At 64.4% G+C, this 55,904-nt stretch carries 55 protein-coding genes and 1 pseudogene (1 of these 56 running past the window's edge); 37 read left to right on the top strand and 19 right to left on the bottom strand.

Annotated features, from left to right (window positions below; all coding sequences use genetic code 11):
- The 3 genes from AC0L2J_RS03090 to AC0L2J_RS03080 all read left to right on the top strand — a co-directional run.
- Nucleotides 1-433, top strand: partial view of a DUF308 domain-containing protein gene (locus AC0L2J_RS03090; RefSeq protein WP_473387108.1) — the 3' portion only. Its footprint begins 149 nt before the window's first position; 433 of the gene's 582 nt are visible here — the last part of the coding sequence; its start codon lies off the left edge, out of view; its stop codon occupies nt 431-433.
- 129 nt (nt 434-562) lie between these two features.
- The gene (locus tag AC0L2J_RS03085) at nt 563-3,886 is read left to right on the top strand and encodes a DEAD/DEAH box helicase (RefSeq protein WP_473387106.1); all 3,324 of its coding nucleotides are present in this window, start codon (nt 563-565) and stop codon (nt 3,884-3,886) included.
- 275 nt (nt 3,887-4,161) lie between these two features.
- Nucleotides 4,162-5,382, top strand: a complete 1,221-nt coding sequence (locus tag AC0L2J_RS03080) for an MFS transporter (protein ID WP_473387105.1) — start codon at nt 4,162-4,164, stop codon at nt 5,380-5,382.
- A 22-nt stretch (nt 5,383-5,404) separates the two neighbouring features.
- Here the strand turns inward: AC0L2J_RS03080 and AC0L2J_RS03075 are convergent, their stop codons facing one another.
- The 3 genes from AC0L2J_RS03075 to AC0L2J_RS03065 form a co-directional block, all read right to left on the bottom strand.
- Nucleotides 5,405-5,791, bottom strand: coding sequence for an ester cyclase (locus tag AC0L2J_RS03075; protein WP_063992744.1), 387 nt, complete (start codon nt 5,789-5,791; stop codon nt 5,405-5,407).
- A 57-nt stretch (nt 5,792-5,848) separates the two neighbouring features.
- Nucleotides 5,849-6,721, bottom strand: coding sequence for a bifunctional helix-turn-helix transcriptional regulator/GNAT family N-acetyltransferase (locus tag AC0L2J_RS03070; protein WP_035974037.1), 873 nt, complete (start codon nt 6,719-6,721; stop codon nt 5,849-5,851).
- Between the two features lie 74 nt (nt 6,722-6,795).
- Complete coding sequence (locus tag AC0L2J_RS03065) at nt 6,796-7,149, bottom strand: MmcQ/YjbR family DNA-binding protein (RefSeq protein ID WP_063992742.1); 354 nt, start codon at nt 7,147-7,149, stop codon at nt 6,796-6,798.
- A 171-nt stretch (nt 7,150-7,320) separates the two neighbouring features.
- Between AC0L2J_RS03065 and AC0L2J_RS03060 the strand changes: the two genes are divergently transcribed.
- The 10 genes from AC0L2J_RS03060 (at nt 7,321) to AC0L2J_RS03015 (ending at nt 14,447) form a co-directional block, all read left to right on the top strand.
- Nucleotides 7,321-8,985, top strand: a complete 1,665-nt coding sequence (locus AC0L2J_RS03060; protein ID WP_473387103.1) for an acetolactate synthase large subunit — start codon at nt 7,321-7,323, stop codon at nt 8,983-8,985.
- Nucleotides 8,986-9,211: 226 nt separating this feature from the next.
- The gene (locus AC0L2J_RS03055; RefSeq protein ID WP_007609201.1) at nt 9,212-9,559 is read left to right on the top strand and encodes a Lin0512 family protein; all 348 of its coding nucleotides are present in this window, start codon (nt 9,212-9,214) and stop codon (nt 9,557-9,559) included.
- Complete coding sequence (locus tag AC0L2J_RS03050; RefSeq protein ID WP_156526705.1) at nt 9,525-10,256, top strand: GNAT family N-acetyltransferase; 732 nt, start codon at nt 9,525-9,527, stop codon at nt 10,254-10,256. Before AC0L2J_RS03055 ends, AC0L2J_RS03050 begins: the two co-directional genes overlap by 35 nt.
- A 74-nt stretch (nt 10,257-10,330) precedes the next feature.
- A complete protein-coding gene (locus tag AC0L2J_RS03045) occupies nt 10,331-11,515 on the top strand; it encodes a serine hydrolase domain-containing protein (protein WP_473387101.1) in 1,185 nt (394 codons plus the stop codon).
- A gap of 98 nt (nt 11,516-11,613) precedes the next feature.
- Nucleotides 11,614-11,823: a YgaP family membrane protein gene (locus tag AC0L2J_RS03040; protein WP_473387098.1), complete on the top strand. Its 210-nt coding sequence runs from the start codon at nt 11,614-11,616 to the stop codon at nt 11,821-11,823.
- The gene (locus AC0L2J_RS03035) at nt 11,820-12,341 is read left to right on the top strand and encodes an RNA polymerase sigma factor (protein WP_473387096.1); all 522 of its coding nucleotides are present in this window, start codon (nt 11,820-11,822) and stop codon (nt 12,339-12,341) included. Before AC0L2J_RS03040 ends, AC0L2J_RS03035 begins: the two co-directional genes overlap by 4 nt.
- A 3-nt stretch (nt 12,342-12,344) precedes the next feature.
- Nucleotides 12,345-12,692 carry a carboxymuconolactone decarboxylase family protein gene (locus tag AC0L2J_RS03030; RefSeq protein ID WP_473387094.1) on the top strand — a complete coding sequence of 116 codons (348 nt, stop codon included), beginning with the start codon at nt 12,345-12,347 and terminating at the stop codon, nt 12,690-12,692.
- A 34-nt stretch (nt 12,693-12,726) separates the two neighbouring features.
- Entirely contained in the window at nt 12,727-13,392 is a 666-nt protein-coding gene (locus AC0L2J_RS03025; protein ID WP_473387093.1) for a DUF429 domain-containing protein, read from the top strand.
- A 113-nt stretch (nt 13,393-13,505) separates the two neighbouring features.
- Nucleotides 13,506-13,649 carry a hypothetical protein gene (locus tag AC0L2J_RS03020; protein ID WP_007609210.1) on the top strand — a complete coding sequence of 48 codons (144 nt, stop codon included), beginning with the start codon at nt 13,506-13,508 and terminating at the stop codon, nt 13,647-13,649.
- 93 nt (nt 13,650-13,742) lie between these two features.
- Entirely contained in the window at nt 13,743-14,447 is a 705-nt protein-coding gene (locus AC0L2J_RS03015) for a glutathione S-transferase family protein (protein ID WP_473248524.1), read from the top strand.
- A gap of 19 nt (nt 14,448-14,466) precedes the next feature.
- Here AC0L2J_RS03015 and AC0L2J_RS03010 read toward each other — a convergent pair whose 3' ends face one another.
- Complete coding sequence (locus AC0L2J_RS03010; RefSeq protein ID WP_473387091.1) at nt 14,467-14,838, bottom strand: tRNA-binding protein; 372 nt, start codon at nt 14,836-14,838, stop codon at nt 14,467-14,469.
- Between the two features lie 105 nt (nt 14,839-14,943).
- On the opposite strand from AC0L2J_RS03010, the gene AC0L2J_RS03005 reads away from it, so the two are divergent.
- Nucleotides 14,944-15,318, top strand: coding sequence for an ArsC family reductase (locus AC0L2J_RS03005; RefSeq protein ID WP_473387089.1), 375 nt, complete (start codon nt 14,944-14,946; stop codon nt 15,316-15,318).
- 3 nt (nt 15,319-15,321) lie between these two features.
- On the opposite strand, the gene AC0L2J_RS03000 is transcribed toward AC0L2J_RS03005, so the two are convergent.
- Nucleotides 15,322-16,005, bottom strand: a complete 684-nt coding sequence (locus AC0L2J_RS03000; protein ID WP_007609231.1) for a hypothetical protein — start codon at nt 16,003-16,005, stop codon at nt 15,322-15,324.
- A gap of 335 nt (nt 16,006-16,340) precedes the next feature.
- Here AC0L2J_RS03000 and AC0L2J_RS02995 point away from each other — a divergent pair, with 335 nt between their 5' ends.
- The 7 genes from AC0L2J_RS02995 (at nt 16,341) to AC0L2J_RS02965 (ending at nt 22,824) form a co-directional block, all read left to right on the top strand.
- A complete protein-coding gene (locus AC0L2J_RS02995) occupies nt 16,341-17,096 on the top strand; it encodes an ABC transporter ATP-binding protein (protein WP_018459153.1) in 756 nt (251 codons plus the stop codon).
- Nucleotides 17,089-17,835, top strand: a complete 747-nt coding sequence (locus AC0L2J_RS02990; RefSeq protein ID WP_473387087.1) for an ABC transporter ATP-binding protein — start codon at nt 17,089-17,091, stop codon at nt 17,833-17,835. The genes AC0L2J_RS02995 and AC0L2J_RS02990 overlap by 8 nt, the downstream gene beginning before the upstream one ends.
- A 33-nt stretch (nt 17,836-17,868) precedes the next feature.
- On the top strand, nt 17,869-19,092 hold the full coding sequence (locus tag AC0L2J_RS02985) for an ABC transporter substrate-binding protein (protein WP_007609234.1): 1,224 nt from the start codon (nt 17,869-17,871) through the stop codon (nt 19,090-19,092).
- 72 nt (nt 19,093-19,164) lie between these two features.
- On the top strand, nt 19,165-20,028 hold the full coding sequence (locus tag AC0L2J_RS02980) for a branched-chain amino acid ABC transporter permease (protein WP_007609236.1): 864 nt from the start codon (nt 19,165-19,167) through the stop codon (nt 20,026-20,028).
- A 1-nt stretch (nt 20,029) separates the two neighbouring features.
- Complete coding sequence (locus tag AC0L2J_RS02975; protein ID WP_007609238.1) at nt 20,030-20,998, top strand: branched-chain amino acid ABC transporter permease; 969 nt, start codon at nt 20,030-20,032, stop codon at nt 20,996-20,998.
- A 158-nt stretch (nt 20,999-21,156) separates the two neighbouring features.
- Nucleotides 21,157-21,801, top strand: a complete 645-nt coding sequence (locus AC0L2J_RS02970) for a DUF47 domain-containing protein (protein WP_007609240.1) — start codon at nt 21,157-21,159, stop codon at nt 21,799-21,801.
- 15 nt (nt 21,802-21,816) lie between these two features.
- A complete protein-coding gene (locus AC0L2J_RS02965) occupies nt 21,817-22,824 on the top strand; it encodes an inorganic phosphate transporter (RefSeq protein WP_007609242.1) in 1,008 nt (335 codons plus the stop codon).
- On the opposite strand, the gene sugE is transcribed toward AC0L2J_RS02965, so the two are convergent.
- Nucleotides 22,817-23,131, bottom strand: a complete 315-nt coding sequence (gene sugE, locus AC0L2J_RS02960) for a quaternary ammonium compound efflux SMR transporter SugE (RefSeq protein ID WP_007609247.1) — start codon at nt 23,129-23,131, stop codon at nt 22,817-22,819. The genes AC0L2J_RS02965 and sugE overlap by 8 nt on opposite strands.
- Before the next feature lie 169 nt (nt 23,132-23,300).
- Here sugE and AC0L2J_RS02955 point away from each other — a divergent pair, with 169 nt between their 5' ends.
- The 8 genes from AC0L2J_RS02955 to AC0L2J_RS02920 all read left to right on the top strand — a co-directional run bounded on the left by AC0L2J_RS02955 (nt 23,301) and on the right by AC0L2J_RS02920 (nt 32,244).
- Nucleotides 23,301-24,920: a peptide chain release factor 3 gene (locus AC0L2J_RS02955; protein WP_007609250.1), complete on the top strand. Its 1,620-nt coding sequence runs from the start codon at nt 23,301-23,303 to the stop codon at nt 24,918-24,920.
- A 192-nt stretch (nt 24,921-25,112) separates the two neighbouring features.
- Nucleotides 25,113-25,691, top strand: coding sequence for a hypothetical protein (locus tag AC0L2J_RS02950; protein WP_007609252.1), 579 nt, complete (start codon nt 25,113-25,115; stop codon nt 25,689-25,691).
- Between the two features lie 229 nt (nt 25,692-25,920).
- Entirely contained in the window at nt 25,921-26,505 is a 585-nt protein-coding gene (locus AC0L2J_RS02945; RefSeq protein ID WP_007609254.1) for an NnrU family protein, read from the top strand.
- Nucleotides 26,506-26,576: 71 nt separating this feature from the next.
- Entirely contained in the window at nt 26,577-28,160 is a 1,584-nt protein-coding gene (locus AC0L2J_RS02940) for a class I adenylate-forming enzyme family protein (protein ID WP_473387084.1), read from the top strand.
- Between the two features lie 168 nt (nt 28,161-28,328).
- Entirely contained in the window at nt 28,329-28,982 is a 654-nt protein-coding gene (locus AC0L2J_RS02935) for a tetratricopeptide repeat protein (RefSeq protein ID WP_473387082.1), read from the top strand.
- Nucleotides 28,983-29,008: 26 nt separating this feature from the next.
- Entirely contained in the window at nt 29,009-29,560 is a 552-nt protein-coding gene (locus AC0L2J_RS02930; protein ID WP_007609264.1) for a hypothetical protein, read from the top strand.
- A gap of 48 nt (nt 29,561-29,608) precedes the next feature.
- Nucleotides 29,609-30,991: a ribosome biogenesis GTPase Der gene (gene der / locus AC0L2J_RS02925; protein WP_007609265.1), complete on the top strand. Its 1,383-nt coding sequence runs from the start codon at nt 29,609-29,611 to the stop codon at nt 30,989-30,991.
- Complete coding sequence (locus AC0L2J_RS02920; RefSeq protein WP_473387080.1) at nt 30,988-32,244, top strand: TCR/Tet family MFS transporter; 1,257 nt, start codon at nt 30,988-30,990, stop codon at nt 32,242-32,244. Before der ends, AC0L2J_RS02920 begins: the two co-directional genes overlap by 4 nt.
- Before the next feature lie 112 nt (nt 32,245-32,356).
- Here AC0L2J_RS02920 and AC0L2J_RS02915 read toward each other — a convergent pair whose 3' ends face one another.
- The 6 genes from AC0L2J_RS02915 to radA all read right to left on the bottom strand — a co-directional run bounded on the left by AC0L2J_RS02915 (nt 32,357) and on the right by radA (nt 39,656).
- Nucleotides 32,357-33,583 carry an ABC transporter substrate-binding protein gene (locus AC0L2J_RS02915; RefSeq protein WP_007609280.1) on the bottom strand — a complete coding sequence of 409 codons (1,227 nt, stop codon included), beginning with the start codon at nt 33,581-33,583 and terminating at the stop codon, nt 32,357-32,359.
- 168 nt (nt 33,584-33,751) lie between these two features.
- Nucleotides 33,752-34,900, bottom strand: a complete 1,149-nt coding sequence (locus AC0L2J_RS02910) for an NHL repeat-containing protein (protein ID WP_473387079.1) — start codon at nt 34,898-34,900, stop codon at nt 33,752-33,754.
- A gap of 78 nt (nt 34,901-34,978) precedes the next feature.
- A complete protein-coding gene (locus AC0L2J_RS02905; RefSeq protein WP_473387077.1) occupies nt 34,979-35,719 on the bottom strand; it encodes an SDR family NAD(P)-dependent oxidoreductase in 741 nt (246 codons plus the stop codon).
- A 162-nt stretch (nt 35,720-35,881) separates the two neighbouring features.
- Nucleotides 35,882-37,387: an amidophosphoribosyltransferase gene (gene purF, locus AC0L2J_RS02900; RefSeq protein WP_007609288.1), complete on the bottom strand. Its 1,506-nt coding sequence runs from the start codon at nt 37,385-37,387 to the stop codon at nt 35,882-35,884.
- Between the two features lie 28 nt (nt 37,388-37,415).
- On the bottom strand, nt 37,416-38,045 hold the full coding sequence (locus AC0L2J_RS02895; protein WP_007592055.1) for a CvpA family protein: 630 nt from the start codon (nt 38,043-38,045) through the stop codon (nt 37,416-37,418).
- Between the two features lie 165 nt (nt 38,046-38,210).
- Entirely contained in the window at nt 38,211-39,656 is a 1,446-nt protein-coding gene (gene radA / locus AC0L2J_RS02890) for a DNA repair protein RadA (protein ID WP_007592053.1), read from the bottom strand.
- A 221-nt stretch (nt 39,657-39,877) separates the two neighbouring features.
- Between radA and AC0L2J_RS02885 the strand changes: the two genes are divergently transcribed.
- Nucleotides 39,878-41,032 carry an ABC transporter substrate-binding protein gene (locus AC0L2J_RS02885; RefSeq protein WP_063992721.1) on the top strand — a complete coding sequence of 385 codons (1,155 nt, stop codon included), beginning with the start codon at nt 39,878-39,880 and terminating at the stop codon, nt 41,030-41,032.
- Nucleotides 41,032-43,101, top strand: a complete 2,070-nt coding sequence (locus tag AC0L2J_RS02880) for a putative bifunctional diguanylate cyclase/phosphodiesterase (RefSeq protein WP_473387075.1) — start codon at nt 41,032-41,034, stop codon at nt 43,099-43,101. Before AC0L2J_RS02885 ends, AC0L2J_RS02880 begins: the two co-directional genes overlap by 1 nt.
- Nucleotides 43,102-43,112: 11 nt before the next feature.
- Here AC0L2J_RS02880 and AC0L2J_RS02875 read toward each other — a convergent pair whose 3' ends face one another.
- The gene (locus AC0L2J_RS02875) at nt 43,113-43,838 is read right to left on the bottom strand and encodes a sulfite exporter TauE/SafE family protein (protein WP_473387073.1); all 726 of its coding nucleotides are present in this window, start codon (nt 43,836-43,838) and stop codon (nt 43,113-43,115) included.
- A 196-nt stretch (nt 43,839-44,034) separates the two neighbouring features.
- Here AC0L2J_RS02875 and AC0L2J_RS02870 point away from each other — a divergent pair, with 196 nt between their 5' ends.
- From AC0L2J_RS02870 to AC0L2J_RS02860, 3 genes are all read left to right on the top strand, one after another.
- Nucleotides 44,035-44,907 carry a L,D-transpeptidase gene (locus AC0L2J_RS02870; RefSeq protein ID WP_473387071.1) on the top strand — a complete coding sequence of 291 codons (873 nt, stop codon included), beginning with the start codon at nt 44,035-44,037 and terminating at the stop codon, nt 44,905-44,907.
- A gap of 319 nt (nt 44,908-45,226) precedes the next feature.
- On the top strand, nt 45,227-45,595 hold the full coding sequence (locus AC0L2J_RS02865; RefSeq protein ID WP_007609295.1) for a GFA family protein: 369 nt from the start codon (nt 45,227-45,229) through the stop codon (nt 45,593-45,595).
- Between the two features lie 98 nt (nt 45,596-45,693).
- Nucleotides 45,694-46,509: a hypothetical protein gene (locus AC0L2J_RS02860; protein WP_473387069.1), complete on the top strand. Its 816-nt coding sequence runs from the start codon at nt 45,694-45,696 to the stop codon at nt 46,507-46,509.
- A 1-nt stretch (nt 46,510) separates the two neighbouring features.
- Here the strand turns inward: AC0L2J_RS02860 and AC0L2J_RS02855 are convergent, their stop codons facing one another.
- On the bottom strand, nt 46,511-47,281 hold the full coding sequence (locus AC0L2J_RS02855; protein WP_473387067.1) for an exodeoxyribonuclease III: 771 nt from the start codon (nt 47,279-47,281) through the stop codon (nt 46,511-46,513).
- 40 nt (nt 47,282-47,321) lie between these two features.
- Here AC0L2J_RS02855 and AC0L2J_RS02850 point away from each other — a divergent pair, with 40 nt between their 5' ends.
- Entirely contained in the window at nt 47,322-47,540 is a 219-nt protein-coding gene (locus AC0L2J_RS02850) for a hypothetical protein (RefSeq protein ID WP_063992716.1), read from the top strand.
- 12 nt (nt 47,541-47,552) lie between these two features.
- On the opposite strand, the gene alr is transcribed toward AC0L2J_RS02850, so the two are convergent.
- From alr to AC0L2J_RS02835, 3 genes are all read right to left on the bottom strand, one after another.
- Nucleotides 47,553-48,833: an alanine racemase gene (gene alr, locus AC0L2J_RS02845; RefSeq protein ID WP_473387232.1), complete on the bottom strand. Its 1,281-nt coding sequence runs from the start codon at nt 48,831-48,833 to the stop codon at nt 47,553-47,555.
- Nucleotides 48,834-48,884: 51 nt separating this feature from the next.
- Nucleotides 48,885-50,393: a replicative DNA helicase gene (locus tag AC0L2J_RS02840; protein WP_007592031.1), complete on the bottom strand. Its 1,509-nt coding sequence runs from the start codon at nt 50,391-50,393 to the stop codon at nt 48,885-48,887.
- Nucleotides 50,394-51,149: 756 nt separating this feature from the next.
- On the bottom strand, nt 51,150-52,400 hold the full coding sequence (locus tag AC0L2J_RS02835; RefSeq protein WP_473387066.1) for a class I SAM-dependent methyltransferase: 1,251 nt from the start codon (nt 52,398-52,400) through the stop codon (nt 51,150-51,152).
- A gap of 281 nt (nt 52,401-52,681) precedes the next feature.
- On the opposite strand from AC0L2J_RS02835, the gene AC0L2J_RS02830 reads away from it, so the two are divergent.
- Together AC0L2J_RS02830 and AC0L2J_RS02825 are read left to right on the top strand one after the other, a co-directional pair.
- Nucleotides 52,682-53,716: a hypothetical protein gene (locus AC0L2J_RS02830; protein WP_007609315.1), complete on the top strand. Its 1,035-nt coding sequence runs from the start codon at nt 52,682-52,684 to the stop codon at nt 53,714-53,716.
- Between the two features lie 55 nt (nt 53,717-53,771).
- A pseudogene (locus AC0L2J_RS02825) lies at nt 53,772-53,985 on the top strand (hotdog family protein); the annotation flags it as partial.
- A gap of 37 nt (nt 53,986-54,022) precedes the next feature.
- Here AC0L2J_RS02825 and rplI read toward each other — a convergent pair.
- Nucleotides 54,023-54,628: a 50S ribosomal protein L9 gene (gene rplI, locus AC0L2J_RS02820; RefSeq protein ID WP_007609316.1), complete on the bottom strand. Its 606-nt coding sequence runs from the start codon at nt 54,626-54,628 to the stop codon at nt 54,023-54,025.
- Nucleotides 54,629-54,691: 63 nt separating this feature from the next.
- Nucleotides 54,692-55,669: a hypothetical protein gene (locus AC0L2J_RS02815; RefSeq protein ID WP_473387062.1), complete on the bottom strand. Its 978-nt coding sequence runs from the start codon at nt 55,667-55,669 to the stop codon at nt 54,692-54,694.
- Nucleotides 55,670-55,904: the final 235 nt, after the last annotated feature.

Here is a 55,904-nt window from a genome sequence, read left to right as displayed (position 1 = left end):
CGTCCTCTATCCCGCATGGGACGCCGCAGCCAATTTCGCGGACGCGGTTCGTAGCGGCGCTCTCGCTCAAAGCCGCACGCAGGCTCTGAACGTTGTGGTCAGCCTGGCGACCACCGTTGCGGTGCTTGTGACCTTGCAGATGAGCATGAACCGGGTACTCGGAATCTTCGGGGCATGGGCGATTGTGTCCGGACTGCTGCAGTTGGGGACGGCCATTCGCCGCTGGCGGAGTTTTGGCGCGCAATGGGCCATGGTGCTCAGCGGTGGCCAGTCGGCGCTTGCAGGCGGCTTCTTCATCTTTCAGGCGACGATGCCCGAGGTTCCTTCGATCGCGAATGTCGCGGGCTATGCTGCCGTCGGTGCGCTCTACTTTCTGGTCTCGGCAATCTGGCTCACGGTCGGCGAGTGGCGGCAGCACGCCAAGCGCGTTTAGCGGCCCGCTGCCCTCCCGGTCTATGAACGATCCGGACGAAGCCGGGGCGAAGCGGATTTCGCGACTACAACTCTCCGGCCCAAATGGTTATGCTACAAGCCGGAAAGCTGGGTCGCGGAATCGCTGCAAGTGCTCTCGGACGTTCTCAAGCAAAAAGAAATCTATACTTATTTCAGCCGCTCGGCGATGGAGAAGGCACACGCCTATCAGGCGCAGGGCCGGGTCTCTGCGCTGGACGTCAGCGACGACCTGACCCACGTCGGTTCCCAGGTGCGAGGCAGCGAGTCCAGAAATTATCGCGTCGACATCGAATTAACGTTCGACCGCGGCAGGCTCGTCGGCATCGATGGCGATTGCAGTTGTCCGATGGCCCTCAACTGCAAGCATGTCGCGGCGACCCTGCTTGAAGCGCTGAGCGACACCGAGCCGTCGAAACTGGCTCCTGTGCCGACCCCGCAGGCAGCCAAGCCCGCCAACGCGCAAGCGACTTCGGCTCCGCCGGTCCTCGGCGTCGAAGTGAACAGCTGGATCGACAATGTGGGCCGGGCGGTAAGGAGCAGCGATTATGCCGCGGACGAGAGCCCGCGATTGCTGTATTGCCTGGAGGCCTCGGATGACCCGGTGCCTCTGGCCGCGGTGTCCCTGCGATCGGTCCAACTCCGCAAGGGCGGACTTTACGCCCAGAACTACAGCAGTCCCAGTCCGTACGAATTCAAGCCGGACCGGGCGCCAAAATATTTCCGTGACGTCGACATCGATATTGTGACGGAGATATCGCGCCGGTTGCGCAACTACTACACTCAGGGGCCGTATTCGGAGGAGCTGTTGCGCCGAATTGTCGCGACCGGCCGCGCGTTCTGGCTTGACCACAAGGGCGCGCCGCTGAGCTGGGGCGAAGCGCGGGAAGGCCGGATTGAATGGCAGCCAGGGCGCGGCAAGGGTGTTGCACCGACCCTCGTCGTATCTGGAGCGGTCGCGTTGAACGCCGAACCGCCGGTCTATGTCGATGAAGCCAGCGGGGTCATCGGGCCCGTCCAACTCGGCCTGCCGCCTCGGCTCGCCTGCCAGTTCCTAGCTGCGCCCTCCATTCCCCGCGCCCAACTCGAAGAAGTGTCGCGCCGTCTGAGCCAGAGGCTGCCCGAGCTTCATCACGGCCTGCTGCCGGTGCCGCCGGCCGCCGCAGTGCTCATCGACGAGGATCCGCGTCCCGTGCTGAGGCTGAAGCTGGGTCATGTCGGTGCAAGCTATTATTACTATCGCAACAAGAACGAAGCCTCAGGTCCTGCCGGCGTGGCCAGCCTGGGCTTCCGCTACGGTGGGTTCGACATCGATCCGAGCCAGCGGGCAAGCCGGCTGGAACTGTTCCAGGGCGGGCAGGTCTATGCGATCGCCCGCCGTCAGCCGAAGGAGAGGCAAGCGCGCAAGCGCCTCGCCGACGCGGGGCTCATCGAGGCAAGGTCGGTGCTTCCGATGCTCGATTACCGCCATGCCATGGACCTGACGCTGCGCGACCAGCACGGCTGGCTCGACTTTCTCGCGCTGCATGGGGAGCAATTGCGGTCCGAGGGGTTCGAGATCCTGGTCGACGACGATTTTCCGTTCCGGCTGGCGGAGTCGTCGGGCGATTTTGACGCTGAGTTCGAGTCCAGTGGCATCGACTGGTTCGAGCTGTCACTCGGCATCGAGATCGAAGGCGAGCGGCGCGATCTCGCGCCGCTGCTGGCGGCGCTGGTTTCGGCACCCGGCTTCAGCCCCGAATCGTTGACGGCACTCGCGGACAAGGGCGAGCGTTTCCTTCTGCCTCTGGCCGACGGCCGGCACGTCGCGCTGGCTGCGGATCGCTTCCTGCCGCTCGTGCTGGCGTTGCATGGCCTGCATATGAGCGGCGCTTTCGAGGACGCCTCTAGGAGGATCAGACTGTCGCGCGCGGACGTCGTTCCGCTGCTCGGCGTCGAGAACGAGCGCTTCGCCTTTCGGGGAGCCGACAATCTTCGCCACCTCGCAGGCCTGCTCCAGGCGCGAGGGTTGACCCCGCCCGAACTGCCGCCGACCTTTCGCGCCACGCTTCGGCCCTATCAGGCTCAGGGTGTGGCATGGCTCGATCTGCTCCGCGAGAGCGGGTTGGGCGGGATCCTCGCCGACGACATGGGGCTCGGCAAGACCGTCCAGATCCTGGCCTTGATCGCGCTCGAGAAAGCGCGCGGTCACCTCGCCAATCCCGTGCTGGTCGTCGCGCCGACCAGCCTGATGACGAACTGGTCCGCCGAAGCGCAGAAGTTCGCGCCGGAGCTGAAGGTTCTCGTTCTGCACGGGGCAGATCGCAAGCACAGATTTCCTGCCATCGCAGAGCACGATCTGGTCCTGACCACTTATCCGCTGATTGCGCGGGATCGCGAAATTCTGCTGGCGCGGGAGTGGCATATCGCGGTGCTGGACGAGGCGCAGACGGTCAAGAATCCGGATGCGGCGACCACGCGATTTCTGCGCGAGACGAAGGCGCAGCATCGCTTCTGTCTCACGGGCACGCCGATGGAAAATCATCTCGGCGAACTCTGGTCGATCATGAGCTTCGTCAACCCCGGCTTTCTCGGCGATAAGGCGGCCTTTTCGCGCCAGTGGCGCACGCCGATCGAAAAGCGCGCCGACAAGGTGCGGACTGCGGCGTTGGCGCAGCGGGTCAAGCCGTTTTTGCTGCGCCGTACCAAGACGGAGGTCGCTACGGACTTGCCCGCCAAGAGCGAAATCGTTGAGACCATCGCGCTGGACGGGCCGCAGCGCGATCTCTACGATTCGATACGGCTCACGATGTCGCGCAAGGTGCGCGAGGCCATCGCAAAACGCGGCCTCGCCAAGAGTCACATCGTGGTGCTCGAAGCTCTGCTTCGCATGCGGCAGGCCTGTTGCGATCCGGCCTTGCTGAAACTGAACGACGGCGTCGAACGGCCGTCGGCCAAGCTCGATCGCTTGATCGACATGGTGGGGGAGCTGCTCAGCGAGGGGCGCAAGATCATCATTTTCTCGCAATTCACGTCCATGCTCGATCTGATCCGGCAGCGCGTCGAGACGGCAGGCCTGCGCTACAGCATTCTCACCGGTCAAACCAGGGACCGAAAGACCGCGATCGAATCCTTTCAGGACGGCGCTGCCGAGATATTCCTGGTCAGCCTGAAGGCAGGCGGCGTCGGCCTCAATCTGACCGCCGCCGACACCGTCATCATTTTCGATCCATGGTGGAATCCCGCTGTCGAGGAACAGGCGATCGATCGGGCCTATCGGATCGGACAAGACAAGGCTGTCTTCGTTTACAGGCTGGTGGCCGCCGGGACGATCGAGGAAAAGATGGACGAGCTCAAAGCCAGAAAGCGCGCGCTCGCCGACGGCTTGTTCGATCGCGATGGCGGGATCGCGTCGGCCCTCACTGAGGGTGATGTGAACGCGCTGTTTGACGCGTAGCCGTGCGTAGGTGGCGGGCGCGTTCAGCGGGTTACGATCGCGTTTTCGGGATGATGACATTGTGCAGGTGTTTTGCCCGACGGGTCAAATCGCGTTCTGACATTGTCGGCCGTTGGTAAGTCCTTGAATAAGCTGCCCCCCGCTACTGTGCATGGGGTTGTTTTCGCGTTTTTTGTTTCGGGGGCGGAAAAATCTTGCGGTCTCGTCCATTGCCAATGTCGGCCGCCGGAGTTCCCATTCGTCTTCCACCCAGACAGACCTGACGGGAGACCAAAATGAACTCGTCCTCCTATCGCTGGGTGATCGTCGCCGCGGGCGGCTTGCTCGGCTGCGTCGCCATCGGCGGCATGTTTTCGCTGCCGGTGTTCCTGCAGCCGATCGCAAAGGATACCGGCTGGTCCGTGACCGGCATCTCCAGCGCGATGACGATCGGCTTTCTGGCGATGGCCTGCACCAGCATGGCCTGGGGCACGCTGACGGACCGGTTCGGGCCGCGGCTGGTGGTGCTGACGGGATCGACGGTGCTGACCGTGAGCCTGTTCGCGGCGAGCCACGCCACCTCGCTGCTGGCGTTTCAGTTCGTCTTCGGCCTTCTGGTCGGGGCGTCCTGTGCCGCGATCTTCGCGCCGATGATGGCGACCGTGACCGGCTGGTTCGACACCCATCGCAGCCTCGCGGTCTCGCTGGTGTCGGCCGGCATGGGCATGGCGCCGATGACGATGGCGCCGCTCGCGGCCTGGCTCGTCTCCGGCCATGACTGGCGCACCTCGATGCAGATCGTGGCGCTGGTGGTCGGCGCCATCATGATCCCGGTCTCATTCCTGGTGCGCCGCCCGCCGGCGCTCGCGCATGCCGTCGCCGCGCCTGCGGGCGAGGGTGCCGCGCAAGGTGAGATGTCGATGGGAGAGGCGCTGCGCTCGCCGCAATTTTTGATCCTGCTCGCGACCAATTTCTTCTGCTGCGCCACCCATTCCGGTCCGATCATTCACACCGTCTCCTATGCCGTGAGCTGCGGCATCCCGCTGGTGGCGGCGGTGACGATCTACAGCATCGAGGGTTTTGCCGGCCTCGGCGGACGCATCGCCTTCGGCCTGATGGGTGACCGCTTCGGCGCCAAGCGCGTGCTCGTCTCGGGCCTGCTATTGCAGGCGTTCGGCGCGCTCGCCTATGTCTTCGCGCACCAGCTCACGACATTCTATGCGGTCGGGGCCGTCTTCGGCTTCATCTATGCCGGCACCATGCCGCTCTACGCGGTGCTGATCCGCGAAAATTTTCCGCTCAAGATGATGGGTACGGTGATTGGCGGCACCGCCATGGCCGGCAGCCTCGGCATGGCCACGGGCCCGCTCGCCGGCGGCCTGATCTACGATGCGTTCTCGAGCTACGCCTGGCTCTATATCGCCTCCTGGGCGATGGGCCTCGGCGCCTTCCTGATGGCGATGAATTTCAAGCCGTTCCCGAAGCCGCGAGCGGAGTTGGCGCCGGCGGCGGCGTAAGCAGGTTCATCGAGGCGCAACACTAGAGCTGCGCCTCGATCGCGGGTTTATCGATGATGGACCACACGTGCCGTATTTTTCCGTCGTGAAATTGATAGAACACATTTTCGCAGAAGGACACGCGCCTGCCGTTCACATCGAGGCCCAGAAACTTTCCGGCCGGCGTGCAATCGAACTTCAGCCGGGCGGCGATGTGGGGCGGATCGCAGACCAGCAGTTCGATTTCGAAATGCAGATCCGGAATTGACCGAAAATCCTGCTCCAGCATGGCACGATAGCCGGACAGTCCGAACGGTCGCGCATTGTGCACGACGTCATCGTGGACGAACTGTCCGAGCGCGGGCCAATCCTGCCGGTTCAGGCAGGCGATGTAGTTGCGGTAGACGTCGGCGAGATCGGATCTGATCATGGCGTTGCTCCTGCGGCTCCGGCTATAACGCGGCAACAGGGCAATCGGCGCCTGCGCTCACAGACGTTTTTCGAAGAACAGGTCCGGGTAGGGATCGTCATTGAAGCGGGGGATCTCGGTCCAGCCGCTTCGTCGGTAAAGCTGGCCGGCCTCCGCCAGGGCGCTGTTGGTGTCGAGCCGCAGCAGCTTGACGCCGAGCCCGCGCGCGGCATCCTCGGTCGCGTCCATCAGGCGCCGGCCGAGCCGCAATCCGCGCGCCGCCGGTGCGACCCACAGCCGCTTGATCTCGGCATAGCCGTGATCCGTGCCCTTCAGCCCGACGCAGCCGACCGGCAGCGTGTCCGAGATCGCGACGATGAACGTGCCGCGCGGGCGGCGCATATCCTTGGCGTCGGGATCGCGCGACAGCGAGACGTCAAAGCCCTGCTTGAAGCGGCGGCCGAGCTCGCCATAATATTCGCCGAGGCAATAACGGGCCTGTTCGCTCCGCGGATCCATCTCGTCCAGTGTGACGCGTTCGCGCGTCAATGTGGAGGCAATCAAATCCATCGCCGCCAGCAGCGCCTCGCGTTGCGAGTGCTGGGCGAGGAAGCCCCCGGCCTGCGTGTTCGACAGCGCCTCGTAGGCCGCGAACTCGCGCCGGCCCGCACGCGTCAATGTCGCCACGCGGCGGCGCGCATCGTCCTCATGCGCATTGGTCTCGACCAGCCCTTCGTCCTCGAGGCTGCGGAGCAGGCGACTCATCAGGCCGGAATCGAGGCCGAGATAGTCGCGAATCTCGGCCACGTCCGAACGTCCGTGCCCGATTGCGTTGAGCACGCGCGCCGCCCCCAGCGGCCGCCCGCGTCCGAGGAATGACGTGTCGAGTGCGCCGACCGCGGACGTGACGGCACGATTGAAGCGACGGACGCGGGAAACAGGGTCGAGCATGATGTATCTGACTTTAGTCAGGCATATCATCGAAGTCAATCAGCGCAGGCTTTCGCTTCAGCAGCGGCTGCGCTTCAGTCCAGGCCCAGCGCCTTGCGGGACTTCCGCGTGAGTTTCGCCACGATCAGCGCGTGCGCCTGCGCCAGATAGCTCGTGAGCTCGGCGTCTGACAGTGCGTTGTTGCCGACGAGCTGCACCCATTTGGCGCGCGCCAGATAGGGCGCCGGCCGCGCAAGGCCGTGCTCGATCAGCATGGCGTAGGCCATGTTCGAGACCTTGAACATGTAGCCGCCGGAGCGCGCGGCAAAGCCGCCGCCGAGTGCGAACATCTTGCCGCCGACCTTGAATACGGAGGTGCCCTCCCACTGCACCACCTTGGTGACGGCGGGCAGGCGCAGGCAGCGGGTCTCGAAGGTTTTGGGAGTCATTGTCCGAGCGATAGCACAGCGTACGCGGCAAGGACACGGAGGGGACAAGCGTTGTCGCCACGGGGATGATGCGATTGCGCGCCTCTTTGTGAGTTGTGCCCGCGCCGCGGACCGTTACCATGCGCCGGCTGCCGTGGAACACGGGAGCCGACATTGTGACCGGGAGGCGACATGAGTGGGCAGGAACGCAGAGCAAAAGGATCCGACCTGTTCGTCGCGGCGCTGGAGAACGAAGGTGTCGACCGCATCTTCGGCGTGCCCGGCGAGGAGAACCTCGATCTGGTGGAATCGCTGCGCACCTCCAAAATCGAACTGATCCTGACCCGCCACGAGCAGGCCGCCGCCTTCATGGCCGCGACGCACGGGCGGCTGACCGGCAAGCCCGGAGTATGTCTTTCGACGCTCGGCCCGGGTGCGCTCAATCTGTCGACGGGCGCGGCGTATGCGCATCTTGGCGCGATGCCGATGATCTTGATCACCGGCCAGAAGCCGATCATGAGCAGCCGGCAGGCCCGTTTCCAGATCGTCGATGTGGTCGCCACCATGAAGCCGCTGACGAAACTGTCGCGGCAGATCATCAGCGCCTCCAGCATCCCGACTGTGGTCCGCGACGCGTTTCGCGTGGCGATGGAAGAGCGGCCGGGGCCGGTGCATCTCGAACTGCCCGAGGACATCGCGGGCGATGAAGTGCCTGATGTCCCGGTGATCCCGGTTCATCCGATCGAGATCCCGGTCGCTCATCGCGCCGCGCTCGACCGCGCCGCCGAGATGATCTTGGCCGCGAAGCATCCGCTGGTGATGATGGGCGCTGCGACCAGCCGGCCGCGCGCGACCCACGGCATCGCCAGCTTCGTGCGGCGGACCGGCATTCCCTTCTTCACCACGCAGATGGGGAAGGGCACGGTTCCCGGCGGCACCAATCTCTACATGGGCACCGCCGCGCTGTCCGAGCGCGACTACGTTCATGACGCGATCGACGCCGCCGACCTGATCGTTGCGATCGGTCACGACCCGATCGAGAAGCCGCCCTTCATCATGGGGCCGTCGGGCCCGAAGGTGATTCACGTCAGCTACACGCCGGCCAGCGTCGAGCTGGTCTATTTTCCCGATGCGGAAGTCGTCGGCGACGTCGGCCCCAGCCTGGAACTGCTCGCCGACCGGCTCGAAGGCAAGCTGCCGCAAGCCGCCGCGCTGCTGCCGCTGCGCGAAAAGATTCTGTCGCAGATCGCCGACCGCGCCACCGAAGCGCGCTGGCCGCCGACGCCGCAACGCATCGTGCACGATATCCGGCAGGTCATTCCTGAGAACGGCATCGTCGCGCTCGACAACGGCATGTACAAGATCTGGTTCGCGCGCAACTACCGCACCCGCGTCGCCAACACGCTGCTGCTCGACAATGCGCTGGCGACGATGGGCGCCGGGCTGCCGTCGGCGATGATGGCCGCGATGCTCTATCCGGAGCGCCGCGTGCTCGCGGTTGCCGGCGACGGCGGCTTCATGATGAACAGCCAGGAGATGGAGACCGCCGTCCGGCTCAAGCTCAATCTGGTCGTGCTGGTGCTCGAGGACAACGCCTACGGCATGATCCGCTGGAAGCAGGCCGTCGATCACTTCGCCGATTTCGGCATGACCTTTGGCAATCCCGATTTCGTCCTGTACGCGAAGGCTTATGGAGCGAGGGGACATCGGATCGAGAGCATCGACAGTTTTGCCCCGACTCTGGATGCCGCCTTCAAGGAGGGCGGGGTGCATCTGGTCGTGATCCCGATCGATTATTCGGAGAATGTGCGGGTGCTCGTGGAAGAGCTGCGGGCGCGGGAGAAAGCAAAAGCGTGAGAACTGCGATCTCGTGCCCCGGACGCAGCGCAGCGCCCCTTCGGCGGTGCGCTGCAGAGCCGGGGCCCATGCATCAGCGGACTCTGCGCCTCCTGGGTCCCGGCTCTGCGCAGCAACGCCAAAGCGTTGCAGCGCGTCCGGGACACGAGAGGAACGACTTCACTTGTCTCGTGCCGTCCGATCGCCCACACTCCCCAACCATCCAACCAATCACAGGAATAAGAACATGACTCGCGTTCGCTGTATCACCGAGATGGGCATGGGCGTCGACGTTCATGGCAGGGACGCCACCAAGGCGGCGAAGCGTGCCGTGTCGGATGCCATCAGGCATTCGAGCCTCGGCTTCTTCCGGATGATCGACAAGACCGCGAACGACATGTTCGTGGACGTCACAATTGCGGTGCCGAATCCCGAAGCCGTCGACAAGGAAGCCGTCGCGAAGGAGCTGCCTTACGGTACTGTCACCGTCAACGCGGTGAAGGGCGGGCTGGAGATCCCCTCGGCCGCGGAACAGGGCAACGACCCCATCCTCATCGCCAATGCCGCCGTCATCGTCAGCTTCGACAAGGACTAGGCCGGTGTCCAACGGTGACGCAACGCTGCTGGATCGCCCGATCTGGAGCGCGCTGACGACCAGCCACAAACATCTGGCCGAGGGTGGCCCGCGAGCGCTGCGTTATCCGGTCGACGTGACGCCCTTTGCCGACATGGTCGACATGTCCGAGACGAGCTTTGCCGCGCTCCGTGATCTCCTGTCGGGCTCGCAGGTCGCCGCGCTGTTCACTCCGGAGGCCGTCGACGTTCCCGCAGGTTTCAAGGTTGTGCTGGCCGGACCCTGCGAGCAGATGATCGGCTCTCCGGCCGACAGTCCGCTTCGCGATGCCGAGATCGTCCGGCTGGGTGCAGCCGACGTTCCCGCCATGATGGCGCTGACGGAGTTGACGAAGCCCGGTCCATTCGCGCGGCGCACGCACGAACTCGGGACGTTCCTCGGCATCCGCGCGGGCGGCGAATTGGTCGCGATGGCCGGCGAGCGCATGAAGCCGGGCAACTTCGTCGAGATGACGGCCGTCTGCGTCCACCCCGACCATCGCGGCCGGGGCTACGCGCAGGCGCTGCTCGCGGCGGTCGCGCGCCAGATCGAGGCGCGCGGCGAAATTCCGTTCCTGCACGTGTTCTCGAGCAACTCATCGGCCATCGCGCTGTACCAGCGGCAGGGGATGTGGATTCGGCGCAGCCTGCACGTCACTGCGTTCATGAAGCAGGAATGAGCCGCGCCGTCCGGTCAGGCTTCTCATCCGGCGAATTCACGCTATATCGATCCCACCATCATTGGGGGAAGCACATGGACGCCAGAACACCTGATTTTTCCGCCACGCGGACGGCAATGCAGCGTTACGTCGATCAGGAGATCATTCCGGGGGCATCCTGGGCGGTGCTGCGCGGCCGCGAGGTCGTCGATCAGCAATGCGTCGGTTTTGCCGATCGCGAGGCGAGCACCGCGCTGAGGCCCGATCACATTTTTCGCGCGTTCTCCAACACCAAGATCTTCGTCACCTGCGCGATCATGCTGCTGGTCGAGGAAGGCCGCATCGGGCTCGATGACGTCGTGGAGAAATTCCTGCCGCAACTCGGCAATCGCAAGGTTCTGAAGCCGGGCGCTTTGAGCCTTGCCGACGTCGAACCGGCGAAGAGCCCGATCACGATCCGGCAGCTTCTGACTCATACCTCCGGCCTCAGCTACGGCGTCTTTGATCCCGGTACGGTGTTGTTCAAAGCCTATAACGAGGCACGGGTTCTCAATCCGTTGACGCCGCTGACCGGCATGATCGACCAGCTCGCCGATCTGCCGCTGTCCTTTCATCCCGGCGCGTCCTGGGAATATTCGGTCGCGACCGACGTGCTCGGGCGTGTCGTGGAGGTCGTCTCCGGCAAGTCGCTCGACGCCGTCCTCAAGGCGCGCATCTTCGAGCCGCTCGGCATGACCGACACCGGCTTCCACGTGCCGGACGCGCAGCAGGGCAGGCTGGTGGCACTCTACAACGGCGCGGATGTGCTCGACCCCATGAAGCCCGGCCTCACCCGGGCCGACGACCTGCCTTATCCGCAGGCCTATCGGCGGCAGTTCCCGCGGCTGTCGGGCGGCGGTGGACTGGTCTCGAGCTTGCCCGACATGCTCGCTTTGATACGGGCGCTGCTCCCGGGCTCGGATGCTCTGCTGAAGCCGGAGACGTTGCGGCAGATGATGACGAACCAGTTGCCCGCCGGCGAGAACATCCGCTTCGCCAATCTCGGCCCGATCCCCGGCAAGGGCTTTGGCCTCGGCGGCGCCGTCACCTTCGCGCCGATGCCGTTCGATCCCCCGAATTCGACCGGCGAATTCCAGTGGGGCGGCCTTGCCGGCACCCATTGGTGGATCTGCCCGCAGGCGAATACCGCCAGTGTGCTGATGACGCAGCGCTACATGGGCTTCTGGAATCCGTTCTTCTTCGAATTCAAGCGTCTGGCCTATCAGGCTGTCGGAGGCTGATCGCGAAAAAAATTACACGTTGCCGCGAATCCTTTCCGGCTGTCGCGCCCTCTCTTGAGGGTCGAGGCATTTTGCTTCGGCTCGTCTCGGAGGATGTGATGGCATTTTACAGGAAGAACATCGGCGGCCTGCATCAGGCCGTGCGGATCGCCTTGGGCGTCGCGGTGACGGTCGCGGCGTTCGTGTATCTCACCGGCGCCGCGGCGTGGCTGGTGGCGCTCGGTGGCGCCGGTTTCGCGCTGACCGGCCTCGTCGGTTATTGTCCGATGTGCGCGATGGCCGGCATCGGAAGGGGAGGCGAGTCGTGAGCGCCGCTGTGATCTCGCCGGACCTGTTCGAGGCCGCGCGCCTCGGCGATCCCCAGGCGATCGTGTCTCTGCTCGAGACGGCGCAGCCGAACATCCGTCGCTATGCCCGCGCCACCTGTCGCAGCTCGGCGGATGCCGAGGATGCGGCGCAGGAGGCGCTGTGGATCCTGTTTCGCCATGTCGGCACGATCCGCTCGTGGCTGGCGTTTTCGGCCTGGTTGTTCAGCGTGGTCCGTCGCGAATGCCTGCGGCTCGCCCGCAAGGTAGGCCTCGCGCCGGCGATCGACGGCGGAGAGGCGGAGGCGCTGCTGCTGTCGCGTCCTGAAGCCGATTTGCGGCTCGACGTCGCGGCGGCCTTCGAGGCACTGCCGCCGCACTACCGCGATGTCGCTCTGATGCGCGACGTCAAGGAAATGACCATCGACGAAATCGCCGTCGCACTCGGTGCGACCCGGCAGACCGTAAAGGCCCGTCTGCATCGCGCCCGCGCCCTGCTGCGCGAATATCTGACGAGATGAGCCATGACCTGTTATCAAGGCCCTGACGATCTGAAATCCATCCCGGCCTTTGTGGCGCTCGCGCCGGTCGAGGCCAACGCGTTCCTTGCGTTCAACCACGCGGTCGAGCGCAAGGACGGATTGATTCCGCCAAAATATCGCGAGCTGATCTCGCTCGCGGTCGCGCTCACCACGCAATGCGCCTATTGCCTCGATGTGCACACGGCGAAGGCGGCGAAGGCCGGTGTAACGCGCGAAGAAATCGCGGAAGCCGCGCTGATTGCGGCGGCGGTTCGCGCCGGCGGCACGCTCGGCCACGCGTTGCTGGCGCAACGCCTGTTCGAGCAGCACCGGAGCGAGGAACTGGGATAGAGGAGCGGGCGGATGTCCGTCGGGGATCAGGAAATTGCCAAACTATCTCGGCCTCGATGGATTTCGCTTCGGCTGGGTCGCCGCCTGGATCGACCATCGCGGTGATCACGGCTTCGATTATTCGCCGGGTCTCGCGCGGCTGCTCGCGCTGCCGCATGCCCGGGCGATGATCGACATGCCGATCGGATTGAAATGGAGCGGATATCGCGTCTGCGATTTGCGCGCACGCGAGCTGGTCGGTCCCGCCGTGTTTCTCGGCGCGCGCCGCGGCCTCTGGAGCTTTGCCGACATGGCCGCAGCCAACCGTCACTACTGGGAGCGCGAGGGCAAGGGCAGGGGCGTGTCGGCGCAGCTCTGGAACATCAGGGACAAGATCGGGGACGTCGACGCGATCATGACGCCGACGCGGCAGGCGACCATCGGCGAAGCGCATCCGGAATTGATTTTCTGGAATCTGGCTGGGCGGGCCCGGCTTCCTAAGAAGACATCGGCGGAGGGCCGCGAGCAACGCATCGCACTCCTGCAGCAGCGCGGCTTCGTGCGCTTGCCGAAATGGCTGAATCAACGACACGGCACCGGCATCGGCCATGACGATCTCATTGACGCCTGTGCCTGCGCGGTCGCGGCACGCGACAGCACGCAGCGGTTCGGCGGGGAGGAGACCGACCCGCGGGGCTTGCGGATGGAGATCAATTATTGAGGCTGCCGGCGTGCGAGGATCGGGAAAAAGCTGCAATTTATTTGAAGCTTGCAGGAACAGACGACGGCCGGCCCGCGTTCCCCGTGCGAACCTAACACGGAGAAGCTCGTCCGATGAGGGATGCCAGTCAGTTCGCGACCGCGATGCTTGCGCTCGTCTTCACCGGAGCACTGCTCGTCACCGGCCAGCTCTTCATCGAGCAACGCGCACAGCGCGATGTGATGCACGCCACCAACCATTTGCTGCGGCCGTTGTGACCTGTACGGGAAAATGATCTGACCACTCGACCTTGCGTCGTTCGTTCGCTTGCCTAAACTAGGCGGCATCTCATGAACGAAGCCGGGGTCCTGATGTCCGATCTGTCCGCCTTTCCCGTCACCAAGCGCTGGCCGGCCAAGCACCCGGAGCTGCTCCAGCTCTATTCGCTGCCGACGCCGAACGGCGTCAAGGTCTCGATCATGCTGGAAGAGATCGGGCTTCCCTACGAAGTCCATCTCGTCGATTTCGGCAAGGACGACCAGAAGACACCGGAGTTCCTCTCGCTTAATCCGAACGGCAAGATCCCGGCGATCCTCGATCCCAACGGTCCCGGCGGCAGGCCGCTGCCGCTGTTCGAATCCGGAGCGATCCTGCAATACCTCGCGGAGAAGACCGGCAAGCTGCTGCCGCAGGATGCCGCGCGCCGTTATCAGACCATTCAGTGGCTGCATTTCCAGATGGGCGGCATCGGGCCGATGTTCGGGCAGGTCGGCTTTTTCCACAAATTCGCCGGCAAGGATTTCGAGGACAAGCGGCCGCTCGAGCGCTACGTGGGCGAGGCCAGGCGGCTGCTCGGGGTGATGGAGATGCATCTTGCCGGCCGGCAATGGTTCATGGACGACGATTACACCATCGCCGACGTCTCCATGCTCGGCTGGGTGCGCAACCTCATCGGTTTCTACGGCGCCGGCGATCTCGTCGCGTTCAGCCAGTTCAATTCCGTCGCCGCCTGGCTCGAACGCGGGCTGGCGCGTCCGGCGGTCGAGCGTGGGCTGAACATTCCGAAGCGGCCGTGAGGTTCGAAGAGGCTTGAGGCTAGAACAGCCGTCCGCCGTTCGGCACGGGCTTGCTCGGCTGCACCAGGACGACCTTGCCGTCGACATCGGGGAAACCGAGGGTCAGCACCTCCGAGACAACAGGGCCGATCTGGCGCGGCGGGAAATTCACGACCGCAGCAACCTGTCGGCCCACCAGCGTTTCAAGCGGATGATTTTCGGTGATCTGGGCCGAGCTCTTGCGCACGCCGATCGCGGGACCGAAGTCGATCCACAGCCGCCAGGCCGGCTTGCGCGCCTGCGGGAACGGCTTTGCATCGACGATGGTGCCGACGCGGATATCGACCGCGAGAAAAGTGTCGAAGTCGATGGTCGGCGACGCAGTCGCGCCTGGATCATGAGTGACGTGCATGGAGTGTCCGTTCGAAGAGATGGCGTCGTTCGCAATATTGTCGCGCGAACCGGAGTTGCGTACAACGCTTTGGGATCACGATACGACGCATGCGCGAGGAACGTTTTGCCCAACATCATCTACGGCATCAAGAACTGCGACACCATGAAGAAGGCGCGCGCCTGGCTCGACAGCCATGGCGTCGCCTACGCGTTTCACGACTACAAGACAGCGGGCGTGGAGAAGGACAAGCTCAAGCAGTGGAGCGACAAGGTCGGTTGGGAGACGCTGCTCAACCGCGCCGGGACGACTTTCAAGAAGCTGCCCGATGCCGACAAGGAAGGCCTCTCCGAGAAAAAGGTGCTGGCATTGATGCTAGCGCAACCATCGATGATCAAGCGGCCGGTGCTTGAAGTCGGCGGCAAGCTGCTGGTCGGTTTCAAGCCGGATATCTATGCCAAGGAAGTCACGACCAAAGACGCCGACGCCAAATCGCGCTGAGCGCTAGTTCAGCTCGATGATCTCGGTGGGAACACCGGAGCCCTGCTGGTCCACGAATTCGACCAGCTCGGCCGGCGCGATGCGGCCGGGGGTGCGATGGAACAGGTCGCGGTCGATCACCTTGCGCAATCTCGGGCGCGGCAGCGCGTCATTTCCGCGCATCAGATTCTTGATCTCGAAGCCGCCGTCCTCGCAGAAGGTCTTGAGCGATGCGATGATGTGACAGACCTTGCCGTCGGTCTGGAAGGGCAGCAGCAGGCGCTCATAGGCGACGACACGGCCGTAGATGTCGTCGACGTCGGCAATGCTGTAGACCGGCAGCCCGCGCGCCACGCATTCATGATAGACCGGCATCACCAGGGGCACGAGACGCGGCCCGATATAGTCGTCGAGCAGAACGCCCTTGCCGGTGTGTCCATAGGCGCGCGAGATGCGCGTACCTTCGCTCTGGATGGTCAGACGCGGTGTCGGCGTCGACATGTCCACCGTATAATAGATCAGATCGGAGAGCTCTTCCTCGAGCCGCGCAGGCTGGTACTCCCAGATCGCCGGGGCCGTCTGCTCGCGCGCATAGAGCCGCAGCCACGTGTTCAGGAGATCACGCTGCCTGATCGACTTGACCACGGAAGGAGCGGCGCTTGCAAAATCCAAGACAATATTCCCGGCGAATAGAAATTCCGGACGCATGAAACCCGCGCATGATCCTCGCCGCGGGAAAATTTTCTATGAAGGCTGGCGCATGGAACGAAAGACCGTTAACGACGGCTTGATGACCGGCGCTTTGCGAACCGGGAAGCCGGGCAGGCGCGACATCAAAACACGTCCGACTAAGGGAGCATAAGTCTCCCGGCCGGAGGCCTGACCTGCTCAGCTTTCCGCCTTGCCTAACCCCCGTCACCTCCGGCATATTCCGCGCCCGGAGGCGGCGTTCCGGATAGGCTCCAGGGAGTGGCTCCAAGGCCTCCGGAAAGCCGAAGCAACAAGGATAGCCACGCGCGTTGTGCGGGCAGGGGGAAAACTGTTTGGCCGATGAGTTCATTCTCGAAACGGAAGGCTTGACCAAGGAGTTCGCGGGCTTCTTCGCCGTCCGCGACGTTGCGCTCAAGGTTCGCCGTGGGAGCATTCACGCGTTGATCGGCCCGAACGGCGCCGGCAAGACGACGTGCTTCAATCTTTTGACCAAGTTCCTCAAACCGTCTGCCGGAAAAATCCTGTACAAGGGGCAGGACATCACCGCGATGGCGCCCGCCGACGTGGCCCGCCTGGGGCTGGTTCGCTCGTTCCAGATCTCGGCGGTATTCCCCCATCTCACAGCGCTGGAAAACGTCCGCGTCGCGCTTCAGCGCCAGCACGGCAGCTCCTTCGATTTCTGGCGCTCCAAATCCGTGCTCAACCAGTTCAACGATCGCGCGCGCGAGCTGTTGAACGATGTCGGCCTCAGCGAGTTTTCCAATACGCCTGCGGTCGAGATGCCCTACGGGCGCAAGCGCGCACTGGAGATCGCAACCACGCTCGCGCTCGACCCCGAGATGATGCTGCTGGACGAACCGATGGCCGGCATGGGCCACGAGGACATCGACAAGATCGCGGCGCTGATCAAGCGCATCTCCGCGAAATACACCATCCTGATGGTCGAGCATAATCTGAGCGTCGTGGCCAATCTCTCCGACATCATCACCGTGTTGACGCGCGGGCAGGTGCTGGCGCAAGGCCATTACAGCGAGCTCACCAAGGACGAACGCGTCAAGGAAGCCTATCTGGGAGCCGGTCATGGCTGAGACTGCAACGGCGGAAGCTCCCGCAAAGGCCGCGAGCGGCGGCAACCTCCTCCAGGTCCGCAACCTGGAAGCCTGGTACGGCGAGTCCCACATCCTGCACGGGATCAACTTCGACGTGAACGCGGGCGAGGTCGTCACCCTGCTCGGGCGCAACGGCGCCGGCAAGACCACCACGCTGAAGTCGATCATGGGCATCATCGGCAAGCGCACCGGCTCGGTGAAGTTCAACAACCAGGACATCATCCGCACGACCTCGGACAAGATCGCGCGGATGGGAATCGCGTTCTGCCCGGAAGAACGGGGAATTTTCGCCAGCCTCGATGTCCGGGAGAACCTGCTGCTGCCGCCGGTGGTGCGTCCGGGCGGATTGCCGCTCGAGCAGATCTTCGATCTGTTTCCGAACCTGAAGGAACGGCTCAACAGCCAGGGAACCAAGCTCTCCGGTGGCGAGCAGCAGATGCTCGCGATCGCGCGCATCCTGCGCACCGGCGCGAACTTCCTGATGCTGGACGAGCCGACCGAGGGTCTCGCGCCCGTCATCATCCAGCAGATCGGCCAAACCATTGCGCGGCTCAAGAAGGAGGGTTTTACGATCCTCCTGGTCGAGCAGAACTTCCGGTTCGCATCCACCGTCGCCGACCGCTATTACGTGGTCGAGCACGGCAAGATCATTGACGGATTTTCCAATGCGGAGCTTGCCGCCAATATGGACAAGCTCCACACGTATCTCGGCGTCTAGAACGGCCAATAAGAAGATTCATAAGGAAGTAGCATGATGACAAAGTCGATTGCGTCGTTTCTGCTCGGCACGGCGCTGGCCGTGACCGCCACCGGTGCAGCTTTCGCGCAGGACAAGACCGTCAAGATCGGCGCGCTGTCCGATCAGTCCGGGCTCTATGCCGACCTCGGTGGACCGGGCTCGACGCTCGCCGCGCAGATGGCCATTGAAGATTCCGGCCTGGCCGCGAAGGGCTGGAAGATCGACATCATCTCGGGTGATCACCAGAACAAGCCCGACATCGGCACCGCGATCGCGCGGCAATGGTTCGACGTCGACAAGGTTGACATCATCGTCGACGTACCGAATTCCGGCGTGGCGCTCGCGGTCAACAACGTCGTCAAGGAAAAGAACGGCGTCTATATCAACTCGGGTGCTGCGACTTCGGACCTCACCAACGCGCAGTGCTCGCCCAACACGGTGCACTGGACCTACGACACCTACATGCTGGCCCACACCACCGGCCAGGCTCTGGTGAAGGCCGGTGGCGACACCTGGTTCTTCCTGACCGCCGACTACGCCTTCGGCGCGGCGCTGGAGCGCGACACCACCGCGGTCATCACCGCCAACGGCGGCAAGGTGGTCGGCGGCGTCAAGCACCCGCTGAACACGCCGGATTTCTCGTCCTTCCTGCTGCAGGCGCAGGCTTCCAAGGCCAAGATCATCGGCCTTGCCAATGCCGGCGGCGACACCACCAACACGATTAAGCAGGCGGCCGAGTTCGGCATCGTCAAGGGCGGCCAGAAGCTCGCGGCGCTGCTGCTGTTCCTCACCGACGTCAAGGCGATCGGGCTCGAGACCGCTCAGGGCCTCAACTTCACCGAGACCTTCTACTGGGACATGAACGACCAGACCCGGGCGTTCTCGAAGCGCTTTGCCGAGAAGATGAAGAACAACGCGCCGCCCACCATGGTGCAGGCCGGCGTCTATGCGGGCGTGCGTCACTATTTCAAGGCACTGGAAGCGCTCGGCGGCAACCCGCATGACGGCGCCAAGGTCGTCGAGAAGATGAAGTCGATGCCGACGGAAGACGATCTGTTCGGCAAGGGCGAGATCCAGCCCAACGGCCGCACCATCCACAATGCCTATCTGTTCGAGGTGAAGAAGCCCTCCGAGTCCAAGGGACCGTGGGACTTCTACAAGCTGGTCGGCACGGTGCCGGGCGACCAGGCCTTCACGCCGCTGTCCGAGAGCAAGTGCGCGCTGTTGAAGAAGTAAGATAACCGCCCGCAGGCCATCAGGCTTGCGGGCGACTTTCAGGGAACGCCGAAGGGATCGGGTGCGGGATCGATGCAGGCTCTTTACGCTCAGCTACTGGTGGGACTGATCAACGGCTCGTTCTACGCGCTGCTCAGTCTCGGGCTTGCCGTGATCTTCGGCATGCTCAACATCATCAATTTCGCCCACGGTGCGCTCTACATGATGGGCGCGTTCGTCGCCTACTTCCTGCTGAACATCGGCGGCATCAACTACTGGTGGGCGTTGCTGCTTGCCCCGATCATCGTCGGCATCTTCGGCATGATCCTCGAACGGACCATGCTGCAATGGCTGACGGGGCTCGATCATCTTTACGGCCTGCTCCTGACCTTCGGCATTGCGCTGATCGTGCAGGGCGTGTTCCAGAACTATTTCGGCTCCTCTGGCATGCCTTACGCCATTCCGGACCAGCTCAAGGGCGGTATGAATCTCGGCTTCATGTTCCTGCCCATCTATCGCGGCTGGGTCGTCATCTTCTCGCTGGTAGTCTGCATCGCGACCTGGTTCCTGATCGAGAAGACGCGGCTCGGCGCCTATTTGCGTGCCGCCACTGAAAACCCGACGCTGGTGCGCGCCTTCGGCGTCAACGTGCCGCGCATGATCACGCTGACCTACGGCCTCGGTGTCGGCCTGGCCGCGCTTGCTGGCGTGCTGTCGGCGCCGATCAACCAGGTGCGGCCGCTGATGGGCGCCGACCTGATCATCGTGGTGTTCGCGGTGGTCGTGATCGGCGGCATGGGATCGATCATGGGCTCCATCATCACCGGCTTTGCGCTCGGTGTGATCGAGGGCATGACCAAATATTTCTACCCCGAGGCCTCCAACACCGTCGTGTTCGTGCTGATGGTGCTGGTCCTCTTGGTGAAGCCAACGGGATTGACGGGAAGGGCGGCCTGATATGACAGCCTTGACGGACGACACGCTGCCGGTAACCCCGCGCTCGATCCGCGATGAGATGATCGTGTTCGTGGTGATGGCGCTGCTGCTGGCTTCGGTGCCATTCACGGGAGTCTACCCGTTCTTCGTAATGCAGGCGCTGTGCTTCGCGCTGCTCGCCTGCGCCTTCAACCTGCTGATCGGCTATGGCGGTCTGCTGTCCTTCGGTCATGCGATGTTCTTAGGCACGGCCGGCTATTGCAGCGCGCATGCGCTGAAGGTCTGGGCGCTGCCGCCCGAACTCGGCATCCTCGTCGGCGTCGCCGGTGCCTTCGTGCTCTCGCTCATCACGGGCTATATCTCGATCCGCCGCCAGGGCATCTATTTCTCGATGATCACGCTGGCGCTGTCGCAGCTTTTGTACTTCATCTACCTCCAGGCGCCGTTCACCCATGGTGAAGACGGCATCCAGGGCATCCCGCAGGGACGCATGTTCGGCGTCTTCGATCTAACCAAGCCGACCGTGCTCTACTATGTGGTGCTGGTCGGCTTCCTCGCCGGCTTCCTGCTGATCTTCCGCATCATCAACTCACCGTTCGGCGAAGTCCTCAAGGCGATCCGCGAGAACGAGCCGCGCGCGATCTCGCTGGGTTACCGCACCGATCAGTACAAATTCCTGGCGTTCGTCCTGTCGGGCACGCTGGCCGGCTTTGCCGGTGCGCTGAAAGTCTTCGTGGCGCAGAATGCCTCGCTCACCGACGTGCACTGGTCGATGTCGGGCGAAGTCGTGCTGATGACGCTGGTCGGCGGACTCGGAACCGTGTTCGGTCCCGTGGTCGGCGCCTTCGTGATCATCGCCATGCAGCAATATCTGGCGGGGTTCGGCCAGTGGGTGACCGTGATCCAGGGCTCGATCTTCGTGATCTGCGTGCTCACCTTCCGCCGCGGCGTCATCGGCGAAATCGCGCATTACTTCCGGCGGTCGCTGTAAGCCGTTGATATAATGGAAGATGTGTTGACGCGCGAAAGCGGTGGATGATCCGGCTCCACGGGCGTGAGGTGGCACGCGCGTGGATCGAAAATGGTCTATGACAGTTTTATGACGGCCCGCTCGGGCCAGGCCATCATCCAACCGGTAGTCTCTCCCCCATGATGCGATTGTTTCGCGCTTTCTTGCCCAAGGAAGAACGGTTCTTCGACCTGTTCGACCGCCACGCCCAGACCGTGATCCAGGGCTCGATCGCGCTCCAGAGCATGCTCAACGGGGGCGAGGAGACGCCGGTCTATTGCCAGCGCGTCAACCAGTTCGAGAACGATGCGGACAACATCACCCGTGAGGTGCTGACCGCGGTGCGCCGCACCTTCATCACCCCGTTCGACCGCGGCGACATCAAGAACCTGATCACCTCGATGGACGACGCCATCGACCAGATGCAACAGACCGCCAAGGCCGTGATGCTGTTCGAGGTCCGCAGCTTCGAGCCGCCGATGCGGGAGATCGGCGGGCTCCTGATCGAATGCGCCAATCTGGTCGGTCGTGCGCTGCCGTTGATGCAGAAGATCGGCCAGAACGTGGCCATGCTGACCGCGATCACGGAAGAGCTGGGCAAGCTGGAAGGCCGCGTCGACGATCTCCATGATATCGGGCTGAAGGAACTGTTCCTCAAGCATCGCGACGGCAACGCGATGGATTTCATCGTCGGCGCAGAGATCTACGACCATCTCGAGAAAGTCGCCGACCGCTTCGACGACGTCGCGAACGAGATCAACAGCATCGTCATCGAGCAAGTTTAGGGCAGGGGCCACGCCGTGGATGTTGCGTTGGGTCTTCCCGTCCTGGTCGGATTGATCGCCGTCGCGCTGCTGTTCGACTTCCTGAACGGCCTGCACGACGCCGCCAATTCGATCGCGACCATCGTCTCGACCCGCGTGCTGCGGCCGCAATACGCGGTGTTCTGGGCCGCGTTCTTCAATTTTGTCGCCTTCATGGTGTTCGGGCTGCACGTCGCCCAGACCATCGGCACCGGCATCATCGATCCCGCGATCGTGGATGCCCAGGTGATCTTCGCGGCGCTCGTCGGCGCCATCGTCTGGAACCTGGTGACATGGGCGCTCGGGATCCCATCGTCCTCGTCTCACGCGTTGATCGGCGGCTTGTTTGGTGCCGGTGTGGCCAAAGCCGGCCTTTCGGCGGCGGTCTGGAGCGGATTGTCCAAGACGGTGATCGCCATCGTGCTGTCTCCGCTGGTCGGCTTCCTGCTCGCGATGGTGCTGGTTGCGATCGTCTCCTGGGCTTCGGTGCGCTCCACGCCCTTTGCCGTGGATCGCGCCTTCCGAATCCTGCAATTCGCCTCCGCCTCGCTCTATTCGCTCGGCCATGGCGGCAACGACGCCCAGAAGACCATGGGCATCATCGCCGTGCTGCTCTATTCGCAGGGCCAGCTCGGCGGCGAATTCTTCGTCCCCTTCTGGGTGGTGCTCTCGTGCCAGGCCGCGATGGCGATGGGGACCTTGATGGGCGGCTGGCGCATCGTCCGCACCATGGGCCTGCGCATCACCAAGCTGACCCCGATGCAAGGCTTTTGCGCCGAGACCGGCGGTGCCGCGACCCTGTTCATGGCGACCTTCCTCGGCGTTCCCGTCTCGACCACCCACACCATCACCGGCGCCATCGTCGGTGTCGGCGCCGCCCGGCGCCTCTCGGCGGTGCGCTGGAACGTCGCCAGCTCGATCGTCTATGCCTGGGTGATCACGATGCCGGCCTCGGCCATCGTCGCCGCGCTCTCCTGGTGGGCGGTCAAGATCTTCCTCAGGTAACCAGCTTCAGCCCGACGATCCCGGCGACGATCAGCCCGATGCTGGCGAGGCGGAACGCGGTGGCCGGCTCGCCGAACAGGATGATGCCGAGCGTCGCGGTACCGACCGCGCCGATGCCGGTCCAGACTGCATAAGCGGTTCCAATCGGCAGCGATTTGAGGGCGAGCCCGAGCAGGATGATGCTGCCGGCCATGGCGCCAAGCGTGAGGACCGACGGAACGAGCTTGCTGAACCCCTCGGTATATTTGAGGCCGATCGCCCATGAGACCTCCAGCAGACCGGCGACAAACAGGATGCTCCAGGCCATGACGACCCTCCATTCAAGGCAGGGGCGTCCCCGCGACTGGTGTGCTGATGGGAAGGGAAGGCCGTCCCTCCCAACCTGATCCCAGGCCGGATATGGGACTGGCCGGAAGGCTCCGCAATCACCAGATGAGGCTTGATCAGGCTCATTTTCCCTGCCAAACGCTGCCGCAATGTCCGACATCGCCACCACAGCCGAATCGACGGCCCGTTCCTCGCTTGCCGCTGAAGTGTCGCGGCGGCGTACCTTTGCGATCATCTCGCATCCGGACGCCGGCAAGACCACGCTGACCGAAAAGCTGCTGCTGTTCGGTGGCGCCATCAATCTGGCCGGCCAAGTCAAGGCCAAGGGCGAGCGGCGCAACACGCGTTCGGACTGGATGAAGATCGAGCGCGAGCGCGGCATCTCGGTCGTGACCTCGGTCATGACCTTCGAGTTCGAGGGGCTGGTGTTCAACCTTCTGGACACGCCGGGCCACGAAGACTTTTCGGAAGATACCTATCGCACGCTCACGGCGGTCGATTCCGCCGTCATGGTGATCGACGCTGCCAAGGGCATCGAGGCGCGCACCCGAAAGCTGTTCGAGGTGTGTCGTCTTCGCGACATCCCGATCATCACCTTCATCAACAAGATGGACCGCGAGAGCCGCGACGTCTTCGAGCTTCTGGACGAGATCGAGAAGACGCTGGCGCTCGATACCACGCCAATGACCTGGCCTGTCGGCCGCGGCCGCGAGTTCCTCGGCACCTATGACGTCGTCAATGGCGGCGTGCGCCTGCTCGAAGGCGGCGGCGCCAAGACCGGCGCGGCGCAGCAGATCGAGATCGCCGAGCTCGGCAAGCTCAACGCCAATCTCGACGTGTCGGCGGTGAAGGACGAGCTCGAGCTCGTCACCGCAGCTTCAAAACCGTTCGAACTCGAAGCGTTTCGCGAGGGCCATCTGACGCCGGTTTATTTCGGCAGCGCGTTGCGCAATTTCGGCGTCGGCGACCTGCTGCAAGGACTCGGCAAGTTCGCGCCCGAGCCGCGCGCGCAGGAGAGCGACCAGCGCAAGGTCGAAGCCACCGACCCGCGCATGAGCGCCTTCGTGTTCAAGATCCAGGCCAACATGGATCCCAACCACCGTGACCGCATCGCCTTCGCTCGCCTCTGCTCCGGCAAGCTGAGCCGCGGCATGAAGGCGAAGCTCGTGCGCACCGGCAAGAGCATGCCGCTGTCCAGCCCGCAATTCTTCTTCGCGCAGGACCGTTCGGTTGCGGACGAGGCCTACGCCGGCGACGTCGTCGGCATTCCCAACCACGGCACGCTGCGCATCGGCGATACGCTGACCGACGGTGAGGATTTCAACTTCGTTGGCGTGCCGAGCTTTGCGCCGGAAATCGTCCGCCGCGTACGTCTTACGGATGCGATGAAGGCGAAGAAGCTGAAGGAAGCGCTTCAGCAGATGTCGGAAGAGGGTGTTGTGCAGGTGTTCCGCCCGCGCGACGGCGCGCCCGCGCTGGTCGGCGTCGTCGGCGCGCTCCAGCTCGACGTGCTCAAGGCGCGGCTGGATGCGGAATATTCCCTGCCGGTCGAATTCGAGGTCAGCGAGTTCCAGCTCGCGCGCTGGGTCTCGTCGGACGACCGCAAGAAGCTCGACACCTTCATCGCGGCCAACACCTCCAGCATCGCCGACGATGTCGACGGCGATCCCGTCTATCTGGCGCGGAACGAGTTCTATCTCGGCTACACCAGGGAACGGGCCGAGGGCATCGAGTTCACCAACGTCAAGGACGTCAAGAAGAAGGGGTAGGGGCGTTCCGCCCCACCGCGGTCATGCCCGCGCAGGCGGGGCATCCAGTACGCCGCAGCCTCTCGGCTCAATCACAATCGCCTCTGGGATACTGGATCGTCCGGTCGAGCCGGACGACGACACCGCGTGTACGCGCGAGCATGTGAACGCTTGCGGGCTTGACGGCTTCTCCGGCGATGCCACGTTCTGGTCATGTGGCGCGGCATCCTTGTTTTCCTCCTGCTGGCGATCTCGACGATCGCCACGGACGCGCGGCCCCGGCAAATCAACCCCATTCCGTTTTCGCACGAGCCGTGCAGCGTCCTCGATGGAAGGCCCTGCACGCCGTCCTATTGCAGCCCGCTCGAGCCTGGTCCCTGCATTCCCGAGATCGACTATCCCTACGGCCAGAACCTCCAGCTCACGATCCAAAGCGTACCGTCAGAGGCGGATCGCGCCAAATATCAAAAGCCGGATCACGATCTCGATACGATCGGCGATCTCTTCGCCGAGCTGCGCACTTGCTGGTCGCCGCCAACGGACAATGCCCGCGCGGGCATGCAGATCGCCGTGCGCTTCAGCTTCAACAAGTCGGGCGGCCTGATCGGCCCGCCGCGCCTGACCTTTGCGACCGCGGGCGTGCCCCCCGAGACGAGAACCACCTATCTCAATGCGATCAATTCATCGTTGAACGCCTGCCTGCCGCTGAAATTCACCGGGGGTCTTGGCGGTGCCCTCGCCGGGCGGCCGATCGCGATCCGGTATGTCGACAATCGGACCTTGGGAAAATAACAGCCGGGACATCTCTATCCCCTCATCCTGAGGAGCGCGTTCTTACGCGCGTCTCGAAGGATGCAGGCCGCGCTGTTGCAGCAGCCGGGCCTGCATGGTTCTCGCGGCGATGCGAAGCATCGTCCGCTGACGGCGCTTCGCGCCTCCTCACCATGAGGGGTGAGAGTTGCGACCCGCGGCCAATCGATGATAGGCCATGGGCTGGGGCGCTGGTTGAGGAGAGAATCTCGTGGGTCTGCTGGTTATGATCCTGGGGCTTGCGCTGTTTTTTGCGGCGCATGTGTTCACGACGAAACGCGAGGCGCGCGCGCAGGCCATCGCGAGACTGGGCGAGGGGACCTACAAAATCCTCTATTCGCTTGCCTCGCTCGCGGGGCTCGCGTTGATCATCTGGGGCTTCGCGCATTATCGCGCGACGGGCTGGATCGACGTCTGGTATCCACCGAAGGCGCTGAAGCACATCACGCTCGCACTGATGCTGCCCGCGGTCATCCTGGTGGTTGCGTCCTATCTGCGCGGCCGCATCTATGCGACGCTGAAACATCCGATGCTGGCCGGCATCAAGCTGTGGGCGGCGGCGCATCTTCTGGCCAATGGCGATCTCGGCTCCATCATCCTGTTCGGCTCGTTCCTGGGCTGGGCGGTGTATGATCGCATTACGCTGAAGCGTCGGACTGATGGTGGCGGTCCGCCGATTCCGGTCGGCGGCGTCACCAACGATCTGATCGCGGTCGTGGTTGGAATCGTCGCTTATCTGGCGCTGGCGTTTGCGTTCCATCCCGTCGTCATCGGCGTTCCCGTGATGGGCGGCTAGCCGATCAGCACAAGACAAGACGGCATGCCCATGCGCGGAAGATAACGAGAGCAACAAGCCAAGGCATTCCGATGGACTGGTCGCATTCTCAGATCCCGCCCATGCGGTTCGAGGCGCGCTTCGGCGATCGGGTCGTGCCGGCATTTTGCGATCGGCCGTCGAGCCTGTGGGCGATGATTGCGGACGCCTGCGCCCGCAATCCCGACGGCGAAGCGCTGATCTCAGGCCAGGTCCGGCTCAGCTGGCGGCAGGCCGCGGAGCAGGCTGCGCGGATCGCGGCGGGATTTCGCAAGCTCGGATTGCAGCGCGGCGATCGTGTCGCGATCCTGCTCGGCAACCGGGTCGAATTCCCGCTGCTGCTGTTTGCTGCCGCGCATGAGGGGCTCGTCACGGTGCTGCTCAGCACGCGGCAGCAGAAGCCGGAAATCGCCTATGTGCTCGCCGACTGCGGCGCAAAGATATTGATTTTCGAGGCGGCGCTCGCGGAACGGCTGCCGGATGTGCCCGAACTGGTCCACCGCATCGCTGTCGACGACGATCCGGCTTTGTCGCGTTTCGCTGTGCTGGCAGACAACGCACCGGCCTCGACACCGGTCGAGACGAGCGAGGAGGACACCGCCATGATCCTCTACACCTCGGGCACGACAGGCAAGCCGAAGGGTGCGATGCTGGCCCATTGCAACATCGTCCATTCCTCGATGATCTTCGTGTCCTGCCTGCAATTGACGGCGGCCGACCGCTCGATCGCGGCGGTGCCGCTCGGCCACGTCACCGGTGTCGTCGCCAACATCACCACGATGATCTGCTGCGGTGGCGCGCTGATCATCATGCCGGAGTTCAAGGCCGGCGAATATCTCAAGCTCGCCGCGCGCGAGCGCGTCACCTACACGGTGATGGTGCCGGCGATGTACAATCTCTGCCTGCTCCAGCCGGATTTCGAGAGTTACGATCTATCGAGCTGGCGCATCGGCGGCTTTGGCGGCGCACCAATGCCGGTTGCCACCATCGAGAAGCTCAAGGCGATCATTCCCGGCCTCGAGCTGGCGAACTGCTACGGCGCGACCGAGACGACATCGCCGTCCACGATCATGCCGGGCAGCTTGACGGCAAGCCATATCGACAGCGTCGGCCTGCCGTGTCCGGGTGCGCGCATCCTGGCGATGGACGCGGACGGACGCGAGCTGCCGCCTGGGGAAATCGGGGAGCTCTGGATCCAGAGTGCCTCCGTCATCAAGGGCTATTGGAACAATCCAAAAGCCACGGCCGAAAGCTTCACCAGCGGGTTCTGGCATTCCGGCGATCTCGGCTCGGTCGACGCGGAGGGATTTGTCCGGGTGTTCGACCGGCAGAAGGACATGATCAATCGCGGTGGCCTGAAGATCTATTCGGCCGAGGTCGAATCCGTGCTGGCCGGCCACCCGGCCGTGGTCGAGAGCGCGATCGTCGCCAAGGCGTGTCCGGTGCTGGGCGAGCGCGTTCACGCCGTGGTGGTGGCGCGCGCACCGGTGGATAGCGAGTCCTTGCGGGCCTGGTGCGCGGAGCGGCTGTCCGACTACAAAGTCCCGGAGACCATGGTGATCACCGCGGAGCCCTTGCCGCGCAATGCCAATGGCAAGGTGCTGAAGCGGCAGCTGCGGGAGCTGTTGGGGACCTGACCCGAGGAGGCGGTCTCTCCGGGCTGTCCCGGGTGGTTAACGCCTTGATCGGGCTCGCTTTGCCTTGCCACCGCCATATCGTTAGGGTACCTCGCCGCCACGTGGGGACGGGATTCCTGACGCGAACGCTTTGGCGCGCGCACCCGGACGGGCATGGGATAAGCATAAGTGTCTGAATTATTTGACGAAGTCGACGAGGAAGTACGTCGCGAACAGCTCAAGAAGCTGTGGGACAAGTATTCAATTTTGTTCATCGCCCTGATGGTGCTGATCGTCGCCGCCGTGGGTGGCTGGCGCGGTTACCAATATCTGGAGGCCAAGAAGGCTGCCGAGGCCGGTGCCGCCTTCGAGAAGGCCGCCGAACTGTCCGATCAGGACAAGCATGCGGAGGCCGAAGCGGCCTTCACCGAGCTCGCTGCAAAGGCTCCATCGGGCTATCGCACTCTGGCGCGGCTGCGTGCCGCGGCCGAGGCGGCGGCCCGCGATCGCAAGGCGGGCGCCAAGCTGTATGACGACATCGCCGCCGACCGCAGCGTAGGCGGCGAGTGGCAGGATCTGGCAAAGATTCGCGCGGCCGGTCTCCTGCTCGACAGCGCCGGCTATGCCGACATGCAGCAGCGGCTGGAAGCCTCCACCGCGCCTAAATCGACCTTCCGTCATACCGCCCGCGAGATGCTGGCGCTGTCGGCCTGGCGCAACAACGATATGACTGCCGCCCGCAAATGGCTCGACGCGATTGCCGAGGATGGCGAAACGCCGCCCGGCCTGCGCTCACGCGCCGAGGCGCTACAGGCCCTGCTGCCGCCCGTAGCGAAGAGCTGAGCCGAGAGCTGAGACGAGATACCGACATGCGCCGCACGCCACGCTTGATCGCAGCCGCCGTCCTGATCGCCTTCACGGGCGTCCTGGGCGGTTGCTCCAGCTTCGATCCGAGCGACATGCTCGACTTCCTCGATACCAAGAAGAAGCTGCCGGGCGACCGCAAGCTGGTGTTCCCGGAAGGCGTGCCCGGCCTCGAGCAGGGCGTTCCGAAGGATATGTACAAGGGCGCACAGCAACAGCCCGATCCGAACGGACCCGCCGTCGCGGCTCTGCCCACCGAGCCTCCGCCCGAGCCGGCCAAGCCCGCGAAGGGTGCCAAGGCGAACAAGACCAGGCAGCCGGCCAGCGCGGCCGTCGCGCCGGCTGAGGCGCCCGCCGGGGAAGTCGATGGCGAGGCCCAACCCGAGGCCGCGCCGCCCGCGGCCACTCCGCCGCCCAGGCAGAAGATCGTGCGCAAGCGCACCACCGCGCCGCCGCCCGATCAACCCGTCCAGCAGGCGCAACCGACCCAGACCACCCAGCAGCAAACGCAGGGCGCCTTCCCGGCGCCGATGCCGAGCGGCAGCTTCTCGCGCTAATTTTTCATTTCATTGACAGGCGCGGCTCCGGCAGCGCACGAATGACCCATGTCCTTTAAGATTGCCATTATCGGCCGACCCAATGTCGGCAAGTCGACGCTGTTCAACCGCCTGGTTGGGCAGAAGCTCGCGCTTGTCGATGACCTGCCCGGGGTCACCCGTGACCGCCGCGAGGGCGAGGCCAGGCTCGGCGATCTCGACTTCACGATCATCGATACCGCCGGCCTCGATGAGGGCGCCAAGGGCTCGCTGACCGCCCGCATGCAGGAGCAGACGGAGGCCGCGATCGCACAGGCCGACGCGCTGTTCTTCGTGATCGATGCCCGCATGGGCCTCACACCCAACGATAGCGCCTTCGCCGAGTTCGCCCGCAAGGCCAACAAGCCGGTGCTGCTCGTCGCCAACAAGAGCGAAGGCAAGCATGGCGATGCCGGCGCGATGGAGGCTTTCGCGCTCGGCCTCGGCGATCCCATCCAGATCTCGGCCGAGCACGGCGAGGGCCTGGGTGAGCTCTATGACGCGCTGAGAGAGCTGATGCCGGAGCCCGTCGAGGAGGACGACGTCGAGGACGACGAGCCGCTGACGGAGGAGGAGGCGGCCACGCGTCCGATCCGGGTCGCGATCGTCGGGCGGCCGAACGCCGGCAAGTCGACGATGATCAATCATCTGCTCGGCGAGGAGCGCCTGCTGACGAGCCCGGAGGCCGGCACCACGCGCGATTCCATCGCGGTCGAGATCAACTGGAAGGGTCGCGAGTTTCGCGTGTTCGACACCGCGGGTCTGCGCCGGCGCTCGCGGATCGAGGAGAAGCTCGAGAAGCTCTCGGTCGCCGACGCACTGCGCGCGGTGCGCTTTGCCGAAGTCGTCGTGATGATGATGGATGCGCAGAACCGCTTCGAGGAGCAGGATCTTCGCATCGCCGACCTGATCGAGCGCGAGGGTCGCGCCGTCGTGCTCGCTGTCAACAAATGGGACCTGATGGAGAGCAAGGGTGGCGGTGCGATCTCGAACCTGCGCCGCGATGCCGATCATCTGCTGCCGCAGATCAAGGGCGTGCCGATCGTCGCCGTCTCCGGCTTGATGGGCGAGGGCATTGACCGATTGATGCAGGCGATCCAGGATGCCTATGCGCTTTGGAACAGGCGTGTGTCGACCGCGGCGCTGAACCGCTGGTTCGAGGAGGCGGTGCAGGCGAATCCGCCGCCGGCCGTGTCCGGACGACGGCTGAAGCTGAATTACATCACGCAGACCAAGGCCCGCCCGCCGAGCTTCGTGCTGTTCTGCTCGCGTGCGGACGCGGTGCCGCAGTCCTATCTGCGCTATCTCACCAATTCGCTGCGTGAGGCCTTCGAACTGCCCGGCACACCGGTGCGCATCACCCTGCGCGAGAAAGCCAATCCGTTCGCCCACAAGCGCAAGCGGCCGTCGTGAGCAACGACGCCGGCGAGGCGATGGCGCAGGGCGCAGCGCCAGTCCGGCGCGGTGCGGTCGCCTTCATCTTCGTCACCATCCTGCTCGACATGCTCGCGCTCGGCGTGATCATGCCGATCCTGCCAAAATTGATCGAGAGCTTCGTCGACAACGACACGGCGCACGCGGCCCGCATCTTCGGCCTGTTCGGCACCGCCTGGGCGCTGATGCAGTTCGTGTTCTCGCCGGTGCTCGGCGCGCTGTCGGATCGCTTCGGGCGGCGGCCGGTGGTGCTGCTGTCGAATTTCGGGCTTGCGGCCGATTATGTGCTGATGGCGCTGGCGCCGTCGCTGGTCTGGCTGTTTGTCGGCCGCGTCATCTCGGGCATCACCTCGGCCAGCATCTCGACCGCCTTTGCCTATATTGCCGACATCACGCCGCCGGAGCGGCGCGCAGCGGTGTTCGGCAGGATTGGCGCTGCCTTCGGCGCCGGCTTCGTGCTGGGGCCGGCGCTGGGCGGCCTGCTCGGCGATATCGATCCGCGCCTGCCGTTCTGGGCCTCGGCGGCCTTAAGCCTGGCCAATGCGCTCTACGGGCTCTTCGTCCTGCCGGAATCGCTGGCGCCGGATAAGCGCGCGCCGTTCCGCTGGAGGAGCGCCAATCCGCTCGGAGCGCTCCGCCTGCTGCGTTCCAACGCGGTCCTCGCTGCGTTGTCTGTCGTCAACTTCATCGCTCAGGTCGCGCATGTCGTGCTGCCCTCGACCTTCGTGCTCTATGCCACCTATCGCTACGGCTGGGATTCCAAAACCGTGGGACTGACGCTGGCGATGGTCGGCATCTGCGCCATGGTGGTGCAGGGGCTCGCCATCGGCCCGATCGTGCGCGTGTTCGGCGAGCGCAACGCCTTGTTGCTCGGCCTGTGCTGTGGCGCGATCGGCTTCGTGATCTTCGGCGCGGCGCCGACCGGGCCGCTGTTCTGGCTCGGCATTCCCGTGATGTCGCTGTGGGGCATTTCGGGCGCCGCCATGCAATCGCTGATGACGCGGCTGGTCGCGCCCGATCAGCAGGGCCAGTTGCAGGGCGCGACCGCGAGCGTGCAGAGCGTATCGCAGCTCGTCGGCCCGTTCCTGTTCACGCTGACGTTTTCATATTTCATCGGCGCGAGCGCGCCGTGGCAGCTACCCGGCGCGCCGTTCCTGCTCGCGGCGGTGTTGATGGCGGCGTGCGTGGCGATCGCGGTGCGGGCGCTGGGAGCGGCGAGATCAGAACCGTAGGGCGGATTAGCGAAGCGTAATCCGCCACCTTGTCCGAGGCGGGAGAAGAGGTGGGTTACGCCGTGCGGACTGCGCTTTGCGCAGCCGCAGAGCTAACCCACCCTGCGACTTCTTACTTCTTCACCAGCGGGCACTCGCTGTCCTTGAGCGGCTTGGCGGCGTCTTCCGCCGCGATCGTGGCGATCTGCTTGTAGTAGTCCCACGGTCCCTTCGATTCTTCGGGCTTCTTCACCTCGAACAGATAGGCCGGGATGAGACGACGCCCGTCCGCGCGCAGCGGACCCTTGCCGAACAGCGGATCGTCGGTCGGAAGCTCCTTCATCTTGGCGACGACCTTGGCACCGTCATGCGGGTTGCCGCCGAGCGCGTCCATCGCCTTGAGATAATGCAGCACCATCGCGTAATTGCCGGCCTGCGTCATGGAGGGCATCGCATTCTTGTTGGCCAGCGCCGAGAAGCGCTTCGACCAGGCGCGGGTCTGGTCGTTCATGTCCCAGTAGAAGGATTCCGTGAAGGTCAGCCCCTGGGCGGTCTTCAGACCCAGAGAATGCACGTCATTGATGAACAGCAGCAGCGCCGCGAGCTTCTGCCCGCCCTGTACAATGCCGAACTCGGCGGCCTGCTTGATCGCGTTGGTGGTGTCGCCGCCGGCGTTGGCGAGACCGACGATCTTCGCTTTCGACGACTGGGCCTGCAGCAGGAAGGAGGAGAAGTCGGCCGTGTTGAGCGGATGCTTGACGCCTCCGAGCACCTTGCCGCCGTTGGCGGTGACGACGGCGCTGGTATCGCGCTCCAACGCATGTCCGAATGCGTAGTCGGCGGTGAGGAAGAACCAGCTGTCGCCGCCGGCCTTGGTCAACGCCTTGCCGGTACCGTTGGCGAGCATGTAGGTGTCGTAGGTATAGGAGATCGTGTTCGGTGTGCAGGCCTTACCCGTGAGGTCCGCGGTGGCGGCGCCCGAATTGAGCAGGACCGCATTCTTCTCCTTGACCAGGTTGCTCACCGCGAGCGCCACGCCCGAGCTCGGCGTGTCCGCGATCGCATCGACCTTGTCGTTGTCGATCCACTGACGGGCAATGTTGACGCCGACGTCGGGCTTGTTCTGATGGTCGCCGCTGATGACGTCGATCTTCCAGCCCTTCTTGAGCAGGCCGGAATCCTCGACCGCCATCTTGATCGCGACCACGGAGTTCGGGCCGCCGATGTCGGCATAGAGGCTGGACATGTCGTTGAGCACGCCGATCTTGACGGTCTTGTCCTGGGCGAAGGCGGATGTGGCAAAACCGAAGGCGGCACAGGCCAGAAGGGCCGCAGAGCGGCGCGCGAACGTCGTCGTCATAAAAGGTTTCCTCCATTGTCAAACATGCGGACGGCTCTCTTGAATGGGCCTTGTTCCGGCTGATGGCTCTACCGTGTCCCACGGCCGGCGGCAATGCGCCTAAAGCCGGATGAAGCTGCGTCGTAGCGTCATCCATCGGTTAACTTTTGGGCAAAATGCGTCAAGACGCTATTTCAGCGCGTCCGACGTCAGCTTGAATTTCTGGATCCGCTTTCCGGTGTCGACCTCGGCGGTATAGACGTTACCCTTGGCGTCGATCGCCATGGCATGCACCCAATGGAATTGTCCGGCATTGCGGCCGTTGTGCCCGAAGCTGCCGACCACGCTGCCGTCCTCGCGCCTGACCACCCTGATTTCGTTGTTCTCGCCGTCGGCGCTGAGCAGCCAGGTCTGCTTCGGATCGGGCCAGATCGCGATGTCCCACACCGCGCCGTTGCCGAGCGTGTTCTTCTCGAAGAAGAACTCCTTCACGAAGGTGCCGTCCGTCTTGAACACCTGGATGCGGTTGTTGATGCGGTCGCAGACGTAGACGAGCCCGTCATTGGCGAGCTTCACGCAGTGGACCGGATTGCCGAACTGCTGGGACACCGGCGCCTTGGGATCGTACGCCGCCTGCTTGGTGTCGTCGGGCTTGTTGCCGTAGGCGCCCCAGTGCCGCTTGTAGGCGAGCGTGGTTGCGTCGAATACGATGACGCGGCGATTGCCGTAGCCGTCGGCGACGTAGATTTCGTTGGCGGCCTTGTCGATCGCGGTCTCGGCGGGCTTGCCGAGCTGCGTCGTGTCGTTGCTGCCGAGGCTCGGCGCGATCTTGCCGATCTGGGCGACGAACTTGCCGTCGAGCGTGAATTTCAGGATGGCGTTGTCATTGTCGGCATTGCCGCCGACCCAGACGAAGCCGCGCTCGTCGACCTCGATGCCGTGCTCGCGGCCGACCCATTCATAGCCTTCGCCCGCGGCGCCCCACGATCGCAGCAGATTGCCGTCGCTGTCGAATTCGAGCACCGGCGGTGCCGATACGCAGCACTTGGAACGCGGCGGGGTGAGGCTCGCACCTTTCTCGTCGTCGGTGAGGGAGCGTGGCCGATGGATCACCCAGATGTGGCCCTGCCAGTCGACGGTGATGCCGCCGACCTGGCCGAGGATCCAGTTGTTCGGCAACGGCTTTGGCCACGACGCATCGACCGCGAAGGTCGGGATATCGCCGGCGGTCGCCGCGCCCGGAAGCGCAAACGCCACGGCCGCGATCAGGACAGAGAGGACGCGAGAGACATCTGCGAGCGCACGCTTAAAGCCTGCGCGATTCCGCCATGACGCCATGGCAACCTCCCTTTATTGGCTTGCGGCTTGCTGCCGCTTGAGCGCGGGCAGTCAATCGCGGGGAGGCCGTCAAGTCAATCAGGCCGGCGAACGGAAGCTCATCAGGCTGCGGGTCTTGTAGTCGTAGAACTTGCCGGTCTCGGTCCAGTCCGGCGCGCACATCGGCACGATGAATTCGGCGACCTGCTCGGCAGTATCGAGCGTCGCCGGATCCTCGCCCGGCATCAGCGTGGCACGCATCCGGGTGCGGACGGGGCCGGGATTGAACAAATTGACGCGCAGCTTCGTATTCGCTGTCTCCTGCGCCCAGGCGCGCGCCAGCGTTTCCAGCGCCGCCTTGGAGGCGGCGTAGGGACTGACATAGGCGGTGGCCTTGTTGGCAGCGCCGGAAGTGACGAACACCGCGCGGCCGGCGTCGGACTGCTTCAGCAACGGCTCCATGCAGCGGATCAGCTGGAAGTTTGCGGACACGTTGACCGCCATCACGTCGGTGAAGGCCTTCAGCTCGATATGGCCGATCGGCGAAGAGGGGCCGAGCACGCCGGCATTGCCGACGAGGATGTCGAGCTTGCCGTAACGCTCATGCAGGCCGGCACCCAGCCGCGCGATGCCGTCGGAATCGGTGAGGTTGAGCGGCACCAGCGTGGCGCTGCCGCCGTCCTTGCGGATCTCGTCGTCGAGCTCTTCCAGCCCGCCCTGCGTACGCGCCACGGCGACGATATGAGCGCCGGCCTTGGCCAGCACCTTGGCTGTGGCAAAACCGATGCCGCGCGAGGCGCCGGTGACGAGAGCGATGCGGTTGGCGAGGGGATTTGTCATTGAAAGGTTCTATCCAGCGTCGTCCTGGCGAAAGCCAGGACCCACACGCCGTGACGTTTATGGCTAGGGAAGATGATTGTCACACCTTCTTCGAACCAGAGAGGCTTGTGGTAATGGGTCCTGGCTCCCGTGCGCAATTGCGCACTAGGCCAGGACGACAGCCTAGCTCGCCTCCGCCAGCAACGACAATTGCCGCGGCTGCTGCTCGGTCTGGGTCTGGTCGGTGAGATGGGTCGGATAGGCCCCGGTGAAGCAATGATCCGAGAATTTCGGATTGGCGGGGTCGCGGCCGGGCTCGCCCATGGCACGGTACATGCCGTCGATCGACAGGAACGCGAGTGAGTCGGCGCCGATGATCTCGCGCATCTCTTCCAGCGAATGCGTCGCCGCAAGAAGACCGCCGCGGTCCGGCAGGTCGATGCCGTAATAGTCGGGATAGAGGATCGGCGGCGAGGCGAGGCGGAAATGCACTTCCTTGGCGCCTGCATCGCGCATCATGCGCACGATCTTCTTCGAGGTGGTGCCGCGCACCAGCGAATCGTCGATCAGGATGATGCGCTTGCCTTCGATCGCGGCGCGGTTGGCCGAATGCTTCATGCGCACGCCGGATTCGCGGATCGCCTGCGTCGGCTGGATGAAGGTGCGGCCGACATAGTGGTTGCGGATGATGCCGAGCTCGAACGGGATGCCGGAATGCTGGCTGTAGCCGACTGCGGCGGGCACGCCGGAATCCGGCACCGGCACCACGACGTCGACCGGCACGTGGCTCTCGCGCGCAAGCTGCGCACCGAAGGCCTTGCGCACCTCGTAGACCGAGCGGCCGTGAACGATGGAATCCGGACGGGAGAAGTAGATGTACTCGAAGATGCAGGGGCGCGGTGCGATCGGCGGGAACGGCTTGTGAATGTCCTGGCCGTTCTCGTCGAACACGATGACCTCGCCGGGCTCGATGTCGCGGACGAAGCGCGCGCCGATGATGTCGAGGGCGCAGGTCTCGGAGGTCAGGATCGGGCAACCATCGAGCTCGCCGAGCACCAGCGGACGGATGCCGCGCGGATCGCGCGCGCCGACCAGCTTCTTGTTGGTCAGCGACACCAGCGCATAGGCGCCCTCGATCTCGCGTAGCGCGTCGATATAGCGTTCGATGAAGCGGCTGCGCCTGGAGCGCGCGACCAAATGCAGGATCACTTCGGTGTCGGTGGTCGACTGCATCATCGCGCCGTTCTTCACGAGCTCGCGGCGCAGCGTCAGGCCGTTGGTGAGGTTGCCGTTGTGGGCGACCGCAAGGCCGCCGGCATTCAGTTCGGCGAACAGCGGCTGCACGTTGCGCAGGATGGTCGCGCCGGTGGTGGAATAGCGGACATGGCCGACTGCCATTGTGCCGGGCAGGCGGTCGATCACCTCGCGGCGGGAGAAGGTGTCGCCGACGAGGCCGAGGCGGCGTTCGGAATGAAAGCGGCCGCCGTCATAGGAGACGATGCCGGCGGCTTCCTGGCCACGGTGCTGAAGGGCGTGGAGGCCGAGCGCCGTGATGGCGGCGGCATCGGGATGGCCGTAGATGCCGAAGACGCCGCATTCCTCGCGCAGCGTATCCCCCTCCAGATCGTCTTGAAGTTCCAGCGCGGCCGGGCCGAGATCAAGTAGGGCGTCCTGGTCAGGATTTCGCATCTCGTCCGAGCCTCTCGTTAAGGGCTTATCAACGCGCCGCGGGTTTCTCGATCAGCTTTTTAAGGCTGTCACGAGCCGGTTTGCTGTATCCGTCGCCACTGCCCGAAGGCTGCTGCTCGGAATCAGTTTGCTCTTCATCTGGTTTGTTTTTCTTGAATCTCTTCAAGATGGTGTTCTCGGGGTCATCAGGCAAGAGGGCCATCAGCCAATCCCCGGTTCCCTGCAGCACCACGCGGGATTTGGCCCCTGTGACCCAGTCCGGGCGCTGCTTGTCCGGCACCAGCCAGGTGAAGAACAGGAAGGCGACCACGACGATCAAAAGCCCGCGCGCCAGCCCGAACAGAAAGCCGAGGGTGCGGTCCAGCGCGCCAATGCGCGAATCCAGGATCATGTCGGAGATCCGCACCGTGATCACGGAGACCACGACCAGGGTGCCCACGAACACGCCCGCGACCACGACCACGCTCGCGACGGTATCGTTGTTGAAATAGGTCTTTGCGGTCGGCAGCAGCTTCGAGAATGAATAAAGGGTGACGATCGCCGCCGTGCCCCAGGCCGCGATCGACAGGATTTCGCGCATGAAGCCGCGAACCATGGCGAGCAGGCCCGAAATCAGCATCACACCGAGCAGGATCAGGTCGAGGATGGTTACTGGCATCGGCTGGTCTGGTCCGCTCGTACTTCAAGGTGCTCAGCGAATCGGTGCTTGGCCGCCGCCCTAAGTGAGGGCCAGACGACGTTCCCGGCAAGGCCGCAACCACGCAATCCCATGCTGCTTTTGTGACGGCTGTATAGCGGCGGGGGCGGGGGACGTCACCACCGGCTAACCCTCTCCACGGCGGAATCTTGCCGGTGTGGCATTTTTCTCTGCCGGCGCGCTCGAGTCGCCCCGCCGGGAGCCGCGCGCGGCGATCTCGGCGACCAGTGTCGTCAGGCTGTTGATCGCGTTCAGCGACAGGCCGGCATCGCCGGCGGCTTCGCCCCGGGCCGATTCGGGCAGCACGGCACGCTGAAAGCCGAGTTTTGCCGCTTCTTTCAGCCGGGCCGGGGTCTGCGCCACCGGGCGCACCACGCCGGACAGCGAGATCTCGCCGAAATAGACCGCATCGGTGGGTAACTGCGCATTAACCAGGGAAGACACCAGCGCCGCCGCGGCGGCCAGATCAGCCGCGGGCTCGTGGATGCGCAGGCCGCCGGCGACGTTCAGATAGACGTCGTGGCCGGACAGCTTGACGCCGCAATGGGCCTCCAGCACCGCCAGCACCATCGAAAGCCGGCTCGGATCCCAACCGACCACGGCCCGTCGCGGGGTGCCGAGCGAGGTCGGCGCCACCAGCGCCTGCAATTCGACCAGAACGGGCCTTGTGCCTTCGATGCCCGCGAAGACTGCGGTGCCGGGCGTGCCGAGATCGCGCTCCGACAAAAACAGCTCGGAGGGATTGGTGACTTCGCGCAGGCCAAGCCCGGTCATCTCGAACACGCCGATCTCGTCGGTCGGCCCGAAACGATTCTTCACGGCACGCAGGATGCGGAATTGCTGCGAGCCTTCGCCCTCGAACGACAGCACCGCATCGACCATGTGCTCGACCACGCGAGGGCCTGCGATCTGGCCGTCCTTGGTGACATGGCCGACCAGGATGATGGCCGCGCCGGTCCTTTTGGCAAAACGGATCAGGGCCTGCGCCGAGGCGCGCACCTGCGTCACCGTGCCGGGCGCCGATTCCACCGTGTCGGTCCACATGGTCTGGATCGAATCGATCACGATCAGCCGGGGCACCGCGCCCTCGGACAGCGTCGAGACGATGTCCTCGACCGACGTTTCGGCTGCGAGCTGCACCGGCGCGTCCGACAGCCCGAGCCGCTCGGCGCGCAACCGAACCTGCGCGACCGCCTCTTCGCCGGAGATATAGACGACGCGGTGCCCGGCGCGCGCGAGCAGGCTTGTGGCCTGCGTCAGCAGCGTCGACTTGCCGATGCCGGGATCGCCGCCGACCAGAAGCACCGAGCCGCGGACAAAGCCGCCGCCGGTCACGCGGTCGAGCTCGGTCATGCCCGAGGACAGGCGCGGGGCGTCCTGGGTTTTTCCGGACAGGCTCTCCAGCGCGAACGTCCGCCCCTTGCGCTTGGAGCGGATCGACACCGGCACGCTGCCGGTCGTGTCCTCCTCCGCGAGCGTATTCCACTCGCCGCAGGACTCGCACTTGCCCTGCCAGCGGTTATAGGCCGCGCCGCAGTTCTGGCAGACGAAGGAAAGTGTGTTTTTGGCCATGAGGACAGCGAGCGCCCGGGGACAGCGAGTCGAGGGTTTCAGGTTTGCTGATAGCACGGAATGACGGGTCAAGAGAGTGAGTCCGGGCGCACCTCGAATATCGCAATTCGGTACGCCGGATACACCCTTTGTTAGCTGTATGCCGCCGCAACAGGCCGGACTTTGCCAAATGTTAGCGGACGCGGGTCCAGCTTCGGAACCAATACGGGATGGCGAAACGAATGACGGGACTTTTGCGGATATTGCTTGCTGTGGGGGTCGTCTGCGGCTTTCTCATGCCGCCTGGCGCTAGTGCGGCCGACGCGAAGCGTCTCAACGTCGTCTTCGTCAACCCGGGCAAGACCGGCGAGGTCTATTGGGACATGGTTTCGCTGACCATGCAGGCCGCCGGCCGCAAGCTCGGCGCGCATGTCGAGGTGCTGACCAGCGAGCGCAATTACCGCACCATGCAGGAGCTCGGGTTCGGCGTGGTGGCACGCAGCGACAAGCCCGACTTCCTCATTCTCTCGAATGAGGAATCCGCAGCCGTCCCGATCATGGAGGCGGCCGAGGCCGCCGGGGTCAAGACGCTGCTGCTCTCGAACACGTTGATCGGCGACGATGCGGCGCGTCTTGGACCGCCGCGCCAAAAACTCAAGACCTGGCTTGGCGACATCACGACGGATCTTCAGACCGCGGGCGCGCGGATGGCCAATGCCCTGATCGACGCGGCGCGTGCCGAGAAATGGCAGAGCCCGGACGGCAAGATCCACATTCTCGGCATCGGTGGGGACGAGATCACGCCGGCCTCGATCGCCCGCAACGCGGGTCTCAAGCTCGCGGTGGACGCCGCGCCCGACGTCGTGGTGGATCGGATGCTGTTCGCCAACTGGACGCGGTCGGAGGCCGAGCATGTCACCACGAATTATCTGAGCTGGGCCGCACGCAAGGAGATCCGGCCTGCGGGCATATGGGCCGGAAACGATCCGATGGCGCTCGGTGCGCTTCGCGCGGTGAGCGCTGCCGGCCTCACGCCCGGGCGGAACATCCAGCTGGTCGGCCTCAACTGGTCGGAGGATGCGCTGCGCGAGATCAAGGCGGGCCGCCTGCTCCTGACCGACGGCGGGCATTTCCTGCTCGGCGGCTGGTCGATCGTTCTCTTGCGCGACTACGCCGATGGCTGCGATTTCGCGGCCGTATCACCCCGCATCGAGGTCAAGACCTCCGCGATCACGCGCGACAACCTCGCTGCGGTCGGCGACCTCATCACCACGCGTGCCTTCGACCGGATCGATTTCGCGCGCTTCAAGGCCAAGGCAGGGCACTGCGGCCAGTACGACTTCTCCGTCGATGCGCTCATCTCGTCGCTGACCCCTGTGGAAGGCGCTGCCGACTGATGCGAAACGGTGACGATATGACCGGTCCGGATCGCAGGCAGCAGGTGGCGCCGCCGCGCTTGCGCTCGGTCGTCCGCGCAATGATCTGGGCCACCGTACCTGTTCTGTTGCTGGTACAATTGCTCGCCTCCGCCGGCGTCGAGGCCTCAAGCTTCTGGTCGCAGATCAGGCAGCTCGACGCCCGCATTGCCCGCGTCGCCGAGAGCCGCGCCGAGCTGATCGCCGAACCGCTCTGGAAGATGCGTTACGACCAGGTCACGAGCGTGCTCAACGAGATCATGCACGACGAGAGCATCGCCGCGGCGGCCGTTTACGATGATACCGGTATCGCGATTGCCCGCGTGCTGGCGCGCCCTGCGGGGCAGGCGGTGACGGAGGTCTCGCGTCCGATCAACTACAGCAACGGCAACATGGCGGTGCAGGCAGGCCGCATCGCGATCGTATATTCGCATGCGGCGCTCTACGCGGACGCGGGCAGCCGACTGGTGCTGCTGCTGGTCGTCGGCCTGTTGGGAACGTTTGCGACCCTGATCGCCATGCGGATCTCCGCCAACATCTTCATCGGCAGGCCGCTGGCGGCAATGATGTCCGCGATCCAGCGCAGCAAGCAGGACGGCCGCGCCTATCCGGCGGAAGTCAAATCCTCGAACGAGTTCGGTCAGCTCGCGCACGCCTTCAACGCCATGCAGCACACGACGTCTGGTGCGCTCGACCGGCTCGGCCACATGGCCGCACACGATCCGCTCACGGGGCTGCCCAATCGCCGCTCGCTATCCGAGCACCTCGCGACCCTCAGCCACGATGCCGGCTCGCCGGATGCGCTGATCGCGCTCTGCTTCATCGATCTCGACGACTTCAAGGGCATCAACGACACCTTTGGCCATGATTCCGGCGACAAGTTCCTGGTGCACATTTCCGCGCGCCTTCGTGGTGCGGTCGAACCGCAAGACTGGGTGGCGCGGCTCGGCGGCGATGAATTCGTCGTCATCCGACCCGAGGTCAGCAACGAGGAGAGCGCGCAGAGGTTTGCGCGCCACTTGCTGGATGCGATTTCCGAACCGATCCGGCTTCACGACAAGCAGGTCGTGCCGCGTGCCAGCATCGGCCTTGCCGTGCGCCGTGCCGGAGATCCCGAGCTTTCGCATCTGCCGGCGCTCGCCGACATCGCGCTCTACCATGCCAAGACCAAGGCGCCTGGCACGGTCGCGGTGCTCGACGAAGCGCTTCAGCGCGACTATCGCCGCCGCCGCGATCTCGAACTTGCCATTCCCACGGGCTTCGACGAGAGGCAATTCGAGGTCTGGTATCAAAGCCAGGTCGATCTCGAAAGCCACGACATCGTCGGCCTGGAAGCGCTGATCCGCTGGCGCCATCCGGAACATGGCGTGATCGGTCCGGGCGAATTCCTGCCGCTGATCGAGCGCAGCGGCAACAATGCGCGGCTGACGCGCTATGTGCTCACCGATGCCTGCCGCGCGCTGCAACAACTGGCTGCGGCCGGCAGGCCGCAGATCCGGATCGCGATCAATCTGCCGCCGTCCGAGCTCGCCGACCATTCGTTCGCCGCCGAGTTGCGCGCGACCTGCGGACGCTTCGACGTCGAGGCATCATTGCTGGAGCTCGAGATCACCGAGGGATCGCTGATCAACAACATGGCCAGCGCATCCGAGACACTGCACCGCCTGCGGCGCCTGGGCGCCACCATCGCGCTCGACGATTTCGGCACGGGCTACAGCTCACTCGCCCATCTCAGGCGGTTTCCGCTGGACAAGGTCAAGATCGACAAGGCGTTCATCAGCGAGATCCCCGATAGTGCGGAAGACAAGGCGATTGTGGGCGTCATTGCGTCGCTCGCGGGCACGCTGGGCCTCACTTTGGTGGCCGAAGGCATCGAGCGCGCCGAGCAGGCCCAGGCCATGCGCGAGATGGGCGTGAGGTTCGGCCAGGGCTTTCTCTATCATCGGCCGCAGCCCCTCGCAGCCGTGTTGCTATGGCTCGAGGGACGGCCGGCCCACCACAGCCGCGTCATCCAGGATAGCCCGTCGATCGCGCCCGAATTTGCCGTCTGAGCGCAGCGCGGCTACGGCTGCGCCGCATTCCACAGCATGGAGAGGCCGGCGGCGATCATGATCGCGTCCATCACCACGCGAAACATTTCGGGCTTCAGGCGCAGCACGAAGCGTTTGGCGATGAAGGCGCCCGCCATCAACGAAGATCCAGCGACGAGGCCCTTGACGAACACATCGCCGGTCAGGGCGCCGAACCGTTCGAAGGTCACGGATTTCGCGACATAGAGCCCGAGCGAAGAAGCCGCTTCGGTGGCGAGGAAAGCGCCCCGGGACAAGCCGTAGAACAGGAATAACGGGACGCTGAGCGGGCCGGTCGAGACGACGATGCCGGTGAGGTAACCGATGACGGCTCCGCCGATCGCCAGGTGCCAGAGATTGGCCTTGAGATCGTGCCGCGCCAGCCAGTGCCGCACCGGCACCATCGCGATCAGGAAGACGCCGATGGCGAGATCGACGGCGTGCGAGGGCAGGGCCAGCAGCGTCCGCGCGCCGAGCACGGCGGCCGGAATGCCTGTCACCGAATAAGCCGTGCAGGCCCGCCAGTCGACCTCGCGCCACCAGGCCAGGATTCGTGAGAGATTGGCCATGACGGCGGCCACCGCCATGATCGGCACCGCCTCCTTTGGCCCGTAGGCATAGACCAGCACCGGCATCAGCATGATCGACGAGCCCGTGCCGACGATGCCGGAAATGGTGCCTGCGACGAGGCCGACGATGAGGACGAAGAGGAAAGCCAAAACGGTCTCCACGAATCGGGAGAGCTTAGCCGCGGCCAGCGGCGCGGGCGATTCGCGAGGCGAGGGAACCCTGTCTTGCCGAACGAGAGGCCGGCGTTAACCATCGCCGATGGTTCCAGTCTGAGCGAAATCGCTTCGAAGTTTCTTAAATCTTACTGGGTACCTCTCGTGAGCATAGTGACCTGGGGGAAGAGTAATGGGTAAGCGGGCCAAACGCGGAAAGGCGGAGACGTTCGCAATCCCGATGGCCGCGAGAGTTGCAATTGGCGCCGTGGCCGTTGGCGCATTGGGGTACGGTTTGCTGTCCCGGCCGACGAACCTGCAACCGGCACGAAAGCCGTCCGCGCACGAAGCTCAAGCGTCGTCAACTCCGGTTTACGTCGCAACGCCGGTTCATGCATCAGCTCCGGCACCGACGCCGGCCCCGGCTCCGCTTCCGGCCCCGGCGCCTCTGGTCGAACCACCAAAGGCGGCTGACGTTCCTGGAGCATTCGTTCGGCAGGTGGTTGACTACGCCAGCCGGCAGACGCCGGGCACGGTGATCATCGATACCAAGAACACATTCCTCTATTTCGTTCTGAACGACGCGCAAGCACTGCGCTATGGCATCGGTGTTGGCCGCGAAGGTTTCACATGGTCCGGTGAGCAGACTGTGGCTCGCAAGGCAGAATGGCCCGATTGGCATCCGCCTATTGAGATGGTCTCGCGTCAGCCTTATCTGCCGCGGTTCATGGCAGGCGGTCCCGGCAACCCGCTTGGCGCTCGGGCGATGTATCTGGGCGACACCGAATATCGAATTCACGGCACCAACAAGCCCGATACGATCGGGAAGCGGGTCTCGTCCGGCTGTATCCGGCTGACCAATGAGGACGTCGTTGACCTCTATGATCGCGTGAAAGTCGGCGCGAAAGTGATCGTGCTTCCGACAACCGTTGCCCGCCGACCACCCCAGGGAGCGCCGGCCGACGCCGCTTTCCGATTACCGGACCCGGCATCGCCGTCGAGCCGGCCCTCGGCAACTCACGCGCAGATGCCGTCACCTGGACCGAAGATCGCCGAGGCCCGGTAACGCGTGCTCGGTTTTCATCCTGCAACTGAGGACAAGGAGGCAATGCAAGGCGCCTACGAGGTCAGCTCCTGGCCCATCGCACCGTTTGCGTGTCGGGCGAAGTGTCTCGACCGGTGAAAACCTGCGTTTCGGGGTATGTGTAACCCATTGATTCGACAGCGGTCGGCTACTGTGCATGGGGTTGTTTTTCGTGTTTTGTCGAGTTGGCGCGGCAAGTCGGTGCTCGCAGCACATGGGGCAACGCCGGCTGCGCGCTGCTGACAGCATGTTGGCAGCAGGGTCCGGCTAGGACCATCTCCTGGCAAACGGAGAGCGGGTCATGCCGATCGAGGCAAGCTGTCATTGCGGTGAGACGGTGTTCGAGGTGACGGAGGCGCCCTCGAGCGTGACCCGTTGCACCTGCTCCCTCTGCGCCAAGCGCGGCGCCTTGTGGGCCTATTACACGCCGGCGCAGTTTCGCCTGCTGTCGCCCGCGGAGAACGTCGCGACCTATCTCTGGGGCAGCCGCACCGTCAAACACCATTTCTGCGCAAGCTGCGGCTGCGGGACCTATTCGGAGTCGCCGGACTGGTCGACCGGCAAGCCCGATTTCGACAATCCGAGGGTCGCCGTCAACGCGCGCCTGTTCGACGAGTTTGATCTCGAGGCCGTGCCGGTGACCATGATCGATGGCAAAAATTTGTGGTGAGCATGCGCTCGCGCGCATGTCTGCTGCTCGTCCGTGCTCTTGAGGCATTCTTGAAAAGCTGATCTGTTTCCGGCCCGACAGAAAAAGGGAGGAAGCCGATGATGCGTCTTTTCGCGCGAGTGATGCTCGCGATGTGGCTGGCCGTTGTAGTCGGCTTCCAGGCGCAGGCGCAGACCAAGCCCAAGGTCACCACGTCAGGACCGGATTTCCCCAAGGCGACGCTGTTCGTCGGCAACAGCTTCTTCTACTACAACAACGGCATGCCCGGACATCTCTCCTTCATGGAGCGGGCTGCGTATCCCGAAAACAAGGCGGCCTATCGCAACACCATGGCGACGATCGGCGGCTCCGGCCTCGATTGGCACGACATGGACAATCTGCTGCGGCCGGGCGGCCTCGGCGCCTATTCGTTCGACGAGCAGAACAACGTCGTTTTCAACAAGCCGGGCAGGCAGTACGACGCCGTCGTGATGATGGATTGCAGCCAGTGCCCGATCCATCCGCAGTTGAAGGACGCATTCGCGACCTTCGTGAAGAAGGACAGCGAGATCGTCCGCGCCCATGGCATGCGGCCGGTCCTGTTCATGTCCTGGGCTTACGCTGACAAGCCTGAAATGACCGAAGCGTTGGCCGACGCCTACACGATCGCAGGCAATGCCAATGATGCATTGGTGATCCCCGCAGGCCTTGCCTTTGCGCGTGTGCGCAAGCTGCAGCCGGAGCTCAATCTGTATGCGCCGGACAAGCGGCACCCGAGCCCCGCGGGCACGTATCTGGCGACCTGCGTGACGTTCGCCGCGCTGACCGGCCGCTCGCCGGTCGGCAATTCCTACACGATGGGACTGGATGCGCCGACGGTGGAGCTTCTGCAAAAAACAGCGTGGGACACGACGCAGGACTATTACGGGCGTTGACCTAGCGCAGCACGACCCACGCCGGTGCGTGGTCGCTCGCGCCTTCCTCGCCGCGAACCTTCTTGTCCACGCCGGCTTTTGCCAGGCGTGAAACGAGGGCAGGGCTGAGCAGGAGATGATCGAGCCGCAGGCCCGCATCGCGCGGCCAGCGGTTTCGCTTGTAGTCCCAGAAGGTGTAGATGCGCTGCTCCGGGTGCAGTTCGCGGATCGCGTCACACCAGCCTTGCGCCACCAGCGAGGCAAAGGCCGCGCGGCTCTTCGGCTGGATCAAGGCATCCTTGTCCCACGAGCGGGTCGGATAGATGTCGATCTCATCAGGCGCAACGTTGTAGTCGCCGGCGAGCACCACGGGCAGGTCCTGCTTGATCAAGGTCCTGGCATGGCGCTTGAGCCGCGCGAACCAGTCGAGCTTGTAGTCGAATTTCGGGCCCGGCTGCGGATTGCCGTTCGGCAGGTAGATGCTGGTGACGATGACACCGCGTACCGCGGCCTCGATGTAGCGGGCTTCGTGATCGGCAGGCTTTCCCGGCAAGCGATCGCGGGTGAGAATGGGCTCGGCATTGCGGGCCAGAATGGCGACGCCGTTCCAGGTCTTCTGTCCACACCACACTGCGCCGTAACCGGCCTTTTCGATCGCGGCCGCCGGAAAATCGCCATCACTTGCCTTCAACTCCTGAAGTGCGACGACATCGGGCTTCGCGGTTCGCATCCATGCCAACAGATTGGGCAGGCGGCGATTGATGTTGTTGATGTTGAACGTCGCGATCTTCATGTAGAGCTACCGGCTCCTGCCTTCCGTTACCGGAGAAACAATGTCCAAGTTGAGCTTTGCCGTTATCGCCGTCGCCGTTGCGTTCTCCGGGGTCGCCTCGGCACAATCATCCGATCCGCGCGGCGCGTGCAAGGCGGACTATGACAAATTCTGCGCCGGCCTTGCGCCGGGCGGCGGCATCGTCGCCTGCCTCAACGCCAAGCGCGATCAGCTCAGCGCAACCTGCAAGACGGCGCTGGACAGCAGGAAAAAGAAGTAGGCGGCGAGCCGCTCAGCCCGGCAGCGGCGGCGGGCTTGCGGGCTGCTCGATCGGTGGCGGAGCAGGCGGCTGCTGCTCGACCGCCTGCGCGGGAGCCGGCTTGGCCAGCGGCTCCATCACATTCCCGCCCTTGTAGATGCGGGCGTAGCGGCGACCGAGGCTGGTCAGTACCTCGTAGCCGATCGTTCCGAAATGATGCGCGAGCTCGTCGACGTTGATGCCCTCGCCGAGCAGCGTCACCATGTGGCCGCGCCGCGCCGCGTTCGGCGGCAGATCGGTGATGTCGATCGCGATCAGGTCCATCGAAACGCGGCCGGCGACGGAGCAGCGCTTGCCGGCGACGATGACCTCGGCGCCTCGGGTGCCGTCATTGGAGCTTGCGGCGCGGAAATAGCCGTCGGCATAACCGACCGCGATGATCGCGAGTTTCGTCGGCCGCCGTGCGGTCCAGGTGCCGCCATAGCCGACGCTCTCGCCGCGCTCGACATTGCGGATCTGCACGATGCGGGCCTTGAGATCGACCACCGGCTGCATCGGATTGTCGGCCTCCGGCGTCGGGTTGACGCCGTAGAGCGCGGCGCCCGGCCGCACCATGTCGAACTGGAAGGGCGCGCCGAGGAAGACGCCGGACGAATTGGCAAGCGCCGCCGGCACGCCGGAGAATTCGCTGGCGATGCCGCGGAAGGCCGCGAGTTGCTTGGCGTTCACCGGGCTGTTGAGCTGCTCGGCCGAAACCAGATGGCTCATCACCAGCGTGATGCCGTGATCGCCGGCGTTGATGCGGGGAATGATGGCCTGCGCTTCCGCAAGCGTCAGGCCGAGCCGGTTCATGCCGGTGTCGATGTGGATGGCGGCGCCACCGGTCCAGCCGGTGCGGCGACAGAACACGTCCCATTCGGCGAGCTCGTTGAGATCGCCGATCACCGGGCGGCAGTTGATCTGGGCGTAGTGTTCGCCGGTGTTCTGGAAATAGCCCCCGAGCACGTAGATCGCAGGCTCCGGCACCGCCGCGCGCACCTTGCGCGCTTCCTCGATGGTAGCGACGAAGAAGGTCTTGCAGCCGGCCTTGTTCAGGGCACGCGCGACCTGCTCGGCGCCGCAGCCATAGGCGTCGGCCTTGATCACTGCCGAGCATTCGGCCGGCACCGCCGTCTTCTCGAGCTTGCGCCAATTGGCGATGATGGCATCGAGATCGACGGTGAGCACGCCGCCGAAGGTCGCGAGCGCGGCAGCCTGATTGGCCTCCGCGGAGAGAAGGCCGGATTGCGGGATCATTTTCGGGTCGGACGCCATTGTCATGGCGCCGTTTTACGCAAGAGGCCGGTCGGGTTCAACCCAGGGAACTCAGTAGTCGTTGCCGCTGCGGTCCGGCACCTGGCTGTCCGGCGCAAGATCGCCGAACCGTGTGATCGACGCTTCGAAGGCCACATCGACGGTGCCGGTCGGGCCGTGGCGCTGCTTGCCGATGATGACTTCGGCCTTGCCATGCGCAAGATCCATGTCCAGGCGCCATTTTTCGTGCTCCGGTGTGCCCGGGCGCGGCTCCTTGTTTCCGAGGTAATATTCCTCGCGGTAGACGAACAGCACGACGTCGGCGTCCTGCTCGATCGAGCCCGATTCGCGCAAATCCGAGAGCTGCGGCCGCTTGTCGTCGCGCGACTCGACCTGGCGCGAGAGCTGCGAGAGCGCAATCACGGGCACGCTCAGTTCCTTGGCGAGCGCCTTCAAACTGGTCGTGATCTCGGTGATTTCCTGCACGCGGTTTTCGCTGCGCTTGCCCGAACCCGACAAGAGCTGGATGTAGTCGATGACGATGAGGTCGAGGCCCTTCTGCCGCTTCAGCCGGCGGGCGCGCGCCATCAGCTGCGCAATCGAGAGACCGCCGGTCTCGTCGACATAGAAGGGCAGAGACTGCAGCTCGATCGAGACCTCGCGGATCTTCTCGAAATCGGCCTCCGAGATGCCGCCGCGGCGGATCGACGAGGAGGGGATGCCGGTGCGCTCGGCCACGATACGCGTGGCGAGCTGGTCGGCCGACATTTCGCAGGAGAAGAAGCCGATGACGCCGCCATGGGCGGCCTTCATGGTGCCGTCGGCCTGGAGTTCACCGACATAGGCCCGGGCGACATTGTAGGCGATGTTGGTTGCGAGCGACGTCTTGCCCATGCCGGGGCGGCCGGCGACGATGATGAGGTCGGAGTGCTGCAATCCGCCCATCTTGGTGTCGAGGTCGCGCAGGCCCGTCGAGATGCCCGACAGCTTTCCGTCGCGCTGGAACGCTTTCGCGGCCAGATCGACCGCAAGCGTCAGCGCCTGCGAGAATTTCTGGAAGCCTCCGTCATAGCGGCCGGATTCGGCGAGTTCGTAGAGGCGGCGCTCGGCGTCCTCGATCTGCGCCCGCGGCGCGAAGTCGACCGGGGCGTCATAGGCGACATTGACCATGTCCTCGCCGATGCCGATCAGGTCGCGTCGCAATGCCAGATCGTAGATGGTGCGCCCATAATCCTGCGCATTGATGATCGTGGTCGCTTCGGCGGCGAGGCGCGCCAGATATTGTCCGATGGTCATGCCGCCGATATCGGTGTCGGCGGGCAGGAAGGTCTTCAGCGTGACGGGCGTCGCGATCTTGCCCATCCGGATCAGGCTTGAGGCGGTCTCGAAGATGGTCTGGTGCAGCGGCTCGAAATAATGCTTCGGCTCCAGGAAGTCGGAGACGCGGTAAAACGCGTCGTTGTTGACCAGGATCGCGCCCAGAAGGCTCTGTTCCGCTTCAATATTATGCGGCGCGCTCCGATAGGCGGGAGTTCCGGCTTCGGGCGCGAGTTTGAGAACGTTCGAATCAGTCAGGGCCATGGTCGAGCGATAGCAATTTTCTGGGGCGGATGCGGGGCCGGGATAAAGCGCCGCCTCTGGCCAAAGCGGAAGCGAAAGCTCGCCGCTATCAACCGATCATTAAAATGGTGGATGATTGTTCGCCGCAGCCCGCGCCGCGCTTGACGGATTTTCGTGGAACCAGGTCGCGGCCTGGAAGCGGCCGCTGCCGCGCCACGGAAAACGCCGGATGAAGTGAACCTGATGGGTTGCCGGGCAGACCTATCGAGACGCGCGCGAATGACGCACGGCTAGGCGCTTTTGGCTCGGTTCAGACCAACAGGAGGTAAACCAGCGCAACCAGGGCCGCCCCGACGCCGGTAGCGATCAGGGCGTAATCGGTGCGGAGGTCGTCCTGCACGTCGAATGAGGTTTTGGTCTCGTTGCTCATGGCGACGGTCTAAGCCAGGGCCGACGAGACTTATGTGAAGCAGATCACATCTCCCCGGATTCTTTCGGGGTCCAGCCGGAACAGGCTAGCGGGCGGGGGGTTGTCTCCCGATCTGCCACCAGGGAACGAGGCAAGCGATGCGGCCAGAACGGCGGCCCCGGAATTGGCGAAGCGAAGCAGGCAGCCGGCTTTGGCTGTCGGGGCTGATCGCGGCCATGGAGCACGCTGAACGGCCGGAAGTGCGTCGGGAACCTGTCGCCCCCGAAATCCTGAAGGCGTTGCGGATGCAATTGGCCTTAACGGCCTTTTACCCTTCCGCTCCGGTTTCGACCCTGCGCCACTAGGCCTTATTCACCAGCCAACTTCAGTCTCGGCGTGGCGCCGGCTTCGACGGCCCGCAGCCGGGCTTCTTCACGCGTGATGTAGTTGCGCGTCATCGGCACGACGCCCTGACGGCGGGTGAGTTGAATCTGGAAGTTCATCATATCCTGCTTCCGGAACGTCATCTCGCTGGCTGCCAGATAGAATTCCCACATCAGCGCGAAGCGCTCGTCATACAGCTGCACGGCTTCTTCGCGTCGCGCCATGAAGCGTTCGCGCCATGCCTTGAGCGTTTCGGCGTAATGCAGGCGCAGAATCTCGATGTCGCAGACCAGCAGGCCCGCGCGCTCGATCGCCGGCAGCACCTCCGAGAGAGCGGGGATGTAGCCGCCGGGAAAGATGTATTTGGCGATCCAGGGATTGGTGGAGTCCGGGCCCTGCGAACGGCCGATCGAGTGCAGCAGCATGACGCCGTCCTTGTCCAACAGCTCGGCGCAGCGCTGGAAGTAAGTGTCGTAGAAGCGGGCGCCGACATGCTCCAACATGCCGACTGAGACGACGCGGTCGAACGGACCGGCGATGTCGCGATAATCCTGAAGCAGGAATTTGGCCGATCCGGTCAGGCCCTTTTCGGCTGCGCGCGCATTGGCGATCTGCAATTGCTCGGTCGACAACGTGATGCCGGTGACGTCAGCACCTGCGATCTCGGCGAGATAGAGCCCAAGTCCGCCCCAGCCCGAGCCGATGTCGAGGACGCGCTGGCCGCTCTTGACGAGCAGCTTTGCGGCAATGTGCCGTTTCTTGGCGAGCTGTGCATCGTCGAGCGTGCTCTCCGGCGTCTCGAAATAGGCGCAGCTGTATTGCTTGTCGGCGTCGAGGAAGAGCGAATAGAGCCTTGCATCGAGATCGTAATGGTGTGCGACGTTGCTACGGGATCGCGGGCGCGGATTGAACTGCTTCAGGTGCCGCACCAGATAGCGCAGGTGCCACCAGGGTTTTGCCCAGTGCGGCAATAGGTCGGGTTGATCGAGCAGGATCGCGAGGGCATCAGCTATGGTGCCGTGCTCAACGACGAACTCGCCGTCCATGTAGGCCTCGCCAAGCCCGAGCTCGGGATTGACGAGGATCTTCCGCTCTGCGTCCGCGGTGACGAAGCGGACTGCGACCGGTTCGCCCGAGCCGTCGCCGACGGTGAACTTCGAGCCCTTCGCCGTGGTCACCGTCATCGACCCGCGGCGGATGAATTGAGACAGGAATTGACGCAACAATCGATCCATCGGCACCCATCCTCTCGAGCGAACCCGAAGAGATGCGACTAACCCGGCCTTTCACACCCTACGCCCGGGCATCTCAGCGGTTCCTATGCGTTTGCATCTAGATCTAAGGAGGTGGCCCGGGCCCGCTATTGCGCTGTGCTCAAAGCGGATATTCCAAAACCGCTTAATCACATCCTTGCGCGCGCAGCCTGCTTCCATTCGCGGCTCAATCGGATAAAAGGTGACCCGCCGCGGCGCCGCCTGCCGGCTGCACCTCTCGGAATTCAATGGAGATGATGGGAATGTCGAGCCGAGCGCTCAGCCTCGCGACGATCTTGCTTCTGATCGGCTTCGGCGCGACCGATACCGTTCTCGCGCAGGCGACGAACCTCGAGGCCGGCAAGGCCCCATCCCAGCTTTTCGCGCAGACCTGCAATGCATGTCACAAGAGCCCGCGCGGCCTGTTGAAGACGGTGGCGCCGGGCTCGCTGCCAGGCTTTCTGCGTCAGCATTATACGACCAGCCCCGACATGGCCGGCGTGCTTGCCTCGTACCTCGTCTCCAACGGGGCCACCGACACCCGCTACCAGGCGAAGGACGGCCATAAGGACGGCAAGGACAGGAAGGACGGCGCCAAGGACAAGGAAGCCAATACCAGTCCCGCGCAGTCCCCTGAACATCAGGGCCGCCGGCAACGTTCCCAGGAATCCGCCAAGCCGGAAGGCGAGGGTGCCGCTCCCGCGGCCGAGGGCGCGCGTCAGAAGCGCGCCGCGCGGCCGGCCGAAGAAGGAACGAAGGAAGGCGCGAAGCCCGAGGGCCAGGCCGCACCCGAAGGGCGCAAGGCCAAGCGTCTCGGCAAGCGCGGCAAGCCCGGAAGTGATGAGGCGCCGAAGGTCGATGCCGCGGCGCCGACAGCAGACGACAAGAAGAGCGAGCCGAAGGTCGAGTCCAAGCCCGAAATAAAGCCCGAGACAAAACCCGAGACTGCGAAGGTGGATTCCGGCGAGGCAAAATCCGACGGCAGCAAATCTGAAGGCGGTAAGCCGTCCGAGAAGCCCGCCGAGGCCAAGCCGGAAAGCGCCAAGGTGGAGCCGCGCGGCAGCGAAGCTCCGACGTTGCGGCCCGATCCGGTGCCGCAGGTAACGCCGGCCGCACCGTCCGCCGCGAAGCCTCCCGAGCCAGCTGCGCCCAAGGCGGCGGAAGAGGCTGCTCCCAAGCCCGCCGCGAGGTCCGAACCGCCAGCGAAGTCGCAGGATCCGGCGCCGCCCGCGACCGCTGCGGCCCCGCCGGCGCCTGCCGAATCGTCCGGTCCGCCGGCGCCGCCGATTTCGCGATAAGCGACCACATTTTTTAGTCACGCGAAGGCCGCGCTCTGGCGCGGCTTTCGTCGTCTTGGAATACAAGCTCAATCTTGTTGTCGCCCGCGGCCGGCGAGAAGCCGATTTGCCGGGCGAGGGTGATCAAGCCGGGGCGTCAGGTCTCCGTGGTCGCAGCCGACGTTTTCTGCGTCGGCGACGGCGTCGAGAAGCATACGGCAACGGCGCTCGCCTCGATCGCGATGCTGAGCGAGGACGTTGCCGCTAAAACGAAAAGCCCGGCCGCCTGAGGCGACCGGGCTGCGAAAGCCTGCGCGAGCGCGAGGCTTACTTCTCGGTCTCTTCCGCAGCCGGCGCCGGCTCGGCGTCGTCCTGCAGGGCTTCCGGGTCGAAGAACTCGCCGGCGGCTGCGATCGCTTCGGCCGCAGCATCCCGGTCTTCGTTCCGGCTCGAAATGTCCTCGCCGCGGTTGATGCGCTCGGCCTCGTCCTGGCTGCGCGCCACGGTGACGCTGATCTCGACCTCGACCTCGGGGTGGATGGCGACCGTGATGGTGTGCTTGCCGATGGTCTTGATCGGCGCGTCGAGCTGAACCTGCGGGCGCGACAGCGAAACACCGTCGGCTTCGAACGCCACGACGATGTCGCGCACGTTGACCGAGCCGAACAGTTGGCCGGCCTCCGAAGCTTGACGGATCACGATGATGTTCTTGCCCTGGATCTTCTCGGCGACCTTCGACGCCTCGCCCTTGGACTCAAGGTTGCGAGCCTCGAGCTCGGCCTTCATGCCGTCGTACTTGGCACGGTTGTCGGCGGTGGCGCGCAGCGCCTTGCCGCGCTTGAGCAGGAAATTGCGGGCATAGCCGTCGCGAACCTTCACGACTTCGCCCATGTGACCGAGCTTGTTGACGCGTTCCAGCAAAATAACTTCCATATTCGTTCTCCTTTGATGTGTTGAGTGAGTTGGAATTTCGAACGTGAACTTTCGGACTTGAACTCAAGAGGTCGGCAGTGGCGGCGGCTGGCGCGTACGAAGGAAGCGTTCGCGGAGGCCGAACACGGCATCGGCGAGGCCGAGGATCACCATCGCGATGACGGGCCATCCGAACACGACCACCACGGCGTAGGTCGAGCCGAGCCAGAAGGTGCGGCTCTTCAGCGCCAGCGTCAGCGTATGCAGCACGGCAAAGCCGGTCAGCGCATATCCCATCATCAGCGCAGCCGTCGCAATTTGCGCCGCGATCGCAAGCAGTCCGCCGGTGAAGCAGAACGCCAGCGCGATGCAGAGCGCCACGAGCGTCATCGGCGGCAGCTCCGCCGTCATCAGGTCCGGCCAGGGGCGCCGCAGCCGGCCCGACGTCGCTGTGACCTTGGTGCTGAGCCAGAGGTTGAGGGTCAGCGTCATCATCGCAACGATGGTGGCACCGGCCGGCAAGATACGCACCAATGCGCCGACGAATTGGTCGGTCTCGCCGGAGCTCTGCGGGTCGGCGGCGCGGAGGAGGCGCATCAAGCCACGGCGCAGCGTGCCGGTGATGGTCTCGGCGTCGGTGCCGATCGTGAGCAGCGCGGCGATCGTGGTCAGTGTGGCGAAGCCCGCGATCCACAGCAGGATTCGGCCGACCGGATACCACTCGAGCACAGGCTCGGTGGGCGGCTCGGCGGCGGGCTTCGGCGCGGCGGGTCCGACCTGCCGGCTGAGCAGGACGAGATGGCCGAGCCACCAGGCCGGCAATGCGACGGTGACGGCGAAGGCAATGCAGTAGGGCAGGCCGAACAGCGCGCCGAGGCCAACCGCGGCGGCGATGCCGCCGAGGCTCGCGCAAAGCGGTCCCCAGCCGATCGAAGCGACCATCAGCGGCAGCGGTGCGAGATAGAACAGGACGAGCGAGATCAGCGCGCCCGAAATGATCGAGGCGAACATCAGGGCCGACGCGGCGCCGGCGATCAGGGCTATCAGTCCAAAAGCCATCATCAGCTGTCCCGCTCCCTTCGAGCGGTTAGAGGCATCTCGCCCCAACCATCGGCGACCGGACGACCCGGAAGCCTTATGAGAAACCAGGTGGTACGGCCCGCGGCGCGGTGGGCCCCCCGCCCCGAAGGGGTGTTGGCTTTCGGGTGGGGGCCGCGCCCCCGACCCCCCCCCCGCCAAAATTCGCAAAGACCGTTAACCGCACCGCGACCGTGTCGCGGTCGATCATCATCAGGTC

This window comes from Bradyrhizobium sp. MV1.5 (assembly GCF_055807615.1).
Note: the sequence above shows the minus strand (reverse complement) of the source record. Positions and strands in the feature narration are given on the sequence as shown.

Excerpts from the sequence above, each read along its gene's own strand:
- AC0L2J_RS02970 (WP_007609240.1), top strand. The coding sequence starts at position 21,157 with ATGATGCGATTGTTTCGCGCTTTCTTGCCCAAGGAAGAACGGTTCTTC.
- AC0L2J_RS03055 (WP_007609201.1), top strand. The coding sequence starts at position 9,212 with ATGACTCGCGTTCGCTGTATCACCGAGATGGGCATGGGCGTCGACGTT.
- AC0L2J_RS02895 (WP_007592055.1), bottom strand. The coding sequence starts at position 38,045 with ATGCCAGTAACCATCCTCGACCTGATCCTGCTCGGTGTGATGCTGATT.
- AC0L2J_RS02955 (WP_007609250.1), top strand. The coding sequence starts at position 23,301 with ATGTCCGACATCGCCACCACAGCCGAATCGACGGCCCGTTCCTCGCTT.
- alr (WP_473387232.1), bottom strand. The coding sequence starts at position 48,833 with ATGGCGTCCGACCCGAAAATGATCCCGCAATCCGGCCTTCTCTCCGCG.
- AC0L2J_RS03060 (WP_473387103.1), top strand. The coding sequence starts at position 7,321 with ATGAGTGGGCAGGAACGCAGAGCAAAAGGATCCGACCTGTTCGTCGCG.
- AC0L2J_RS02815 (WP_473387062.1), bottom strand. The coding sequence starts at position 55,669 with ATGATGGCTTTTGGACTGATAGCCCTGATCGCCGGCGCCGCGTCGGCC.
- AC0L2J_RS02880 (WP_473387075.1), top strand. The coding sequence starts at position 41,032 with ATGCGAAACGGTGACGATATGACCGGTCCGGATCGCAGGCAGCAGGTG.
- AC0L2J_RS03020 (WP_007609210.1), top strand. The coding sequence starts at position 13,506 with ATGAGGGATGCCAGTCAGTTCGCGACCGCGATGCTTGCGCTCGTCTTC.
- AC0L2J_RS02930 (WP_007609264.1), top strand. The coding sequence starts at position 29,009 with ATGCGCCGCACGCCACGCTTGATCGCAGCCGCCGTCCTGATCGCCTTC.
- sugE (WP_007609247.1), bottom strand. The coding sequence starts at position 23,131 with ATGGCCTGGAGCATCCTGTTTGTCGCCGGTCTGCTGGAGGTCTCATGG.
- AC0L2J_RS03010 (WP_473387091.1), bottom strand. The coding sequence starts at position 14,838 with ATGCACGTCACTCATGATCCAGGCGCGACTGCGTCGCCGACCATCGAC.
- AC0L2J_RS03030 (WP_473387094.1), top strand. The coding sequence starts at position 12,345 with ATGACCTGTTATCAAGGCCCTGACGATCTGAAATCCATCCCGGCCTTT.
- der (WP_007609265.1), top strand. The coding sequence starts at position 29,609 with ATGTCCTTTAAGATTGCCATTATCGGCCGACCCAATGTCGGCAAGTCG.
- AC0L2J_RS03050 (WP_156526705.1), top strand. The coding sequence starts at position 9,525 with ATGCCGCCGTCATCGTCAGCTTCGACAAGGACTAGGCCGGTGTCCAAC.
- AC0L2J_RS02885 (WP_063992721.1), top strand. The coding sequence starts at position 39,878 with ATGACGGGACTTTTGCGGATATTGCTTGCTGTGGGGGTCGTCTGCGGC.
- AC0L2J_RS03000 (WP_007609231.1), bottom strand. The coding sequence starts at position 16,005 with ATGCGTCCGGAATTTCTATTCGCCGGGAATATTGTCTTGGATTTTGCA.
- AC0L2J_RS02990 (WP_473387087.1), top strand. The coding sequence starts at position 17,089 with ATGGCTGAGACTGCAACGGCGGAAGCTCCCGCAAAGGCCGCGAGCGGC.
- AC0L2J_RS02980 (WP_007609236.1), top strand. The coding sequence starts at position 19,165 with ATGCAGGCTCTTTACGCTCAGCTACTGGTGGGACTGATCAACGGCTCG.
- AC0L2J_RS02910 (WP_473387079.1), bottom strand. The coding sequence starts at position 34,900 with ATGGCGTCATGGCGGAATCGCGCAGGCTTTAAGCGTGCGCTCGCAGAT.
- AC0L2J_RS02905 (WP_473387077.1), bottom strand. The coding sequence starts at position 35,719 with ATGACAAATCCCCTCGCCAACCGCATCGCTCTCGTCACCGGCGCCTCG.
- AC0L2J_RS02865 (WP_007609295.1), top strand. The coding sequence starts at position 45,227 with ATGCCGATCGAGGCAAGCTGTCATTGCGGTGAGACGGTGTTCGAGGTG.
- AC0L2J_RS02860 (WP_473387069.1), top strand. The coding sequence starts at position 45,694 with ATGATGCGTCTTTTCGCGCGAGTGATGCTCGCGATGTGGCTGGCCGTT.
- AC0L2J_RS03080 (WP_473387105.1), top strand. The coding sequence starts at position 4,162 with ATGAACTCGTCCTCCTATCGCTGGGTGATCGTCGCCGCGGGCGGCTTG.
- AC0L2J_RS03015 (WP_473248524.1), top strand. The coding sequence starts at position 13,743 with ATGTCCGATCTGTCCGCCTTTCCCGTCACCAAGCGCTGGCCGGCCAAG.
- AC0L2J_RS03065 (WP_063992742.1), bottom strand. The coding sequence starts at position 7,149 with ATGACTCCCAAAACCTTCGAGACCCGCTGCCTGCGCCTGCCCGCCGTC.
- AC0L2J_RS02830 (WP_007609315.1), top strand. The coding sequence starts at position 52,682 with ATGTCGAGCCGAGCGCTCAGCCTCGCGACGATCTTGCTTCTGATCGGC.
- AC0L2J_RS02835 (WP_473387066.1), bottom strand. The coding sequence starts at position 52,400 with ATGGATCGATTGTTGCGTCAATTCCTGTCTCAATTCATCCGCCGCGGG.
- AC0L2J_RS02855 (WP_473387067.1), bottom strand. The coding sequence starts at position 47,281 with ATGAAGATCGCGACGTTCAACATCAACAACATCAATCGCCGCCTGCCC.
- AC0L2J_RS03045 (WP_473387101.1), top strand. The coding sequence starts at position 10,331 with ATGGACGCCAGAACACCTGATTTTTCCGCCACGCGGACGGCAATGCAG.
- rplI (WP_007609316.1), bottom strand. The coding sequence starts at position 54,628 with ATGGAAGTTATTTTGCTGGAACGCGTCAACAAGCTCGGTCACATGGGC.
- AC0L2J_RS02985 (WP_007609234.1), top strand. The coding sequence starts at position 17,869 with ATGATGACAAAGTCGATTGCGTCGTTTCTGCTCGGCACGGCGCTGGCC.
- AC0L2J_RS03040 (WP_473387098.1), top strand. The coding sequence starts at position 11,614 with ATGGCATTTTACAGGAAGAACATCGGCGGCCTGCATCAGGCCGTGCGG.
- AC0L2J_RS03075 (WP_063992744.1), bottom strand. The coding sequence starts at position 5,791 with ATGATCAGATCCGATCTCGCCGACGTCTACCGCAACTACATCGCCTGC.
- radA (WP_007592053.1), bottom strand. The coding sequence starts at position 39,656 with ATGGCCAAAAACACACTTTCCTTCGTCTGCCAGAACTGCGGCGCGGCC.
- AC0L2J_RS02840 (WP_007592031.1), bottom strand. The coding sequence starts at position 50,393 with ATGGCCCTGACTGATTCGAACGTTCTCAAACTCGCGCCCGAAGCCGGA.
- purF (WP_007609288.1), bottom strand. The coding sequence starts at position 37,387 with ATGCGAAATCCTGACCAGGACGCCCTACTTGATCTCGGCCCGGCCGCG.
- AC0L2J_RS02850 (WP_063992716.1), top strand. The coding sequence starts at position 47,322 with ATGTCCAAGTTGAGCTTTGCCGTTATCGCCGTCGCCGTTGCGTTCTCC.
- AC0L2J_RS02915 (WP_007609280.1), bottom strand. The coding sequence starts at position 33,583 with ATGACGACGACGTTCGCGCGCCGCTCTGCGGCCCTTCTGGCCTGTGCC.
- AC0L2J_RS02870 (WP_473387071.1), top strand. The coding sequence starts at position 44,035 with ATGGGTAAGCGGGCCAAACGCGGAAAGGCGGAGACGTTCGCAATCCCG.
- AC0L2J_RS03070 (WP_035974037.1), bottom strand. The coding sequence starts at position 6,721 with ATGCTCGACCCTGTTTCCCGCGTCCGTCGCTTCAATCGTGCCGTCACG.
- AC0L2J_RS02940 (WP_473387084.1), top strand. The coding sequence starts at position 26,577 with ATGGACTGGTCGCATTCTCAGATCCCGCCCATGCGGTTCGAGGCGCGC.
- AC0L2J_RS02950 (WP_007609252.1), top strand. The coding sequence starts at position 25,113 with ATGTGGCGCGGCATCCTTGTTTTCCTCCTGCTGGCGATCTCGACGATC.
- AC0L2J_RS02975 (WP_007609238.1), top strand. The coding sequence starts at position 20,030 with ATGACAGCCTTGACGGACGACACGCTGCCGGTAACCCCGCGCTCGATC.